This window comes from Pseudomonas benzopyrenica (genome assembly GCF_036884265.1).
GTDB classification, from domain to species: Bacteria; Pseudomonadota; Gammaproteobacteria; order Pseudomonadales; family Pseudomonadaceae; genus Chryseomonas; species Chryseomonas benzopyrenica.
On the sequence record NZ_CP145723.1, the window covers coordinates 3,458,627 to 3,514,070 of the forward strand.

At 64.9% G+C, this 55,444-nt stretch carries 53 protein-coding genes and 1 pseudogene (2 of these 54 cut by a window edge); 32 read left to right on the top strand and 22 right to left on the bottom strand.

Annotated elements, in window-relative coordinates:
- The 3 genes from V6W80_RS16365 to selD all read right to left on the bottom strand — a co-directional run.
- A protein-coding gene (locus V6W80_RS16365; protein WP_017641983.1) for a hypothetical protein crosses the window boundary here: on the bottom strand, positions 1-13 show its beginning. It extends 278 nt beyond the left edge of the window; the window shows 13 of its 291 coding nt (coding positions 1-13); it begins with the start codon at positions 11-13; the stop codon falls past the left edge of the window.
- Positions 14-91: 78 nt separating this feature from the next.
- Positions 92-1,192 carry a tRNA 2-selenouridine(34) synthase MnmH gene (gene mnmH, locus V6W80_RS16370; protein WP_338544823.1) on the bottom strand — a complete coding sequence of 367 codons (1,101 nt, stop codon included), beginning with the start codon at positions 1,190-1,192 and terminating at the stop codon, positions 92-94.
- Positions 1,192-2,226, bottom strand: a complete 1,035-nt coding sequence (selD, locus tag V6W80_RS16375; RefSeq protein ID WP_338544824.1) for a selenide, water dikinase SelD — start codon at positions 2,224-2,226, stop codon at positions 1,192-1,194. Before selD ends, mnmH begins: the two co-directional genes overlap by 1 nt.
- A 343-nt stretch (positions 2,227-2,569) precedes the next feature.
- On the opposite strand from selD, the gene V6W80_RS16380 reads away from it, so the two are divergent.
- Positions 2,570-3,760, top strand: coding sequence for a CynX/NimT family MFS transporter (locus tag V6W80_RS16380; RefSeq protein ID WP_338544825.1), 1,191 nt, complete (start codon positions 2,570-2,572; stop codon positions 3,758-3,760).
- Here V6W80_RS16380 and V6W80_RS16385 read toward each other — a convergent pair.
- Genes V6W80_RS16385 through V6W80_RS16410 form a run of 6 tightly spaced genes read right to left on the bottom strand, consistent with a single transcriptional unit; the run spans position 3,757 to position 7,767 of the window.
- A complete protein-coding gene (locus V6W80_RS16385; protein ID WP_093254722.1) occupies positions 3,757-4,566 on the bottom strand; it encodes a DUF4892 domain-containing protein in 810 nt (269 codons plus the stop codon). The two genes, V6W80_RS16380 and V6W80_RS16385, sit on opposite strands and share 4 nt — an antisense overlap.
- Positions 4,567-4,572: 6 nt before the next feature.
- On the bottom strand, positions 4,573-5,454 hold the full coding sequence (locus V6W80_RS16390) for an alpha/beta fold hydrolase (RefSeq protein ID WP_338544826.1): 882 nt from the start codon (positions 5,452-5,454) through the stop codon (positions 4,573-4,575).
- A gap of 37 nt (positions 5,455-5,491) precedes the next feature.
- Positions 5,492-5,929 (bottom strand): hotdog fold thioesterase, encoded by a 438-nt coding sequence (locus V6W80_RS16395; RefSeq protein ID WP_064308386.1) that lies wholly within the window; start codon positions 5,927-5,929, stop codon positions 5,492-5,494.
- Between the two features lie 20 nt (positions 5,930-5,949).
- Complete coding sequence (gene sixA, locus V6W80_RS16400; RefSeq protein ID WP_160923412.1) at positions 5,950-6,405, bottom strand: phosphohistidine phosphatase SixA; 456 nt, start codon at positions 6,403-6,405, stop codon at positions 5,950-5,952.
- On the bottom strand, positions 6,402-6,701 hold the full coding sequence (locus V6W80_RS16405) for a DUF4389 domain-containing protein (RefSeq protein WP_093254715.1): 300 nt from the start codon (positions 6,699-6,701) through the stop codon (positions 6,402-6,404). The genes sixA and V6W80_RS16405 overlap by 4 nt, the downstream gene beginning before the upstream one ends.
- A gap of 31 nt (positions 6,702-6,732) precedes the next feature.
- Positions 6,733-7,767, bottom strand: a complete 1,035-nt coding sequence (locus V6W80_RS16410) for an NAD(P)H-dependent glycerol-3-phosphate dehydrogenase (protein WP_338544827.1) — start codon at positions 7,765-7,767, stop codon at positions 6,733-6,735.
- Between the two features lie 377 nt (positions 7,768-8,144).
- Here V6W80_RS16410 and fabA point away from each other — a divergent pair, with 377 nt between their 5' ends.
- The 3 genes from fabA (at position 8,145) to V6W80_RS16425 (ending at position 11,358) form a co-directional block, all read left to right on the top strand.
- Positions 8,145-8,660: a 3-hydroxyacyl-[acyl-carrier-protein] dehydratase FabA gene (fabA, locus tag V6W80_RS16415; RefSeq protein WP_007160484.1), complete on the top strand. Its 516-nt coding sequence runs from the start codon at positions 8,145-8,147 to the stop codon at positions 8,658-8,660.
- Between the two features lie 11 nt (positions 8,661-8,671).
- Positions 8,672-9,889, top strand: coding sequence for a beta-ketoacyl-ACP synthase I (gene fabB, locus V6W80_RS16420; RefSeq protein ID WP_017641974.1), 1,218 nt, complete (start codon positions 8,672-8,674; stop codon positions 9,887-9,889).
- Positions 9,890-10,143: 254 nt separating this feature from the next.
- Complete coding sequence (locus V6W80_RS16425) at positions 10,144-11,358, top strand: sugar MFS transporter (RefSeq protein WP_017641973.1); 1,215 nt, start codon at positions 10,144-10,146, stop codon at positions 11,356-11,358.
- Positions 11,359-11,805: 447 nt separating this feature from the next.
- Here V6W80_RS16425 and V6W80_RS16430 read toward each other — a convergent pair whose 3' ends face one another.
- Positions 11,806-13,152, bottom strand: a complete 1,347-nt coding sequence (locus tag V6W80_RS16430) for a dicarboxylate/amino acid:cation symporter (RefSeq protein ID WP_051226179.1) — start codon at positions 13,150-13,152, stop codon at positions 11,806-11,808.
- Between the two features lie 377 nt (positions 13,153-13,529).
- Between V6W80_RS16430 and V6W80_RS16435 the strand changes: the two genes are divergently transcribed.
- From V6W80_RS16435 to V6W80_RS16455, 5 genes are all read left to right on the top strand, one after another.
- Positions 13,530-14,270, top strand: coding sequence for a 4'-phosphopantetheinyl transferase family protein (locus tag V6W80_RS16435; RefSeq protein WP_338544828.1), 741 nt, complete (start codon positions 13,530-13,532; stop codon positions 14,268-14,270).
- A 603-nt stretch (positions 14,271-14,873) separates the two neighbouring features.
- Positions 14,874-17,789: a ribonucleoside-diphosphate reductase subunit alpha gene (locus V6W80_RS16440; RefSeq protein WP_093254703.1), complete on the top strand. Its 2,916-nt coding sequence runs from the start codon at positions 14,874-14,876 to the stop codon at positions 17,787-17,789.
- 179 nt (positions 17,790-17,968) lie between these two features.
- Positions 17,969-19,219 carry a ribonucleotide-diphosphate reductase subunit beta gene (locus tag V6W80_RS16445; protein WP_338544829.1) on the top strand — a complete coding sequence of 417 codons (1,251 nt, stop codon included), beginning with the start codon at positions 17,969-17,971 and terminating at the stop codon, positions 19,217-19,219.
- Positions 19,220-19,305: 86 nt separating this feature from the next.
- Complete coding sequence (locus V6W80_RS16450) at positions 19,306-20,886, top strand: GmrSD restriction endonuclease domain-containing protein (RefSeq protein ID WP_338544830.1); 1,581 nt, start codon at positions 19,306-19,308, stop codon at positions 20,884-20,886.
- Positions 20,887-21,129: 243 nt separating this feature from the next.
- Entirely contained in the window at positions 21,130-22,176 is a 1,047-nt protein-coding gene (locus V6W80_RS16455; protein ID WP_338544831.1) for a hypothetical protein, read from the top strand.
- A 90-nt stretch (positions 22,177-22,266) separates the two neighbouring features.
- Here V6W80_RS16455 and V6W80_RS16460 read toward each other — a convergent pair whose 3' ends face one another.
- The gene (locus V6W80_RS16460; RefSeq protein WP_184286310.1) at positions 22,267-22,692 is read right to left on the bottom strand and encodes a transcriptional regulator; all 426 of its coding nucleotides are present in this window, start codon (positions 22,690-22,692) and stop codon (positions 22,267-22,269) included.
- 172 nt (positions 22,693-22,864) lie between these two features.
- On the opposite strand from V6W80_RS16460, the gene V6W80_RS16465 reads away from it, so the two are divergent.
- The 4 genes from V6W80_RS16465 (at position 22,865) to V6W80_RS16480 (ending at position 27,025) form a co-directional block, all read left to right on the top strand.
- On the top strand, positions 22,865-23,302 hold the full coding sequence (locus V6W80_RS16465) for a Bro-N domain-containing protein (protein WP_338544832.1): 438 nt from the start codon (positions 22,865-22,867) through the stop codon (positions 23,300-23,302).
- A gap of 313 nt (positions 23,303-23,615) precedes the next feature.
- Positions 23,616-24,749: a GGDEF domain-containing protein gene (locus V6W80_RS16470; RefSeq protein ID WP_338544833.1), complete on the top strand. Its 1,134-nt coding sequence runs from the start codon at positions 23,616-23,618 to the stop codon at positions 24,747-24,749.
- Positions 24,750-25,350: 601 nt separating this feature from the next.
- Entirely contained in the window at positions 25,351-26,484 is a 1,134-nt protein-coding gene (locus V6W80_RS16475; RefSeq protein ID WP_184286301.1) for a diguanylate cyclase domain-containing protein, read from the top strand.
- Positions 26,485-26,542: 58 nt separating this feature from the next.
- Positions 26,543-27,025 carry a GNAT family N-acetyltransferase gene (locus V6W80_RS16480; RefSeq protein ID WP_338544834.1) on the top strand — a complete coding sequence of 161 codons (483 nt, stop codon included), beginning with the start codon at positions 26,543-26,545 and terminating at the stop codon, positions 27,023-27,025.
- 346 nt (positions 27,026-27,371) lie between these two features.
- On the opposite strand, the gene V6W80_RS16485 is transcribed toward V6W80_RS16480, so the two are convergent.
- On the bottom strand, positions 27,372-28,247 hold the full coding sequence (locus V6W80_RS16485) for a LysR family transcriptional regulator (protein WP_338544835.1): 876 nt from the start codon (positions 28,245-28,247) through the stop codon (positions 27,372-27,374).
- Between the two features lie 152 nt (positions 28,248-28,399).
- Here V6W80_RS16485 and V6W80_RS16490 point away from each other — a divergent pair, with 152 nt between their 5' ends.
- On the top strand, positions 28,400-29,158 hold the full coding sequence (locus V6W80_RS16490) for an SDR family NAD(P)-dependent oxidoreductase (RefSeq protein WP_338544836.1): 759 nt from the start codon (positions 28,400-28,402) through the stop codon (positions 29,156-29,158).
- 139 nt (positions 29,159-29,297) lie between these two features.
- Here V6W80_RS16490 and V6W80_RS16495 read toward each other — a convergent pair whose 3' ends face one another.
- Positions 29,298-30,041, bottom strand: coding sequence for a class I SAM-dependent DNA methyltransferase (locus tag V6W80_RS16495; RefSeq protein ID WP_338544837.1), 744 nt, complete (start codon positions 30,039-30,041; stop codon positions 29,298-29,300).
- Between the two features lie 97 nt (positions 30,042-30,138).
- Here V6W80_RS16495 and V6W80_RS16500 point away from each other — a divergent pair, with 97 nt between their 5' ends.
- On the top strand, positions 30,139-30,606 hold the full coding sequence (locus V6W80_RS16500) for an RNA methyltransferase (RefSeq protein WP_007160503.1): 468 nt from the start codon (positions 30,139-30,141) through the stop codon (positions 30,604-30,606).
- 149 nt (positions 30,607-30,755) lie between these two features.
- Here V6W80_RS16500 and V6W80_RS16505 read toward each other — a convergent pair whose 3' ends face one another.
- Positions 30,756-31,586, bottom strand: coding sequence for an IclR family transcriptional regulator (locus V6W80_RS16505; protein ID WP_338544838.1), 831 nt, complete (start codon positions 31,584-31,586; stop codon positions 30,756-30,758).
- A 239-nt stretch (positions 31,587-31,825) separates the two neighbouring features.
- Here V6W80_RS16505 and V6W80_RS16510 point away from each other — a divergent pair, with 239 nt between their 5' ends.
- The 8 genes from V6W80_RS16510 (at position 31,826) to V6W80_RS16545 (ending at position 38,775) form a co-directional block, all read left to right on the top strand.
- A complete protein-coding gene (locus V6W80_RS16510; protein ID WP_278442055.1) occupies positions 31,826-32,845 on the top strand; it encodes an ABC transporter ATP-binding protein in 1,020 nt (339 codons plus the stop codon).
- Positions 32,842-33,708, top strand: coding sequence for an ABC transporter permease (locus V6W80_RS16515; protein WP_338544839.1), 867 nt, complete (start codon positions 32,842-32,844; stop codon positions 33,706-33,708). The genes V6W80_RS16510 and V6W80_RS16515 overlap by 4 nt, the downstream gene beginning before the upstream one ends.
- Before the next feature lie 4 nt (positions 33,709-33,712).
- Positions 33,713-34,507, top strand: a complete 795-nt coding sequence (locus V6W80_RS16520; protein WP_027598975.1) for an ABC transporter permease — start codon at positions 33,713-33,715, stop codon at positions 34,505-34,507.
- A gap of 17 nt (positions 34,508-34,524) precedes the next feature.
- Positions 34,525-34,815 (top strand): (2Fe-2S)-binding protein, encoded by a 291-nt coding sequence (locus tag V6W80_RS16525; RefSeq protein WP_007160508.1) that lies wholly within the window; start codon positions 34,525-34,527, stop codon positions 34,813-34,815.
- Positions 34,812-36,173, top strand: coding sequence for an NAD(P)/FAD-dependent oxidoreductase (locus V6W80_RS16530; protein ID WP_338544840.1), 1,362 nt, complete (start codon positions 34,812-34,814; stop codon positions 36,171-36,173). The genes V6W80_RS16525 and V6W80_RS16530 overlap by 4 nt, the downstream gene beginning before the upstream one ends.
- A complete protein-coding gene (locus V6W80_RS16535) occupies positions 36,170-37,306 on the top strand; it encodes an NAD(P)/FAD-dependent oxidoreductase (RefSeq protein ID WP_338544841.1) in 1,137 nt (378 codons plus the stop codon). The genes V6W80_RS16530 and V6W80_RS16535 overlap by 4 nt, the downstream gene beginning before the upstream one ends.
- A complete protein-coding gene (locus tag V6W80_RS16540) occupies positions 37,297-38,325 on the top strand; it encodes an ABC transporter substrate-binding protein (RefSeq protein ID WP_257705572.1) in 1,029 nt (342 codons plus the stop codon). The genes V6W80_RS16535 and V6W80_RS16540 overlap by 10 nt, the downstream gene beginning before the upstream one ends.
- A 102-nt stretch (positions 38,326-38,427) precedes the next feature.
- Positions 38,428-38,775, top strand: a complete 348-nt coding sequence (locus V6W80_RS16545) for a cupin domain-containing protein (protein ID WP_058768542.1) — start codon at positions 38,428-38,430, stop codon at positions 38,773-38,775.
- 40 nt (positions 38,776-38,815) lie between these two features.
- Here the strand turns inward: V6W80_RS16545 and V6W80_RS16550 are convergent, their stop codons facing one another.
- Together V6W80_RS16550 and V6W80_RS16555 are read right to left on the bottom strand one after the other, a co-directional pair.
- Positions 38,816-39,439, bottom strand: coding sequence for a glutathione S-transferase family protein (locus V6W80_RS16550; protein ID WP_338544842.1), 624 nt, complete (start codon positions 39,437-39,439; stop codon positions 38,816-38,818).
- Positions 39,433-40,065 (bottom strand): DJ-1/PfpI family protein, encoded by a 633-nt coding sequence (locus V6W80_RS16555; RefSeq protein ID WP_338544843.1) that lies wholly within the window; start codon positions 40,063-40,065, stop codon positions 39,433-39,435. The genes V6W80_RS16550 and V6W80_RS16555 overlap by 7 nt, the downstream gene beginning before the upstream one ends.
- 246 nt (positions 40,066-40,311) lie before the next feature.
- On the opposite strand from V6W80_RS16555, the gene V6W80_RS16560 reads away from it, so the two are divergent.
- Complete coding sequence (locus V6W80_RS16560; RefSeq protein WP_338544844.1) at positions 40,312-41,328, top strand: GGDEF domain-containing protein; 1,017 nt, start codon at positions 40,312-40,314, stop codon at positions 41,326-41,328.
- 6 nt (positions 41,329-41,334) lie between these two features.
- Here V6W80_RS16560 and V6W80_RS16565 read toward each other — a convergent pair whose 3' ends face one another.
- From V6W80_RS16565 to V6W80_RS16575, 3 genes are all read right to left on the bottom strand, one after another.
- Positions 41,335-41,733: a septal ring lytic transglycosylase RlpA family protein gene (locus V6W80_RS16565; protein WP_338544845.1), complete on the bottom strand. Its 399-nt coding sequence runs from the start codon at positions 41,731-41,733 to the stop codon at positions 41,335-41,337.
- A 144-nt stretch (positions 41,734-41,877) separates the two neighbouring features.
- Positions 41,878-42,504 (bottom strand): PAQR family membrane homeostasis protein TrhA, encoded by a 627-nt coding sequence (gene trhA / locus V6W80_RS16570; protein WP_338544846.1) that lies wholly within the window; start codon positions 42,502-42,504, stop codon positions 41,878-41,880.
- Positions 42,505-42,533: 29 nt separating this feature from the next.
- The gene (locus tag V6W80_RS16575; protein WP_026083945.1) at positions 42,534-43,895 is read right to left on the bottom strand and encodes a cation:proton antiporter; all 1,362 of its coding nucleotides are present in this window, start codon (positions 43,893-43,895) and stop codon (positions 42,534-42,536) included.
- Positions 43,896-44,075: 180 nt separating this feature from the next.
- Between V6W80_RS16575 and V6W80_RS16580 the strand changes: the two genes are divergently transcribed.
- Positions 44,076-46,469, top strand: coding sequence for a DEAD/DEAH box helicase (locus tag V6W80_RS16580; RefSeq protein ID WP_338544847.1), 2,394 nt, complete (start codon positions 44,076-44,078; stop codon positions 46,467-46,469).
- Between the two features lie 196 nt (positions 46,470-46,665).
- Here the strand turns inward: V6W80_RS16580 and V6W80_RS16585 are convergent, their stop codons facing one another.
- Complete coding sequence (locus V6W80_RS16585) at positions 46,666-47,133, bottom strand: DUF4442 domain-containing protein (protein WP_173149373.1); 468 nt, start codon at positions 47,131-47,133, stop codon at positions 46,666-46,668.
- 157 nt (positions 47,134-47,290) lie between these two features.
- Positions 47,291-48,481 (bottom strand): sugar transporter, encoded by a 1,191-nt coding sequence (locus V6W80_RS16590; RefSeq protein ID WP_064307474.1) that lies wholly within the window; start codon positions 48,479-48,481, stop codon positions 47,291-47,293.
- A gap of 417 nt (positions 48,482-48,898) precedes the next feature.
- Between V6W80_RS16590 and copM the strand changes: the two genes are divergently transcribed.
- Complete coding sequence (gene copM, locus V6W80_RS16595; RefSeq protein WP_017641945.1) at positions 48,899-49,234, top strand: CopM family metallochaperone; 336 nt, start codon at positions 48,899-48,901, stop codon at positions 49,232-49,234.
- 61 nt (positions 49,235-49,295) lie between these two features.
- Complete coding sequence (locus V6W80_RS16600) at positions 49,296-49,676, top strand: VOC family protein (protein ID WP_338547460.1); 381 nt, start codon at positions 49,296-49,298, stop codon at positions 49,674-49,676.
- Here V6W80_RS16600 and V6W80_RS16605 read toward each other — a convergent pair.
- The gene (locus V6W80_RS16605; protein WP_338544848.1) at positions 49,673-50,521 is read right to left on the bottom strand and encodes a CAP domain-containing protein; all 849 of its coding nucleotides are present in this window, start codon (positions 50,519-50,521) and stop codon (positions 49,673-49,675) included. The genes V6W80_RS16600 and V6W80_RS16605 overlap by 4 nt on opposite strands.
- Positions 50,522-50,674: 153 nt before the next feature.
- Between V6W80_RS16605 and V6W80_RS16610 the strand changes: the two genes are divergently transcribed.
- From V6W80_RS16610 to V6W80_RS16625, 5 genes and pseudogenes are all read left to right on the top strand, one after another.
- Positions 50,675-50,956: a peptidylprolyl isomerase gene (locus V6W80_RS16610; RefSeq protein ID WP_064307472.1), complete on the top strand. Its 282-nt coding sequence runs from the start codon at positions 50,675-50,677 to the stop codon at positions 50,954-50,956.
- Between the two features lie 93 nt (positions 50,957-51,049).
- Positions 51,050-51,484 (top strand): GFA family protein, encoded by a 435-nt coding sequence (locus tag V6W80_RS16615; RefSeq protein ID WP_338544849.1) that lies wholly within the window; start codon positions 51,050-51,052, stop codon positions 51,482-51,484.
- A 244-nt stretch (positions 51,485-51,728) separates the two neighbouring features.
- Positions 51,729-52,838, top strand: a pseudogene (locus V6W80_RS24130) (FIST signal transduction protein); the annotation flags it as partial.
- A gap of 3 nt (positions 52,839-52,841) precedes the next feature.
- On the top strand, positions 52,842-53,762 hold the full coding sequence (locus tag V6W80_RS24135; RefSeq protein WP_371099732.1) for a methyl-accepting chemotaxis protein: 921 nt from the start codon (positions 52,842-52,844) through the stop codon (positions 53,760-53,762).
- Positions 53,763-54,357: 595 nt separating this feature from the next.
- Positions 54,358-55,444, top strand: partial view of an isocitrate lyase gene (locus V6W80_RS16625; protein WP_338544851.1) — the 5' portion only. Its footprint extends 509 nt past the window's final position; 1,087 of the gene's 1,596 nt are visible here — the first part of the coding sequence; its start codon is at positions 54,358-54,360; its stop codon lies off the right edge, out of view.

Here is a 55,444-nt window from a genome sequence, read left to right on the forward strand (position 1 = left end):
GTTTCGCTTTCATCTCTTTTTCTCCTTGCGACCTGCGACCGGCCGGAACGGCCGGATAACCGCAGCGTAGACCGCTAACCGTGGCCGCTGTTCAGCCTCGATTGCGTAGAAACTCGACCACCGCGGCCTGGTCGCCGCTGAAGATCACCCGCGACGCCTTGCTCTCGCGTTGATAGGCATACATGGGATCGTAGTATTCGGCCAGCAGGCCCTCGATCCAGCCACGATGCGCGGCAACGTCGCCCGAGCGCTCCTGCTCGGCCAGGGCGTCTTCGAGAATGGTCGACAGTCTCTGGAAGCGTTCGCCACCCAGGCGCTTGGCGATGCCGGAGAGACTCTTGCGCAGCTGCTCGGCGAACAGCGCGAAGCCCTGCTCCGGCCCGTGCAGGGCAAGGAATTCCGCCGCCAGGTCGATGACGTAGTCGCGCAGGATGCGCTCAATGCGATTTTCCCGGCTGTCTTCCAGCCAGACCAGCGGGTACTGCTGCATGCCCTGGTGCAATTCCAACGGCAAGGAGCAGCGGCCGACCAGCCGTGACTCGTCTTCCAGCACGAACTGCCCCTGCCCCGCCTGGCGGCGGCGCAACAGATCGACGGCTAGGCGATTCTCGAAATCGATCTGGCCCGGCTGCGGCGTGGCGCGCTTGCCGAAACTGGAACCGCGGTGGTTGGCATGGCCTTCGAGGTCGACGGCGTTGTCGAGTTGGGCCACCACCTCGGTCTTGCCGGTACCGGTCATGCCGCCCACCACCACGAAGCGGCACTCGGCCAGGGCCTGCTGCAGCGTGTCGATAAGGAAGGTGCGCATGGCCTTGTAGCCACCCACCACCCGCGGATAGGCGATGCCGGCCTCGCTGCGCAGCCATTCCTGACTGATCTGCGAGCGCAAGCCGCCGCGGAAGCAATAGAGATAGCCCTCCGGATGGGCCCGGGCGAAATCGGCCCAGGCCTGGATGCGCGTCTCCTTGACCGCACCGGACACCAGTTGATGACCCAGTTGCAACGCCGCCTGCTGGCCCTGCTGCTTATAGCGGGTGCCCACGCGCTGGCGCTCCAGGTCGTTCATCAATGGCAGGTTGGTCGCCTGGGGAAAGGCCCCCTTGCCGAACTCCACCGGGGCACGGACATCGATCAGGGGTACATCGCTCAGGAACAGCGCTCGCAAGTCGCGGGCATCCTCACGCTGGTTCATCAAGCCACCTCGACCGCATGGGCGCGCCGAGACACCAGTTGCCCTATGGGTTGCAGGGCCAGACCCAGCTCCGCGGCCACGCCAAGGAATTCCGCCTCCCCCTCGGGGGCCACGGCCACCAACAGGCCGCCACTGGTCTGGGGATCGCACAGCAGCTGGCGGCGGGCCTCGTCCAGCGGGGCGATGCGGCTGCCGTAGCTGTCGAAGTTGCGCTCGGTGCCGCCGGGCACGCAGCCCTGCTGCAGATAGAAATCCACCCCGTCGAGACGGGGAATGGCGGCGAAGTCGAGTTCGGCGGTCAGACCACTGCCGTCGGCCATCTCCACCAGGTGGCCGAGCAGCCCGAAGCCGGTGACGTCGGTCATCGCCGTCACCCCGGCCAGGCGGCCGAAACGACTGCCGGGACGATTGAGCTGGCACATGGTGTCACGCGCCAGATGGCGATCCTCCGGCCGCAACAGGGCGCGCTTCTCGGCGGTGGTAAGGATGCCGATGCCCAGCGGCTTGGTCAGATAGAGACGACTGCCCAGGGTTGCGGTGTCGTTACGCTTGAGGTGGCGCTTCTCCACGATCCCGGTCACGGCCAGGCCGAAGATCGGCTCGGGCGCGTCGATGGAATGGCCGCCGGCCAGGGGAATGCCGGCTTCGTCGCAGACCCGCCGACCGCCGGCGATGACCTCGCGCGCCACTTCCGGCGGCAGCACATTGACCGGCCAACCGAGGATGGCGATGGCTAGCAAGGGGTCACCACCCATGGCATAGATGTCGCTGATGGCATTGGTGGCGGCGATGCGACCGAAATCGAAGGGGTCATCGACGATGGGCATGAAGAAGTCGGTGGTGGAGACCACCCCGCGCTCGTCATCCAGGCCATAGACCGCCGCATCGTCGCGCGACGCATTGCCCACCCACAGCCGCGGATCCAGATGCTGGGCCCCGCTGCCGGCCAGGATGGTCTCCAGGGTCTTGGGGGCGATCTTGCAACCACAACCGGCACCGTGGCTGTATTGGGTGAGGCGAATGGGATCGGTCATCGTTACTCCGGTTCAGCGGTGGCGCTGGTTCGACAGCCAGCGCGAAGGGGCGTAATAGTAGCAAATGCCTGTCAGGCGGCGGGGAACGACCGCGCCTAACAGATCGCCAGCCAAAGCAAAAGGACTGTTTTCTGGCGGTAATCCACAGTTGCTGTGGATAACCACGTGGAAAACCTCCAGCCGACCCCGGACAAGCGAGCGGCGGTGCGGCGATGGACGAACTGGCGATTTTTTAGCCGGTCCGCCAACTATTTTTTCCCGCTGAAGGGTAGCGAACGGAAGCGCCGTGCGTTATGGCCAGGGTGCGCTAGCATTGCCGGTTTCCCCGGTCATAGCAGTGCTCATGTCTTCTTCAGCGACGTCCCACCTAACGCCCTGGCAACGCGGCCTGCTGCTCGCCAGCCTCATGCTCATCGCCCTCAACCTGCGCCCGGCCCTCTCCAGCCTGGCGCCCCTGCTGCGGCAGATCGAAGCCAGCACGGGCCTTTCCAGCAGCGCCATCGGCCTGCTCACCACCCTGCCGGTACTCTGCCTGGGGCTATTCGCGCCCTTGGCCCCGCGCCTAGCGCGCCGCTGGGGCAGCGAACGTACCCTGGGCGCCATCCTGGCGCTGCTCGCCGGCGGCATCGTCCTGCGCAGTCTGCTGCCACCCCTGGGGCTGTTTCTTGGCAGCCTGATCGCCGGCGCCTGCATCGGCATCCTCGGCGTGCTGCTGCCAGCCCTGGTCAAGCGCGACTTTCCCGCCCAGGCCGGCCAGTTGATGGGGCTCTACACCATGATGCTGTGCATTGGCGCCGCCGTGGCCGCAGGCGCCACCGCGCCCCTCGCCACGGCCTTCGACGGCCGCTGGCAACCTGCTCTCGCCACCTGGTCCCTGGTCGCCGTGGTGGCCCTGCTGGTCTGGCTGCCGCAATTGCGCCAGCCGCCCACCATCGCACCGCGCCGGGGTGCCGGCGGTTCGCTGTGGCGCAACCGACTGGCCTGGCAGATCACCCTGTACATGGGCTTGCAGTCGTCGCTGGCCTATATCGTCTTTGGCTGGCTGCCGACCCTGCTGATGGATCGCGGCCTGGGCATGGTGCAGGCGGGTCTGATGCTGTCGGGTTCGGTGATGACCCAGCTGGTCAGCGCCCTCACCGCCCCCTGGCTGGCGACCCGCGGCCGAGACCAGCGCCTGGCCATCGTGGTGGCCATGAGCCTGACCCTCGCCGGCTTGCTGGGCTGCCTCTATGCGCCGCTGGGTAGTCTCTGGCTGTGGGCCGTCGTGCTCGGCCTGGGCCAGGGCGGCACCTTCAGCCTGGCGCTCGCCCTGCTGGTGCTGCGCTCGCGGGATGCGGAAACCGCCGGGCGGCTGTCGGGCATGGCCCAGGGCGCGGGCTACAGCCTGGCTTCGCTCGGCCCGCTGCTGGTGGGCATCCTCCATGACGCCACCCACGACTGGGCACCCATGGGCGTGCTCTTCACCCTGATCGCCGTGCTGGCCACGCTCTTTGGTCTGGGCGCGGGGCGGACCCGCTACGTCAACGACGTCTAGCGGCGATAGAGCCCGGCAGCGCGGCTGGCCTCGGTCTGCAGTCGCGGCGCGCGGATTCCCGCCTCGCGCAGGACGCTCTGCCAGGCCATGGCCTGGTCGCCGCCCAGGGTCACGGCGACATCGCCATTGAGCGCCAGGGCCGCCGCCAGGCGGGCGATCCAGGGTTGCTCCGGCGTCCGCTCCAGGGCGGGCAGCAGCAGCTGACCGTCGCGCTGCAATTCCTTGAGCAGGGTGGCAGCGCTCGGCAACAACTCGGGCAGGGGTTGGCCGGCCTGCAGCCGCTCGGCATGCAGGTAGCCGCGGCGGTTGCCCCGGGTGATGCCATAGAGCGTCAGCACCGTCTGTGGCTCCGCCAGCTGCAATACCAGCAGACCCTGCTGGTCGTCGGGCCCGAACAGCATGGCCTCGCCCAGCAGGCTGTTGGCGATGACGCTGCTGGCGCCGCAGTCACGCCCCTCGCACCAATAGAGCAGCGTCGCGCCCTGCTGCTGCAGGCGCTGGCGTTCGCTGTCCAGCCGTGCCAGTGGCGGATGCCCAGGGGCCAGCTCGAAGGTCTGGGTCTGGAGTTCGCCTTCCACCTGCAAGGAATCCTCCAGGCGCAGGCGACCGCCGATGCGACTGGCCGGCCCCAGCGGATAGAGGCGCTCGGCGGTTGCCGGTCCGGTTTCGCGAACGAGCTGGGCATGATCCATGGGCGCGATTTCGGGCAGCACGGCTGCCTGCACACCACAGGTGGAAAACAGCAGGCCGATCAGTAGGGATCGGCGGACGAGAGTGGTGCTGAGGCAGAACGGACGGCTAGGCATGCCGCATTATTCGTTGCGCCCGGTGCTGGCGGCAAAGAAGGCATTGAAACAATCTGCGACGGCCTGGGCGCCCGCGGCATCGTCCAGGTGCAGATGGTGCCCGCCCGGCAGCTCATGGAGGCTGAAGTGTGGCTGCTGCCGTGCCAGGCGCATGGCCTCGGCATGGGGCGCCACGAGGCCGCCCGCGGCCACCACCAGCGCCGTCGGGCAGCGCACGGCGCCCAGGCAGGCAGCCGCCTGCTCCGGCGTGAAACGCATCCGACTGGGCAGCCGCAGGCGCGGATCGGAGCGCCAGGTATAGCCACCCGGCACCGCCATCAAGCCGCGCTCGGCGAGCAACTCGGCGGCTTCGCGACTGACCGTCAGCGCCCCCTTCAGCCGCGCCGCCACGGCGTCTTCCACCGTGGTATAGACCGGCTTGCGTCGATTGGGCAGTTCCAGCTCGGCGAGCAGCGCCTTGCCGAGTTTCTCAGGCACCTCCGCCGCTGGCGTGGTATAGGGCAGCAGGCCATCGATCAGCGCCAGGCGCTCGATCTGCTCCGGCAGGGCCGCGGCGGCGATGACGCCGACGATGGCGCCCATGGAGTGCCCGAGCAGGCCGAAGCGGTCCCAGCCCAGTTGCCGCGCGGCAGCGAGCACATCCAGTCCATAGTCCTGGATGGCATATCCGACACCAGCGGGACGATGTGCCGACAGCCCGTGCCCGGGCAGGTCCAGCGCGACGATGCGCAGACCCTGCAGGCGGGGGGCGAGCTGGGCGAAAGTCATGGCATTGTCCAGCCAGCCATGCAGCGCCAGCACCGGATAGCCGTCTTCCGGGCCGAACACCCGGGCGCTCAGCTCGATATGAGGCAGCTCCAGGCGCAGCTCCTGCACCTGGGCCGTCATGTGCTTGCCTCCTCTGCCAGCCAGACGCTGGCCATGTCTAGGAGGCGTCCCGTTGCAGCGGGACCACCGCCACGGTCAGCCGCGATACGCAGGTCAGGCGTCCTTCCTCATCGCTCAGGCGGATGTCCCATACATGACTGCTGCGCCCCAGGTGCAGGGGCCGCGCGACCGCGGTCACCCGCCCGGAACGCACGCCGCGCACGTGGTTGGCGTTGATTTCCTGACCCACGCAATAGAAGCGCGAACGATCCACGCAGAGCATGCTGGCGATCGAGCCCACGGTTTCGGCCAGGGCCACCGAGGCGCCGCCATGCAGCAACCCCATGGGCTGGTGAGTACGCCGGTCGACCACCATGCTGGCGGTCAGGCTGCTGTCGTCCCAGGCTTCGATGCGCATGTCCAGGTGTTCGGCGAGGGTATTTTCGAGCGCACGCCCGAGGTCCTCAGGATCCGGAAGGGTCTGCCAGATGCTCATGTACTTTCCTTGCAAGGGCGTCAGCCATGGAAGTGACTGACCAGCTCGAAACCGCCGGCCAGGGACAGCGGCGCCTCCAGGCACAGCAGGGACGCGGTGCCCATGGCTACCGGTGCCTGCCGATGACCGTGCAGCAACCAGCCGGCCAGTTCAGCGACGAAGGGATTGTGGGTCACCAGCAGCAGCTCCTCCACGCCCAGGCGCTCCAGCTCGTCCAGGGCGCGTTCCGGCTCGCCGTCGGGCGTGGCCCAGGAGGCACTGCGCACCTCGCCTGGCCAGCCCAGTTGCTGCTGAACCAGAGCCGCCGTCTGCTGCGCCCGTACGTAGGGACTGGCGAGGATGAGCTGCAGTTGGGCACCCTGCAGTTGCAGGGCGCTGCGCAACACCTCGGCGCGCCCGGCCATGGTCAGCTCGCGCAGCTCGTCGCTGGACGCCCGCGCCTCGGCTTCGCCATGCCGCAGCAGCCAGAGCTTCATGGCGCGGTGGCGGAGCGATCGTCGGCGGGCTCGGTGGCCGGCCAGTCGGCGAAGGGCCAGGGCTTCACTTCGCTGGCGAAGGTGCCGAAGCGGACGATCTGCGCCAGATAGGCGCCCAGGGCTGCGCCAAAGGCGATCAGCCCGGGGTTGGCCTCGCCCTTGATCAGGCGCACCACCAGTTGCACCAGCACCACCACCGCCAGCACGTACTGCGCACCCAGCCAGACGAACAGGAACAGCAGCATCCAGATCAGGCGCAGGCCTAGCAGCTCGCGGGAATGCTCGGGTTGGGACATGGGAATTCCTCTTTTCAGACAGTGTAGCGGCTCAGAGCCTGTTCAGGATCTCGGCGGCGTCCGCCACATCGACATCGGTCTTGGGCTCACCGCCCATCAGGGCCTCGATCACCTGCCCCAAACTGCGACCCTCGAACAGGATCGCATAGAGGCCGTTGACCAGGGGCATGTAGACGCCCAGCTCATCCGCTTTTTCCTTGAGCACGCGCAGGGTGTTGACGCCTTCCGCGGTCTCGCCGATCTGCGCCACCGCCTCGTCCAGGGTCAATCCTCGCCCGAGGGCATGGCCCACCCGGTAGTTGCGGCTCTTCTCCGACGAGCAGGTCACGATCAGGTCCCCTACCCCGGCCAGGCCCAGGTAGGTGATAGGATTGGCGCCGCGCTGCACGGCGAAGCGGGTCATCTCGGCCAGGGCCCGGGTGATCAGCATGCTGCGGGTGTTCTCGCCCATTGACAGGGCCGCGGCCATGCCGGCGATGATGGCGTAGACGTTCTTCAGGGCGCCGGCCAGTTCCACGCCGAGACGGTCGGCACTGGCATAGACGCGGAAGGTGCGGCCGTGCAGCGCCGCCTGGACCCGCCGGCACACCTCCTCGTCCTCGCTGGCCACTACGGTGGCGGTGAGCTGGTGCTCGGCGATCTCGCGGGCGAGGTTGGGCCCGGAGATGATGCCGATGCGCGCCCGCGGCACGATTTCCGCGAGGATCTCGCTCATCAGCATGAAGGAATGCGCCTCGATGCCCTTGGTGGTGCTGACGAGGAAACGCCCTTCCAGCTGCCGGGCGATGGGCGCCAGGGCCTGGCGCAGCGCACTCGACGGCAGCGCCACCAGGATCAGCTCGCAGCCCTGGATGGCGCCCTGCAGGTCACTGGTGGCCTCGACCGCGGCGTGCACCTTGATACCCTTCAGATAGCGCGGATTCTCGCGCTCGCGGCGGATGGTCTCGGCCTGTTGCGGATCGCGCATCCACAGGCGCACCGGCAGCCCGTTCTCGGCGACCAAATTGGCCAGGGCGGTACCGAAGCTGCCGCCGCCCAGGACGGCGATGGGGGATTGGACTGTCATCGAAACTCTCGGCTTCACCGCAATCACGCGGCCTCGTCGTCCAGTATACGGTAGCCGCGCGCCGGCCTCAGGGCCCGTTCACGGTCTGCCGCGTATCGGCCGAACGGTATTGAAAACGCCCGAGGAATACTTATCTAGGGTGGGCAAACACCCCTTTCCCGGTGCTGCCCACCACGTCGCCCCAGGGCGCGCGCGACCCCGAGCGGGCGCCCAGGATGGAGAATTGACTGCGGAAAGTGCACAATGGTCCGTTAACGAGCGGGGCGCTGGCCTGTGACTTTCCCGATGCCCCGGCAGTCTACTGCTACACGAAGCCATACCCAGAGCGACCTTCGGAGTCGCCAGAGCCTGGACCTAGGCCAGCTACAGGAGCTTGCATGACCAAACAACACGCCTTTACCTACGAAGACTTGCTGCGCTGCAGCCGTGGCGAGCTCTTCGGTCCGGGCAATGCCCAATTGCCCGCACCGAACATGCTGATGATCGATCGGATCACGCATATCAGTGAGGTAGGCGGGAAATACGGCAAGGGCGAACTGGTGGCGGAACTCGATATCCGTCCCGACCTCTGGTTCTTCGGTTGCCATTTCGAAGGTGATCCAGTGATGCCGGGCTGCCTGGGCCTGGATGCCATGTGGCAGCTGGTCGGTTTCTACCTTGGCTGGCAGGGCAATCCGGGTCGCGGTCGCGCCCTGGGCTCTGGCGAAGTGAAGTTCTTCGGTCAGGTACTGCCGACCGCCAAGAAGGTCACCTACAATATCCATATCAAACGCACCATCAACAGGTCGCTGATTCTGGCCATCGCCGATGGCACCGTTAGCGTGGACGGCCGCGAGATCTACTCCGCCGAAGGTCTGCGCGTCGGCCTGTTCACTTCCACCGATAGCTTCTAAGGGCTTTTCGCATGCGTCGCGTCGTCATTACCGGTCTGGGTATCGTTTCGTGCCTGGGCAATGATAAAGACACCGTTTCCGCCAACCTGCGCGCAGGCCGTGCCGGCATCCGTCACAATCCGGAATATGCCGAAATGGGTCTGCGCAGCCAGGTTTCCGGTTCCATCGACCTGAACCTCGAAGAACTGATCGACCGCAAGGTCAAGCGCTTCGTCGGCGATGCCGCCGCCTACGCCTATCTGGCGATGGAGCAGGCGATCAAGGACTCCGGTCTGGCCGAAGACCAGGTCTCCAACCCTCGCACCGGCCTGATCGCCGGCTCGGGTGGCGCTTCCACCTTCAACCAGATGGAAGCCCTGGACATCCTGCGCGAGAAGGGCGTCAAGCGCGTCGGTCCCTACCGCGTGACCCGGACCATGAGCAGCACGGTCTCCGCCTGCCTGGCCACTCCCTTCAAGATCAAGGGCCTGAACTACTCCGTAGCCTCGGCCTGCGCCACCAGCGCTCACTGCATCGGCCTGGCCATGGAGCAGATCCAGCTCGGCAAGCAGGACGTAGTCTTCGCCGGCGGCGGCGAGGAAGAGCACTGGACCCAGAGCATGCTGTTCGATGCCATGGGCGCGCTCTCCAGCGACTACAACGAGACGCCGGAAAAGGCTTCCCGTGCCTACGACAGCAAGCGTGACGGTTTCGTCATCGCTGGCGGCGGCGGCATGGTGGTGGTCGAAGAACTCGAACACGCCCTGGCCCGTGGCGCCAAGATCTATGCCGAGATCGTCGGCTACGGCGCGACCTCCGACGGCTACGACATGGTCGCCCCGAGCGGCGAAGGCGCCATCCGCTGCATGCAGCAGGCGCTGTCCACCGTCGACGGCGAGATCGACTACCTGAACACCCACGGCACCTCCACCCCGGTGGGCGACGTGGCCGAGATCAAGGGCGTACGCGCCGTGTTCGGTGACAAGGCGCCGGCCATCAGCTCCACCAAGAGCCTGTCCGGCCACTCCCTGGGCGCCGCCGGTGTCCATGAGGCCATCTACTGCATGCTGATGATGGAAGGCAACTTCATCGCCGGCTCGGCCAACATCGACGAACTGGATCCGGAAGTCGCTGACCTGCCGATCCTGCGCGAGACCAAGGAAGACGCCAAGCTTGACCTCGTCATGAGCAACAGCTTCGGCTTCGGCGGCACCAACGCCACCCTGGTACTCAAGCGCTGGCAGGGCTGATAGCCCTCACTTGTGTGACCCAAACGGCGCCTCTGGCGCCGTTTTTCATTTCTGCGCCGTGCCCCGCTGAACCGGCCACCGGCCCCGCGGTCGAAGGCGCCGGCACTTCGCCTGCGAACCTCCAGGAAGAATGGATTCAGCAGCGCGAATAGCTTAATCTCGCGCCGCTTCGCTGTGTCTGCGCAGCCGCCCTAGACAGCGCTGTCCGAGAATCGCGGGCAGAAACAAGAAACTGTTGTACCCATGGAGCCCCAATGCACAATCAAAACCAGAGCTACCGCGGACCCTTGATCGTCCTCACCATGCTGTTCTTCATGTGGGGCCTGATCACCTCGCTGAACGACATCCTCATCCCCCACCTCAAGGCGGTCTTCACCCTCAGCTACCTGCAGGCCTCGCTGATCCAGTTCTGCTTCTTCACCGCCTACTTCATCGTCTCCTTCCCGGCGGGTCGCCTGGTGGAAAGTCTGGGCTACAAGAAGGGCATCATCGTCGGCCTGCTCACTGCCGGCGTCGGTTGCGTGCTCTTCTACCCGGCGGCCGGAGCCCACTCCTACGGCTTCTTCCTGACCGCCCTGTTCGTGCTGGCGGCCGGCATCACCGTGTTGCAGGTGGCGGCGAATCCCTATGTCACCATCCTCGGCAAGCCGGAAACCGCGGCCTCGCGCCTCAACCTGACCCAGGCCTTCAACTCCCTGGGCACCACCGTCGGCCCACTGGTGGGCGCGGTGACCATCCTGGCGCTGGTCGGTGAAGACTCCGCCGCCCATTCGGTGCAGCTGCCCTACCTGATCCTGGCCGGCATGCTGGTCGCCCTGGCGGTGATCATCGGCCTCTTCCGCCTGCCGCAGATCAAGGACACCGAGCAGGATAACGCCACCGACGAGAACGCCCTGGCCGCCAACAGCGTCTGGGCCTATCGCCACCTGCTGCTCGGCGTGGTCGGCATCTTCATGTACGTGGGTGCCGAAGTGTCCATCGGCAGCTACCTGGTGAGCCTGATGGAAAGCCCGGACGTGGCCGGTCTGAACGCCGCTACCGCCGCCAAGTACCTGTCGCTGTACTGGGGCGGCGCCATGGTCGGTCGCTTCATCGGCGGCGTGATCATGACCAAGGTGCGGCCGAACCTGGTGCTGAGCTTCAACGCCATCGCCATCGGCGTGCTGCTGGCCGTGGCCGTGCTGCAGGGCGGCAAGGTCGCCATGTGGGCCCTGCTGGCCATCGGCTTCTTCAACTCCATCATGTTCCCGACCATCTTCTCCCTGGCGCTCAAGGGCCTGGGCAAGTTCACCTCCAAGGGTTCGGGTCTGCTGTGCATGGGTATCGTCGGCGGCGCCCTGGTGCCGGCCATCCAGGGCTACTTCGCCGATACCATCGGCCTGCTGCCCTCCTTCCTTATCCCCCTGGTCTGCTACCTCTACATCCTGTTCTACGGCGTGATGGGCTATCGCCCGACCCTGCGTCGCTGATGCACCCCCGAAGCGCTGGCGGTCTGCCAGCGCTTCACCCCTCCTCCTGCTATTACCCGCCCCCTCCCCCTCTGCTTCGGCAACCTGCCTGCGACCACGCAGCCTGGCGTGTCATACGCACCCGCCCGACACCGCCTGGTCACCTTCCCTGCGCCTGCTCGTCCTCCGGCAAGACGACGCTCGCAAGGCCCGCATACAGCGCCCCCCCCTGCTTTCCACTGCATCCTGGCTGCCACCCAAGAGCGTGATGGAGCCACAGCCCAGGCACCCTGGCTGGCGCGTTGAGGCAACCCGAGCCAATCGATCGCTCGGCATCTTCGCCAGGGCACAGCGTCGATGTCCTCCGCCTCCAGCAAATCCAGCGCAAAAGAAAACGCCCGCATCTTTCGATACGGGCGTTTCGCGAGTGCCGGCGGGACCGCTCCAGGAGCGGTCCTCGCGCTAGGCTCAGGCAGTCTGGCGAGCTTCCTCGACTTCGACGGCGTTCGGGCCGCGAGCGAGTTCGGTCTTCAGGGTCTGCTCGTCCAGCTGGCCGCACCACTTGGCGACCACGATGGAGGCCACGCCGTTACCGACCAGGTTGGTCAGGGCGCGGGCTTCGGACATGAAGCGGTCGATACCCAGGATCAGCGCCAGGCCAGCGACCGGTACGTGACCGACGGCGGACAGGGTGGCGGCCAGCACGATGAAGCCGCTACCGGTGACGCCTGCGGCGCCCTTGGAGGAGATCAGCAGCACCAGCAGCAGGGTGATCTGGTGGGTGATGTCCATCTGGGTGTTGGTGGCCTGGGCGATGAACACCGCGGCCATGGTCAGGTAGATGGAGGTACCGTCGAGGTTGAAGGAGTAGCCGGTGGGGATCACCAGGCCAACCACCGACTTCTCGGCGCCCAGCTTCTGCATCTTGGTCAGCATGCGCGGCAGGGCGGACTCGGAGGACGAGGTACCCAGCACGATCAGCAGTTCTTCACGGATGTACTTGATGAACTTGAGGATGCTGAAGCCGTGCATGCGCGCCACGGCGCCCAGCACCACCAGCACGAACAGCAGGCAGGTGATGTAGAAGCAGGCCATCAGGTAGCCCAGCTGCACCAGGGTGCCGACGCCGTATTTGCCGATGGTGAACGCCATGGCACCGAAGGCGCCGATGGGGGCGAGCTTCATGATGACGTTGATGATGTTGAAGAAGACGTGGGAGATGCGGTCGATAAAGTTGAACACCAGTTGACCGGTCTCGCCCAGGCGATGCAGGGCGTAGCCGAACAGCACGGCGAAGAACAGGACCTGCAGGATCTCGCCGGTGGCGAAGGCGTTGACGACCGTCGACGGGATGATGTTCATCAGGAAGTCGATGGTGCTCTGCTTCTCGCCAGCTGCCGCGTAGGCCGCGATGCCCTTGGTGTCCAGGGTGCTGACGTCGACGTTCATGCCGGCGCCCGGCTGGACGACGTTGACCACGATCAGGCCGATCAGCAGTGCGATGGTAGAGAAGATCTCGAAGTACAGCAGCGCCATGCCGCCGGTCTTGCCCACGGCCTTCATGTTCTGCATGCCGGCGATGCCGGTCACCACGGTGCAGAAGATGATGGGCGCGATGACCATCTTGATCAGCTTGATGAAACCGTCGCCCAGCGGCTTCATGGCCGCGCCGGTCTGGGGATAGAAGTGGCCGAGCAGGATACCCAGGACAATCGCCACGATTACCTGGAAGTACAGGCTCTTGTAGATCGGCTGCTTGACGGGTCGCTTGGGCGCGGGAGCTGTAGTAGTTGTTGTGTCGACGGTTGCTGTCATGGCTCTTTCCCTTGTGGCCACTGCCTGACGTCCTGTCTGAGTGGGCACCTGACTGATGTTGGCTCTCTCATCCTGAGAGCTTTTTGTTGTGGATCTGGCGGCCGCGCGACGGTGACGCCAGTATCTGGCTAAACCTAAGCAATCGTCGTTCCACTTTTGGCTGCGCAATCAAAAGGCCAGCTTTCATGCACCTTTCAGCCAAAAGTCTAGTAGCCCGCGGCGGGCGGAACCTCGCCACCCGACGAAAAGGGGCGGAAATCCCCCACCATCCGAGGCGGTTTTCCGCCAGCCAGAGCCGGTAGTCGGCTATCCTTTGCGCGCCCTTCCCTCGGAGCCTGTTGTGATCCGTAGCTACCCTCCACGAGTAGTCGGCTGAGATGCCTGTCTTGCCCCCCGCCGACCTGCCCGGCTGCTGCACAGCGCCCGAGCCGCTACCGCCCCTGGCGGCGGAACTTGCCTCCCTGAGCCTGCTGCACTGCCGTTTCGATCCCGCCCAGGTGAGCTTCGAGCGCGACGCCCTGCGCCTGGGCGCCCTGCCTCCGGACAACATCCGCCGCGCCGTGGCCAAGCGCCAGGCCGAGTATCTGGCCGGTCGTCTCTGCGCTCGCGAGGCGCTGCGCCAGCTGAGCGGTACTGCTGCGGTGCCCGGTCATCGCACCACGGACCGCGGACCCGCCTGGCCAACCGGCTGGGTCGGCGCCATCACCCATAGCCATGGCTGGGCAGCCGCGGTGGTGGGCAGCGCCCGGGACTACCTGGGTCTCGGCCTGGATGTGGAGAATCTGCTCGAACCGGCCAAGGCCCTACGTCTGGCCGAGCAGATCCTCACCCCGGCCGAACGGGAAAGCGTGCAGGCGTTGGACGAAGATCGGCAGGCCTTTGCCATCACCCTGGCGTTTTCCGCCAAGGAAAGTCTGTTCAAGGCGCTGCACCCCCAGGTCGGGCAGATGTTCTTCTTCCAGGATGCCGAGATCCTTGGCACCGATCCCGGCGGTACCTTCGACATCCGTCTGCTGCTCGATCTCTCACCGCGCTGGTTCGCCGGGACATCTCTGCGCGGTCACTTCCGCCTGGACGAGCAACAGCGGTTGCTGACGCTGGTCGCGCCTCGGCACTGAGGGATGCCTATAGAGGAAGGGTTCTCTGGTCGATGAGGTCCGCGGAGGTGGGCCGGGGCAGAACGTCGCAGCGGCCATCGAACGTTTTCTTATGGTGGAGAAAGTGCTCATAGCGAACCGGTATATCCCTTGACGCTTTTGTCATACCGGTTCCGCCACGTTGTACGTTATTTGACCACCTCGCTCTGATCCCAGCCTTCACGCGCACTGACCGGGTACCACCCCCAGGATACCCCCCAGTCCCGAACAGCTTATCCACGTCTTATCCACAGCCGGAAACGTGACAAACGCGACATCTAGTGGCCTTTGCACCCCCGCACCACCATATATAGCAGTTCGTCGGTATGGCATGGGACGGCGAAACACCCCTCTGTCAAGACTGTCTTTCCCTAGCGTGGAGGGCTTATCCTGTCGCACTAGTCGCGAATTCCAGGGTCACTGGACCCCCGCCCGCTGTTTCCCTTGGGAATCGGCGTCAGTACGGCTTTTCGCAGGAATCTTTGGTAAAGCGCGACCTGATGTCGTCGCGTGAGCGTCAGCTAAACAGTCTTTAGGATCGTCGGCTTTCCGGCGATCTCTTCTTTCCGATCAAGGGAGTTCCGCATGCACACCGACCTGACCCGCGAGCAAGCCCAGCAGGGCCGCCCGGCGCAAGATGACAGCCAGGACCTGGGCGCCACCGCCCCCGGTCAACTGCGCGTCATCAAGCGCAACGGTACCGTCGTCCCCTATACCGACGACAAGATCACCGTGGCCATCAGCAAGGCTTTCCTCGCCGTGGAAGGCGGTACCGCCGCGGCCTCCTCGCGCATCCACACCACCGTCAAGCAGCTCACCGACCAGGTCAGCAGCACCTTCAAGCGCCGCATGCCCTCCGGTGGCACCATCCACATCGAAGAGATCCAGGACCAGGTCGAACTGGCTCTGATGCGCGCCGGCGAGCAGAAGGTCGCCCGCAGCTACGTGATCTACCGTGAGGCCCGCAGCCAGGAGCGCAAGCAGGGCGCCGCCAGCGACATCGCCGAGCCGCACCCGAGCATCCGCGTGACCAAGGCCGACGGCACCACCCAGCCGCTCGACATGGGCCGCCTGAACACCATCATCAGCGAAGCCTGCGAAGGCCTCGAAGAGGTGAACGGCGAGCTGATCCAGAAGGAAACCCTGAAGAACCTGTACGACGGCGTGGCCGAGAAGGACGTCAACACCGCCCTGGTGATGACCTCCCGTACCCTGGTCGAGCGTGAGCCCAACTACTCCTACGTCACCGCTCGCCTGCTGCTGGACAGCCTGCGCGCCGAAGGCCTGAGCTTCCTCGGCGTCGCCGAGTCCGCCACCCACCACGAGATGGCCGACCTCTACGCCAAGGCCCTGCCCGCCTACGTCGCCAAGGGCGTGGAGCTGGAGCTGCTGGACCCGAAACTGGCCAGCTTCGATCTGGAACGCCTGGGCGCCGCCATCGATCACGAGCGCGACCAGCAGTTCACCTACCTGGGTCTGCAGACCCTGTACGACCGCTACTTCCTGCACAGCCACGGCACCCGCTTCGAGCTGCCGCAGCTGTTCTTCATGCGCGTGGCCATGGGCCTGGCGCACATGGAAAAAGATAAAGAAGCCCGCGCCATCGAGTTCTACAACCTGCTGGCCAGCTTCGACTACATGGCGTCCACCCCGACCCTGTTCAACGCCGGCACCCTGCGTCCGCAGCTGTCCAGCTGCTACCTGACCACCGTGCCCGACGACCTGTCCGGCATCTATGGCGCCATCCACGATAACGCCATGCTGTCGAAGTTCGCTGGCGGCCTGGGCAATGACTGGACCCCGGTACGCGCCCTGGGCTCCTACATCAAGGGCACCAACGGCAAGAGCCAGGGCGTCGTGCCCTTCCTCAAGGTGGTCAACGACACCGCCGTGGCGGTCAACCAGGGCGGCAAGCGCAAGGGTGCGGTCTGCGCCTACCTGGAAACCTGGCACCTGGACATCGAGGAATTCCTCGAACTGCGCAAGAACACCGGTGATGACCGTCGGCGTACCCACGACATGAACACCGCCAACTGGATCCCCGACCTGTTCATGAAGCGCGTCTTCGAGGACGGCAACTGGACCCTGTTCTCCCCCGCCGACGTGCCCGACCTGCACGACCTCTACGGCAAGGCCTTCGAAGAGCGCTACGAGTACTACGAAGCCCTGACCGAGTACGGCAAGCTCAAGCTGCACAAGACCATCAAGGCCAAGGACCTCTGGCGCAAGATGCTCTCCATGCTGTTCGAGACCGGCCACCCGTGGCTGACCTTCAAGGACCCGTGCAACCTGCGCAGCCCGCAGCAGCACGTGGGCGTGGTGCACAGCTCCAACCTCTGCACCGAGATCACCCTGAACACCAACAAGGACGAGATCGCCGTGTGCAACCTGGGTTCGGTGAACCTGGTGAACCACATCGTCGACGGCAAGCTGGACGTGGCCAAGGTCGCCCGCACTGTCAAGACCGCCGTGCGCATGCTCGACAACGTCATCGACATCAACTACTACTCGGTGCCCCAGGCGGAGAACTCCAACCTCAAGCACCGTCCGGTCGGCATGGGCATCATGGGCTTCCAGGATGCGCTGTACCTGCAGCACATCGCCTACGGCTCGGATGCCGCCGTGCAGTTCGCCGACACCTCCATGGAAGTGATCAGCTACTACGCCATCCAGGCCTCCTGTGACCTGGCCGAAGAGCGTGGCAGCTACTCCAGCTTCCAGGGTTCGCTGTGGTCCCAGGGCATCCTGCCGATCGATTCCGAGAAGCGCCTGATCGAAGAGCGCGGCGCCAAGTACATCGAGGTCGACCTGTCCGAGACCCTGGACTGGGCCCCGCTGCGCGAGCGTGCCAAGAAAGGCATCCGCAACTCCAACATCATGGCCATCGCGCCGACCGCGACCATCGCCAACATCACCGGCGTGTCCCAGTCGATCGAGCCGACCTACCAGAACCTCTATGTGAAATCGAACCTCTCGGGCGAATTCACCGTCATCAACCCCTACCTGGTACGCGACCTCAAGGCCCGCGGCCTGTGGGACTCGGTGATGGTCAACGACCTCAAGTACTACGACGGCTCCGTACAGCAGATCGAGCGCATCCCGCAGGATCTGAAGGACCTGTACGCCACCGCCTTCGAAGTGGAGACCAAGTGGATCGTCGAAGCCGCCAGCCGTCGCCAGAAGTGGATCGACCAGGCGCAGTCGCTGAACCTGTACATCGCCGGCGCCTCGGGCAAGAAGCTCGACGTGACCTACCGCATGGCCTGGTTCCGCGGTCTGAAGACCACCTACTACCTCCGTGCCCTGGCCGCCACCAGCACCGAGAAGTCCACCATCAACACCGGCAAGCTGAACGCCGTGAGCGCCGATCCCATCACCGGCGTCCAGGCCAGCGCGGCCCCCGCCCCGGCCCAGAAAGCCGAAGCTGCTCCCGCCCCCGCACCGGCTCCGGTGCCCAAGGCCTGCAGCCTCGACGATCCCGAGTGCGAAGCCTGCCAGTAACACCCCAAGCCCTCTCCCAGTAGAGGGCTGCTCTTTATCCCCTCTCCCCCGGGAGAGGGCCAGGGTGAGGGTCGAATCCCCCACCCGCGCACCGCTCTTATCCCCTCTCCCTCCGGGAGAGGGTTAGGGTGAGGGCCCGCCGCCCCGCCCCCACCGCACAGCCACCCAGGAGACACCCCATGCTGAACTGGGAAGAATTCGACAAAGACGACGACACCGCCACCGCCAAGCCCGCACAGGCCGCTGGCCAGCAGGCGCCCGCCCAGACCGAGCGCCTGGATTCCGAGGGCGACGCCCTGGTCCATGACGCCCGCGCCCTGTCCGCCGACGACTCCGACGCCGTGGCCCGCGCCAAGGCCGCGCTGAACGAGCTGGACATCCAGGAAGGCCTGGACGACCTGGAAGGTTCCTCCGCCCGCGTGCACGTCGGCGACAAGCAGATGATCAACGCCCGCGCCGACCTCAACCAGCTCGTGCCCTTCAAGTACGACTGGGCCTGGCAGAAGTATCTGGATGGTTGCGCCAACCACTGGATGCCCCAGGAAGTGAACATGAACGCCGACATCGCGACCTGGAAGAGCGCGGACGGCCTCACCGAGGACGAGCGCCGCATCGTCAAGCGCAACCTCGGCTTCTTCTCCACCGCCGACTCCCTGGTCGCCAACAACCTGGTGCTGGCCGTCTACCGTTTGATCACCAACCCCGAATGCCGCCAGTACATCCTGCGCCAGGCCTTCGAAGAGGCGATCCACACCCACGCCTACCAGTACTGCATCGAGTCGCTGGGCATGGATGAAGGCGAGATCTTCAACATGTACCACGAGATCCCGAGCGTCGCGAAGAAGGCGAGCTGGGGCCTGAAGTACACCCGTTCCATCTCCGACCCCGAGTTCAAGACCGGCACCCCGGAGACCGATCGCCAGTTCCTCAAGAACCTGATCGCCTACTACTGCGTACTGGAAGGCATCTTCTTCTATTGCGGTTTCACCCAGATCCTCTCCATGGGTCGCCGCAACAAGATGACCGGCACCGCCGAGCAGTTCCAGTACATCCTGCGTGACGAGTCCATGCACCTGAACTTCGGCATCGACATGATCAACCAGATCAAGATCGAGAACCCGAGCCTCTGGGATGCCCAGATGAAGGACGAAGCCACGCAGATGATTCTCCAGGGCACCCAACTGGAGATCGAATACGCCCGCGACACCATGCCCCGCGGCGTGCTGGGCATGAACGCGGCGATGATGGAGGACTACCTCAAGTTCATCGCCAACCGCCGCCTGACCCAGATCGGCCTCAAGGAAGAATACCCGGGCGCTACCAACCCCTTCCCCTGGATGAGCGAGATCATGGATCTCAAGAAAGAGAAGAACTTCTTCGAGACGCGGGTGATCGAGTATCAGACGGGTGGGGCGTTGAGCTGGGATTGATGTAGCGATACTTTCCAATTAGCAGGCGAGCAGCATTTAGGCTAGGAAATTGCCAGCCCTACAGGGCCTTTTAAAAGGACAAACAAATGGAATATCAGCCATATTCAATTAGAAAACTCCTAGACTCTGTAAAAAACGGAGCCATCCGCATCCCTGCATTCCAAAGAGGATTTGTGTGGGACATGGATAGGGTTTCTTATCTTATGGACAGCATATACAAAGGCTACCCATTTGGCTCCCTGCTATTCTGGAGGACGAAGAATCAACTCGCCGTAGAAAGAAACCTGGGAAGATTCGAATTACCGAAACCAGAAGAAGAATACCCCATAGACTATGTACTTGACGGTCAGCAAAGACTCACATCAATATTTACCGTCTTCCAAAACGAATTAATCCCAAAAGAAGACCCAAATTGGTCCGATGTCTTTTTTGACATGGACGCGGAAGACAATGCACAAGACTGTCAATTTATAGCGCTCGACGAGCAAAGCTATGACAGAAACAGATTCTTCCCCCTCTCTGTATTATTTGACTCCGTTAAGTATAGAGAGGCTACAGAAGGACTTTCTGTAGAAAAAATATCCACCATAGATAAGCTGCAAGAGAAATTCAAAGAAATAACTATTCCTGTACAGGTTCTGAAAACTGAAAACCGCTCTATAGTTGCTATCGTTTTTGAGCGTATCAACAGATTAGGACTGGAACTTGACACCCTTCAACTGTTAGCGGCTTGGACATGGAACGAAGACTTTGATTTACTGGAAAAATTCAGAGAGTTAAAGGACGATCTCGCCGAGTTTGGTTTTGAAGGCGTTGGTGATGATTCTGATCTGATTTTAGACTGTGCTGCAGCAGTTTTAAAAGGAGAGCCAGGAGCTGAAAAACTCCTAGAGCTAAATGGAAACGAGGTAAGATCCGAATTCTCCAGAGTACAAAATGGAATTAAGGGAGCTATAGATTTCCTCAGAACTCAGTTTAAGATATCTACCCTGAAAAACCTACCGTACCCCATGCTTCTTGTTCCGCTATCAGTATTTTTTGCCGAGCCCGACGGAAAAGAAGTGTCCTATAACTCGGATACTTACGCCAAAATAAAACGCTGGTTTTGGCGCACTTGCTTTTCAGCGAGATATGGCAGTCAAACGCGTCGCGCCGTTATAAGAGACATCCAAGAAATAGAAAAGCTAAAGCATGGAAAAGACAATAGACTTGATGAAATAGATTACAACCTAGGCATAAGCTTTTTTACGGAAAATGTATTCCGAGTAACCACAGCAAACACCAAGACCTTTGTGCTTGTTCTAGCCAACAACACTCCAAAAAGCCTTGTTTCTGGCAAAAATATAGACCTCGAAAAAGTTCTACAAAGATATAATAGATCAGAGTTTCATCATATCTATCCAAAAGCATTCCTTAGAGACAACGGAACTCCGGACAACCAAATAAATTCTCTTGTCAACTTCTGCTTCCTAAGTTCAGCAGAAAATAAACTAATCGGTAAAAAAAGGCCTTCAGACTATATAAATATAGTCGCAGAATCTCCAACCAGGAGTCTTGTCCTGAAATCAGCCTTTTGCGAAGAAGCAAGATTTGATGACGATTTTTTGAGCTTTTCAACATCAAGAGCTCAAATGCTCTTGGAATTTTCTAATGATCTTATGAAGTAAAAATCCACAAGAGACGAGGCCAGCAGCCTTCTAATCTGCTGGCCCTAGAGCTGGCAATTATCTCAAGTATACGTGCGGCCGCAATGCTAAGCTTTTCAGCAACAAGATCTATTTGTTTTTAATCCACACCTAATCTTCAATAGCTTTATGTTTTCAGCTCAAATCTAAAAAAGCCCATCTCCTTTTCCACTTATGGAGGCCTTACTCAGCGGAAAACAGCGCCCCTATATTCAAGGACGACATATGCCCCGCTGGACCGACCAACCCGTCACCGATACGGATGCCGTTTTCGATTTCATCCTCAAATTTTCCGGCACTGTCCTGCGGCGTCATGCTCCGCTGCTGGCCAAGGTGCTGCCGCCGACCTTCGGCTTCGGGATGTTCCTGGTCTATTTCGCCCGTAACCATTTCTATCCCAGCTTCGATCTCTTTCAGTTTTCGTCACTGTTGCTGGCGGCCGCCTGCATGGGCTTTCTGACCATAGGCGCCTTCGTTGCCGCGCTATTCCTACCAGGAGCTTGGGTCTATTACGGCTTCATCAATACGCCGGCGATCAAGGAAGACATCACCTATGCCCTGCCCTATCGCGGCGAAGGGCGCTTTCGCAAATTCATGTTATTGATGGCACTTGTATTCTTCTTGCCTTATCTACTAATAGGGCTGAGCGATGCAGTTATTCTGTTCTTCATTGATCCAGAGCTATTCCTAGGCGTTTCGCTGCTGGCTCCCGTACTTATCACGCTACTGGCAGGTGTCGTCGTTCAGTGGCTGTTCGAGCTGCATTCTTTCAGTTTCTTGAAGTTCGTCTGGCAGGCGTATGTTCCGGTAATGGTCATCGGCTACTTCATCGTCTGGATGCTGGGCAAGGCCTATCCACTGGTGAACGAGTGGCCTCTCCTCACCAAATGGGCGACGCTTTGCGCTGCGCCTCTCGCCATTGCCTTCGTCGTGACGATGACCTCTATGATCTTCATCGCCGGCTGGAAAGCAGCAATGTTGTTTTCATTGTTCTTCGCCCTCTTTCTCGCCGGCTATAGCGGGGTGCTCACCACCCTGCCCGAGACCATGGTCAAGACGCTGGGCCTGGGGAATTACCAGGCCAAGGCCATCGTGCTCGATGCCGCCTATTGCGCAAAGGAACAGCCAAATGTGCTGCCCACGACCGAGCACTGCGTGCTACAGGATGTGCAGGTGGTCTGGTCGCTGGGTGAGGCGTTCGTATTGCGCCTGGCGGATGGCAGCACGGCGCGGTTGCCGGCCACGGCGATTCGGGCGTTGGTGAAGCCCTAGACGCATCCCGCTCCAGCCGGTGCCGTCAGGGCGCGGGCGGGTTGTCGCGGACGCCTGTCATCGAAGGCGGCGCTGAACGATGGCGCCGGATCACTCGCTGCCTTTGCCACCCTTCGCGGTCGACTGACCGGGGCCGGCCTTGACGAAGGCGAGGATGACGTCGCGCACCACCTTGCGCTGTTCGTCCGGGAGCTGGAGGAAGGCCTCGATGGCCTCGCGCTCGGGATAGAGCTCGGGAGTTTCCCAGTTGCCGCGGGACTCGCGGATTACCGACTGGGCTTGTTCGCCATAACGGAGAACCTGAGGCTCGATCCGCAGCCACTGGGCCAGGACCTGCAGCTTGTCCTGGGCCGGAATGGACTTGCCGCCCAGCCAGCGGGACACCGCCTGGAAGGTCACGGAGCGGCCCCAGTAGCGCGAGTTGAATTCCCGCTCCAGAACTGCAGGGCGATCCGGATAACCGGCCGCGAGCATGGCGTTGCGCAGGCGCTGGGCGAAATCGGCTTTATCGTTCATGGAGGCGGACGTTAAAGTCCGCTTTCTGGCCGACTGAACATTCGATTGCGTAGAAAATGAAATTTATGATTTCATCCTTCAGACGGGACATGACCATGAAGGTCTCTGTGTAGCAGCCCTCCGCCAGACGGCGGATCCCTCGCCGCTGCACCCCAGGTAGGGAGGTAAGGGAATGCCCACGACCCATCACATGCATTTCGCGGGTCATCCCCTGCGGGTCTATCAGTTCTTCGACGGCCAGCTGTGGTTCGATTGCCGAGACATCGCCCGGGTGCTGGATTACCCGGACGCGCTCGACGCCGTTCGTAGCCATTGCACCCGGACCGGCATCCAGCGGGGGACGGGTGAGCCACCGGTACTGCTGATCGATCTGCCCAATACCATGCGGCTGGTGGTGAGCAGCCCCAGTAGAAAAGCCGAACTCTTCGAAGAATGGCTGCGCCATGGTTGCCTGAATCGTTTCTTTTGCCGTCTGATGTTGCCCCATGAGGGGCAGCTCAAGGTCGACGCTCGACCGCTAGCGCGCCTTTTCTGGCGTGAGCAATACTGGGTCAAGGTCTCGGACGTGGCCGAGGCACTGGGACCGCGCCTGACTCTTCCAGCCCGCTGAAGCCAAGGCGCCGAGCGCCAGCGGACAGCCTCCCGGCATGGCCCGAGCGATCATCCTCATCGACCTGCCTCCCCGTCTGCCTACCCGCCCTCTCAAGACCCGGCCAAACGGGCCGATAACGGCTGAATCCCGGGTATCGAGCGGGAGATCCTTCGCGGTCCTTCCCCGCTGTTGCAGCATATCAGACGTCGGATGGACCTATCGCGCAGGGTAAACCGGACTTACCCACCCAGTGACTCCGTGCTCGACCATCGCCTGGCGATGCTCCGATAGCCAGGGGTTTCCATCGCCCGCAGTAAAGGCTCACTCCGCCATGGTACTCGATGCCCCCACCATGCTGACCCTTACCATCGCCCTGGCGGCTGCCGCGGCGGGCTATCTGGCCATCGAGTGGCGGTCGGTGCGCGAGGCGGCACTGCTGTACTGGAGCGCGGGTTTCGCCCTCATTTGCGTGGGTAGCACCCTGGCACTGTTACGCAGCCAGGGGCTGCTGCTGGTGGGCATCTGGTTCGCCAATGGGCTGCTGATCTTAGTGCATGGCCTCTTCCTGATCGGCGTGGCGCGCTTCACCGGGGGCCGTCTGAGTCTGGGTTGGTGGGCCATCGCCGCGGTCTGGCTGGGGTTGTTGCTGCTACCCAACGAGCCCTGGTGGTCCAAGGTGATGCTGGTGGTGCAGTCCTTCCTGATCGGCGTCCTGGCAATACGGGCGAGCCTGCTGCTGCGACGGCGCAACGCTGGAGAACGGCAGCTGCGGATGGTGCTGCTGGCGCATGGGCTGTTCTATCTCGCCAAGATGATCCCACCGCTCACCCCTGGCGCGCTGATCGATCTGGCGGTCTATCGTGGCGTGATCATCCAGATTTCCCTGGTGGAGGGGGTGATGGCGGTGATGCTGATTGCCCTGTCGATGACCGGCACGGTGCGCTATCGCCGCGAGCAGCGCATCGAACGACTGGCCGGGAGCGATCCCCTGACCGGGTTGCATAACCGTCGCGCCTTGGAAACGGAAGCGCCGCGGCTGTTCGGCCAGGCGAGCCGGGAGCGTCCGGGCGCCCTGTTGCTGATTGATCTGGACAACTTCAAGCAGGCCAACGACCTGCACGGTCACGCCGCCGGCGACGGCTTGCTGATCGCCCTGAGCGACCTGTTGCGCACCACCCTGCCCCGCCAGGCGCTGGCTGCGCGGCTGGGGGGTGATGAATTCGTGGTGCTCCTGGGTGAGGCGGCCGATACGGATGTCGTGCGCCTGGCGGACACCCTGCGCCTGCGCTTCAACCAGCTGGCGGCGCAGCGCTTGCGGACGCCCGAGCCGGTCACCCTGAGCATCGGCGCCGTGCTGTTCGATCAACCGCCGAAAAGCCTGGCGGCCTTGCTAGAGCGCGGGGACGGTGCCCTCTACGAGGCCAAGCGTGGCGGGCGGGATGGCTTGCGGATAAGCGTGGGGTAAAAGGCGTAGTGTCCGGATCAACCCTGTCCTGGACGCCAACGACAGCAGTTCGCTGACTCGCCGTCGCTTAAGACGTGCGAGGGAATTTATCCTCCTTCCATCTCGAAATTGGTACCGCTATTTCTGAGAAAGACTGCGACAGTCGCTGCTAGTTGGCTAGAAACCGACGGCGTTCAAGCGCTCTTTGTCCACTGCTCAGGAAGAGCTCAATGGCTAGCACCGTTGTCCGCGCTACGGGGCTGCGCTTAGGAGCAAGCAAGGGTGCTGGCTGCCAACGACCAAGACGTGCTGCATGCTGTGCCGGTGGTCGGGTGAGGCGTTCGTGCTGTGGCTAGCGGACGACAGCACGCCGTAGTTGCCTGCTGCCGGTGTAAAGGTAGCTGACGAACCCTGAGCCAGGCCCTTCATTGCCAGCTCGAATGCAGGCCGCTTAGCCCCGAGTTCAACGCGTTCCGCTACGCTTGTCTGCTCCAGATGCCTTTTGTCCGGAATAGGTCTGCGGCTTCGCTTGTCGCTGCCGATATACTTCGCAGATGTCTTGCTTCCCTGCTCACTGCCGTTTTGGCGGGGACGCGCCTTTTTCGGCTGAGTGGAAGATCAGATGGCCCTCGACCCCATAACGCTCCTTACCCTGACCATCGCCCTGGCGACGGCCTCGGCGTGCTATCTGGTAGCCGAGTGGCATTCGGTACGGGAGCGCTCCCTGCTGTTCTGGAGCGCCGGTTTTGCCACGGTCAGCATTGGTACCACACTGTCGCTACTGCGCCTGCATGGTTATCCCGTCCTGGGTATCTGGTTCGCCAATGGGCTGCTGGTCTGTACTCATGGGCTGTTTCTCCTAGGGGTATCGCGATTTACCCAACGGCCACTGTCACTCGCCTGGCTGTTGCTGGCAGCCGTCTGGGGCGCCCTCCTGCTGCTGCCAGAGGCATCTTGGTGGTCGCGGATAATGCTGCTGGTGAACTCCTGGCTGGTAGGTCTGCTGTCGGTACAAAGTGCCCTGCTGCTGCGGCGTAATCGCGTGGGCGAGCGGCAGCTGCGCTGGGTACTGCTCGGCCATGGATTGTTCTACCTGGCTAAAGGGGCGACCGTCCTGACCCCGGGTACACCTTTGGATCTCACAGCCTTTCACGGTCAGATCATCCAGATTTCCCTGGTGGAGGGTGTGATCGCCATCATGCTGATCGCCCTGTCCATGACTGGCACCGTTCGCTACCGCCGCGAACAGCATATCGAGCGCCTCGCCGGGAGCGACCCCTTGACCGGTCTCTACAATCGGCGGGCACTGCTGGCTCAGGCGCCCGCGCTTCTGGAACAGGTAAATCAGGACCGCCCGGGTGCCCTGCTGCTGATCGATCTGGACAACTTCAAGCAAGCCAACGACCTGCACGGCCACGCCGCAGGCGATGGATTGCTGGTGGCCCTGAGCGATCTGATGCGGACGGCCTTGCCTAAGCAAGCCCTGGCCGCACGGCTGGGCGGTGATGAGTTCGTGGTGCTGCTGGGCGCGACTTCGAACAGCGAAGCGCTGCGTCTGGGTGAGCGGCTGCGCGAGCAATTCAATGCCCTGGCGGTACGCCGCTTGAACACGCCAGAGCCCGTCACCCTGAGCATAGGGGCGGTACTCTTCAATGACGCCCAGGCGAGCCTGGCAACCCTCCTGGAGCGCGGCGATCTGGCCCTCTACGAAGCCAAGCGCGGCGGACGGGATGGGCTGCGAGTGAGTTTGGGTTGAGGCCTGGCGCCTTTGAGATAATCGCTTAGGCTTGAGCGACTGTCTGACCGGAGCCGCCATGCCCATCACCCTCGAATCACCCGACCAACCCGAGGTGATCGCCCTGATCGCCGAACTGGATGCCTATCAGGACGGCCTCTATCCACCTGAAAGCCGCCATGCACTGGATCTCGCATCGCTCATGCAGCCGAACGTGCTGTTCCTGGTCGCCCGCGATGACGGCGGTCACGCGCTGGGCTGTGGCGCCATGGTGTTGCATGAGGGTTATGGTGAGATCAAACGGATGTATGTGAACCCTGCCGGTCGTGGACGAGGCCTAGGTGGGCGCCTATTGGCGGAGCTGGAGCGTGAGGCGGCAACCCGCGGATATGCACTGGCACGGCTCGAAACAGGCCCCTATCAGCCGGAAGCCTTGGGGCTCTATGGGGCAGCGGGGTATCAGCGGCGTGGTCCTTTTGGGACGTATCGAGAGGATCCGTTGAGTGTGTTCATGGAGAAGCGGCTGGGCGATAGCGGCCAAGGCATCGATTGGCAGCGATAGCTCACGAGGTAGGTTGGGTTGAGCGCAGCGAAGCCCAACGTTGGTCCCAGCTTGTTGGGCTTCGACGCTGGAGCTGTCTCAACCCAACCTACGTCCCATATCCCGACCTGCCTCTATGGGGATTTAGTGGGCAAGGCCTCGGTGGTCCGCGCGATGCCTTGCGGGGTAGGTTGGGTTGAGCGTAGCGAAGCCCAACGCTGGCTCTGGATTGTTGGGCTTCGACGATGGAGCTGTCTCAGCCCAACCTACGTCCCTTACCTCGGTGCTCTTCCAAGGGGAGAAGCTGCGCAAACCGCGAACCGGTAGTGGGCCGACGGGCGTGAAAAAGGCTGCGCCGTTTTCCACGCTACGGGGTGAACTCCGCTAACAGGAATTCCACGAAGCTCCTCACCGTCACCGAGCGCCATCTCGTCTGGGGATAGAGCGCGGTCAGGGGGCGGGTGAGTTCCTGGCCTTGGAAGAGGCGGATCAGGCGGCCGGCGGCGACGTCGTCCTGCAGCAGGAAGGCCGGCTGGAGGATGACGCCGAGGCCCTGCAAGGCAGCCAGGCGCAGGGCGGGGCCGTTGTTGAGGTGCAGGCGGCCGGGTGGCAGCGGGCCGAAGGGGGTGCCGGTCTGGGCGCGCCATTGGTGCAGGGCGCGAGGGTCGATGCCGAGGCAGTCATGGGCTTCCAGATCGGCCAGATGCTTGGGCATGCCGCGCTGGGCGAGATAGCCGGGCGCGGCGCAGCACCACATCACATAGGGCGCCAGGGGTCGCGCCACCAGGGAGGAATCGGCCAGTTCGCCGATGCGGATGGCGATGTCGATGCCCTCCTCCACCAGATCCTGGACCCGATCGCTCAGCACCAGATCGAGGGTGACTTGGGGATGCTGCGCCAGATAGTCACCCAGCCGTGGCGTAAGGCCGTAAGTGCCAAAGGACACCGGCGCCGAGACGCGCAGGATGCCGGCGGGCGCCAGGCGCTGGGTTTCGGCCTGGCGGTCGGTGTCGGCGACCAGGGCGAGGATTTCACGGCAGCGGGCGTAGTAGCCCTCGCCGAAGGCGGTCAGGCGCTGGCGCCGGGTGGTGCGTACCAGCAATTGCAGGCCCAGGCGCTTCTCCAGACCGCGCAGGTGATTGCCGGCCATGGTCGGCGAGATGCCCTGGGCCTGGGCCGCAGCGGCCAGGCTGCCGCGCTCCACCACGGCAACGAACACCTGCATGCTGTCGAGCAGATCCATTCCACACTCCTGTTAAGGAATCCCTACACCTAGGTGGCGTTTATCTCATTTGGGTGATGGGTGAGGCTAGTGGTGTGGGTGAGGTCGCGAAGTGTTGGGCTTCGCTGCGCTCAGCCCAACCTACGAAAATCCTCACCCCTGGAGAATCGATCATGGATCTGCAACTGCACGACCGGACTGCCTTGGTTACTGGTGCCAGCATGGGCATAGGCACGGGCATAGCCCGCGTCCTGGCGGCCGAAGGCGTTCGGCTGGCGATCACCGCACGGCGGCGGGACGCCCTGGAGGCCCTGGCCGAGGAGATCGTGGCGGCGGGTCATGCCCGGCCGCTGGTGATCGTGGCGGATATCACCGACGCCGAAGACGTCCAGCGTCTGGCGCGGGAAGCGGAGGAAGGGCTGGGCCGGGTGGACATCCTGATCAATAACGCCGGCGGCACACGACCGCTTTCAGTGACGGCGGACGATGCGGCCTGGGACGAAGCCTGGAATCTCAACTTCACCGCGACCCGCCGCCTGACCCAGGCGCTGCTGGGTGGAATGCGCGAAAGGCGTTGGGGACGCATCGTCAATTTCAGCGGCAGCATGGAGCCACGGGACGTGAACGGCGCCGGGACGGCCAAGGCGGCGATCCAGTTCTGGTCCAAGGGGCTGGCGAGTCAGCTGGCGGCCGAGGGCATCACGGTCAACACCATCGCGCCGGGGCGGATCAATTCCGAGCAGATCCTGCAGCGGCTGCATCCGACGCCCGAGGCGCGCCAGGCCTTTATCGCCCGGCACATTCCCATCGGCTATTTCGGCGAGCCGGAGGACGTAGGCCAGGTGGTGGCCTTTCTCGTCTCACCGCTGGCGCGCTACCTCACCGGCGATGTGATTGCGGTGGATGGCGGGATGCACGCCCATGCCCACTAAAACTCTGTACAAAGTCTGCTGCGCGTCGGCCAAACTGCGTTGAAAAAGCCTTCGGAATGCTCATTTACCACTCGTAAACTCCGCTTCCTCAGGCATTTTCGCCTTGTTTGGCTCTAGCTCGCGAGACTTTGAACAGACTCTAGCGCCTGACGCAGACGAACAGCGCATTGCCCGCCTCGCCGGCCCAGGGTTCGATGCGCTGGTAGTCGTGCTCCAGCATCTGCACCTCGAAGTGCGGCTCCAGCAGGGCCAGCAGTTCGGGGAAGTCCACCGCCACCATGGGGTGTTCGTCCTGCCAGGTCTGCTGCTGGCCGGCGTGGCGGCGTTCGATGCGCAGGCGGAGCTGCTGGTGTTCGCCCTCGCCCGGGTAGTGCCAGGCGGAGGCGAAGTTGAAGTGGCCATCGGCCCGCGCGACGCTGTGGCCGACGCTGGAGGCATTGTCGATGCGGCGCTTGTCCACGGCGTTGAAGCAGAACAGGCCGCCGGGGGTCAGAGCGGCATGAACACGCTCCAGGCACGCCTGGAGCCGTGCGAGGCTGCCGCTGTAGTGCAGGGAGTAGAGAAAGCAGGTGATCAGATCGACCGGCTGCTCCAGCTCGAAGGCGCACATGTCCTGGCAGGAGAAGTCCGCCTCGGGGCAACGCAGCGCGGCCTGGGCCAGCATCGGCGGATTGAGGTCCAGCCCGCTGCTCCGATAGCCGGCATCGAGGAAATGCCTGACATGGGGCCCGGTGCCGCAGGCGAGATCCAGGTGACGAGTGCCGCCGTTGCCGAACAGCCGCTGCAGGCGCAGCACCGCCTGGCTCTGGGCCCGGTAGTCGATGTCGGCGCAGAGCAGGTCGTAGTAGGCCGACAGGTCGGTATAGAGGGCGGTGGCGGACATCGCAGGGGCTCGGGGCTGGAGACGCGGGCGCGCATCTTAGTCGGTTTCTGCAACCTTCGACGCCTTATACTGGCGGTTTTCCCGAGAGTCCCCTGACGTGAGCAACAAGAGATACGCCTGCATCGGCCTGAGCAACCCCAAGTCGCCGTCCAACGTCGGGTCCATCATGAGAGCGGCGGGTTGCTACGGAGTGGCCTCGGTGTTCTATACCGGCACCCGCTACGACCGCGCCAAGGACTTCGTCACCGATACCAAAAAGGTCCACCAGGACATCCCGCTGATCAACATCGATGACCTGCGCCGCATCCTGCCGCTGGGATGCGTGCCGGTGGCGGTGGAGCTGGTCGACGGCGCCCGGCCGCTGCCCGAATACACCCATCCCGATCGCGCGCTCTACCTGTTCGGCGCCGAGGACGGTTCGTTGAGCCAGGAGCTGCGCGACTGGTGCGAGGACGTGGTGTACATCCCCACCCAGGGCTGCATGAATCTGGCGGCCACGGTCAACGTGGTGCTCTATGACCGGCTGGCGAAGGGCAACAACACCCGCTCCGGTCCGCTGTTCTAGGCCTTGCCTGAAAACTGCCTGCGCATCGGTGATGCTGCGTTAAAAATCAGCTCGGAATGCTCATTTACCACTCGTAAACTCCGCTTCCTCGCTGATTTTTGCCTTGCCTCACCTTCGCTCGGCGACTTTTCAGACAAGTCCCAACGTCTTCAACCAAACCCCTGGGTCGGCCGGCGCAAGACCGGATCGAAGGGGTTGATGCGCGCGGCGATCACCCCGGCTTCGCGGCGGAGCAGTTCGATCACCGTGGGCAGGCGCTGGGGGTTGAGGCGTTCGCTCAGGGTGCCCACGCTCAGGGCCGCCACCGCCCGGCCGTTGCGGTCGAGGATGGGCACGGCGAGGCCCGCCATGCCGGCCAGCACCCCGGTGTTGCGCGCGGCGTAGCCCTGCTGGCGGACGTTGTCGATCTCGGCGCGCAGCAGCACCTCGTCGTAATGATGGGCATCGCGCAGCCGGGGCAGGTTGTAGCGGATCACCTCTTCGCGTTCTTCCTCGGGCAGGAAGGCCAGGATCGCCAGGGCGCCCTGGCCGCCGCCCAGGGGCACGCGACCGCCGATGTCGCCAGTGAAGGTGCGGATCGGATAGGGCCCCTCGCTGCGGTCCAGGCACATGGCGTCGAAGCCGCTACGCGCCAGCAGGAACAGGGAATCGCCCAGGGACGCCGACAGCCGCAGCAGACTCGGCCGCGCCAGGTCGCGCAGGTTGCCAACCTGGCCAGCGCTAGCCGCCAGGGCGAAGAAGTCCAGGCTCAGCCGGTATCTCTTGCTACGGGCGCACTGCTCGACCATGCCCTCCTCCACCAGGCCGCGCAGCAGCCGGTGGGTGGTGGGTTGCGACAGGCCTACGCGCTCGGCCAGACGGGTGACCTTTTCGCCTTCGAGATCTCCCTCGCCCAAGGCGCGCACCACGGCGAACACCCGGCTGATGGCGCCAACGCCTACCTCGCCTGCCGTCGCCTTTCTTTCACTGGAATCTTCCATCTGCAGCGCTCCGAAATATTTCACTGAGTGAATAAATCTGAAAAAAGAGTTCATCCAGTGAAAAACCTGCTTGTCCGGCATCCTAGGTCGCCCTTACCTTCAGGTCCATAGGGCGATACTCACAATCACCGGACGCCGCCAGTCGAGCGAGCGCCAACGTCCCAGATCCAGGCTGTCTTTCGCCCTGCCCACACCTTGCCCACCCCTCCCGTGGGCGCGACCGGAGGAGCATTGCGGCCATGGCTTTCCTGACTCTCGACAACCTCAGCAAGCGCTACGGCGACAGCTACGCGGTGGCCGGTTCGACCCTGGCCATCGAGCGCGGCGAATTCGTCTCCCTGCTCGGCCCCTCCGGCTGCGGCAAGACCACCACCCTGCAGATGATCGCCGGCTTCGTCGACGTCAGCAGCGGGCGCATCCTGCTCGACGGCCAGGACATCACCCACGCCAAGCCGGCCAGTCGCGGCCTCGGGGTGGTCTTCCAGAGCTATGCGCTGTTTCCCCACATGACGGTGCGCGACAACGTTGCCTTCGGCCTGCGCATGCGCAAGGTGGCGGGCGCCGAACTGGCGCGGCGCGTCGAGGAGGCCCTGGGCCTGGTGCATCTGGGTCAGCATGCCGAGCGCTATCCCCGCGAACTCTCCGGCGGTCAGCGCCAGCGGGTGGCCCTGGCCCGAGCGCTGGTGATAGCACCACCGGTGCTGCTGCTGGACGAACCGCTGTCCAACCTGGACGCCCATCTGCGCGAGGAGATGCAGTTCGAGATCCGCCGCATCCAGCGCGAGGTGGGCATCACCACCCTGATGGTGACCCACGACCAGTCCGAGGCGCTGTCCATCAGCGACCGGGTGGTGGTGATGGAAGCTGGCCGCATCACCCAGGTGGATGCGCCCTATCGGCTCTACGAACACCCGCGCAACAGATTCATCTCCGATTTCGTCGGCAAGGCCAACCTGCTGCCCGGCAGCCTGGATGCCCAGGGTCGGCCGCAGATCGCCGCCGGCGGCGCCCTGGCGATCTCGCTGCGGCCGGAAAAGATCGAGTTGCGGCCCGCCGGTGAGGGACGTCTGCAAGGGCGGGTGCTGACCCGCTTCTTCCTTGGCAGCCAGTGGCTGTACCGCCTGGAGACGGCGCTGGGCGAGGTGTCGGTGCTGCGCAGCAACGACGGACTGCCGCCGCTGGACGAGGGCCAGCGCGTCGGGCTGCACTGGGACGACGGTCTGCTGCGCCGCCTGGAAGCCGCGGAGGCCGCGGCATGAGCACCCTGCTGCGCGGCACCGGTCGCGCCTATCTGCTCAGCGCCCCGGCCCTGGTGCTGTTCGCCGGGCTGCTGCTGGCGCCCCTGGCCCTGACCCTGGCGCTGTCCTTCAACGTCTTCGACTACGAGACCGGGATCAAGGAAGGCAGCTACACCCTGGCCCACTACCTGAGCCTGCTGGGCGATCCCTATTTCTACGAGATCTTTCTGCGCACCTTCTGGATCAGCGCCCTGGTCACCCTGCTCTGCGTGCTGATCGGGGTACCGGAGGCCCTCGTCCTCAGTCGCATGGGCGCGCCCTGGCGCTCGATCTTCCTGATCCTGGTGCTGACACCGCTGTTGATCTCGGTGGTGGTGCGCGCCTTCGGCTGGAGTCTGCTGCTGGGCGCCGATGGCCTGGTCAACCAGGCCATCGTGGCCCTGGGCGGGCGGCCGCTGAAGCTGCTCTACACCCCCTTCGCGGTGATCGTCGGCCTGGTCCACGTGATGCTGCCGTTCATGATCATCCCGGTGTGGACCTCGCTGCAGAAGCTCGATCCCGCCGCCGAACAGGCCGCGCTGTCGCTGGGTGCCAGTCACCTGACGGTGCTGCGGCGCATCGTGCTGCCCCAGGTGATGCCCGGGGTGCTCTCCGGAACGCTGATCGTCTTCGGCCTGGCCGCCAGTTCCTTCGCCATCCCCGGTCTGTTGGGCGGACGCCGGCTGAAGATGGTCGCCACCCTGATCTACGACCAGTACCTGGCCGAGCTGAACTGGCCGATGGGCGCCACCCTGGCGGTGGCCCTGCTGCTGCTCAACCTGCTGGTGATGCTGGGCTGGAATCGCCTGGTGGAACGCCGCTACAAACGTGCCCTGGGAGTCTGACCGCATGACCCGCAACGGCCCGCTCGGGCTCGCCTTCCATACCCTGGTGATGGTCTTCATGCTGGCGCCGCTGGTGGTGGTCTGCCTGGTGGCCTTCACCCCGGAGAACACCCTCAGCCTGCCCACCGCCGGCTTCTCGCTGCGCTGGTTCGCCGCCGTGTTCGAGCGGGCGGACTTCCTCACCGCCTTCTACAACAGCCTGCAGCTGGCGGCGCTGTCGGCCACCCTGGCGACGCTGATCGCGGTGCCGGCGGGGCTGGCCATCACCCGCTATCGCTTTCCTGGCCAGGGCTTTCTCAACGGCCTGTTCCTCTCGCCGATCATCATCCCGCACCTGGTGCTGGGCGTGGCCATGTTGCGGCTGTTCGCCCTGCTGGGGGTGAACGGCAGTTTCAGCTGGCTGGTGCTGGCCCATGTGGTGGTGATCACTCCCTATGTGCTGCGCCTGGTGATCGCCGCCGCCATCGGCATCGACCGCAGCGCCGAGCAGGCGGCCGAGAGCCTGGGCGCCAGTCGCACCACGCTGTTCTGCCGCATCACCCTGCCGATGATCCTGCCCGGGGTGGCCGGCGGCTGGCTGCTGGCCTTCATCAACAGCTTCGACGAGGTGACCCTGTCGATCTTCGTCACCTCTCCGGCGACCCAGACCCTGCCGGTGCGGATGTACGTCTACGCCACCGAATCCATCGATCCGATGATGGCGGCGGTGTCGGCGCTGGTGATCGCCCTGACCGCGGCCACCATGATCCTGCTCGACCGCATCTATGGCCTGGATCGCGTGCTGGTGGGCAAACAATGAATAGCCGAGACCCGTCCATGGCACTGCTCAAGCGGGTGGCCGAACGCGACCGCCCAACCCTGGCCTTCACCCTCGACGGCCAGCCGGCCGAGGGCCTGCAGGGCGATACCCTGCTCACCGCCATCCTGACCCAGAGCGATCACCTGCGCGGTAGCGACTTCGGCGGCGAACCCCGCGCCGGCTTCTGCCTGATGGGCGCCTGCCAGGACTGCTGGGTGCGCCTGGCCGACGGCCGCCGGGTGCGTGCCTGCGCCACCTTTCTCGAAGCGGGCCAGCAGGTCAGCCGCGATCCAGGGCGGCCGCTGTGAGCGCCGTCGTGGTGGTGGGCGCCGGGCCGGCGGGCATTCGCGCGGCCCAGACCCTGGTCGCCCATGGCCTAGAGCCAGTGCTGCTGGACGAAAGCGCCCGCGGCGGCGGCCAGATCTATCGCCAGCAACCGGGCAATTTCCAGCGTCCGAGCAAGGCGCTGTACGGCTTCGAAGCGGGCAAGGCCCAGGCGCTGCACGGTGCTTTGACCGAGATGCAGACGACGCTGGACTATCGACCCGACACCCTGGTGTGGAATGCCGAGCAAAGCGCTCTGGATACCCTGAGCCAGGGCCGCTACGTCGATCGTCTGGCCTTCGACCAGGTGATCGTCGCCACCGGTGCCACCGACCGCATCCTGCCGGTGCCGGGTTGGACCCTGCCGGGCGTCTACAGCCTGGGCGCATCCCAGGTGGCGCTCAAGTTCCAGGGCTGCGCCATCGGCAGCCGACCGGTGCTGGCCGGTACCGGCCCGTTGCTCTATCTGGTCGCCTATCAATACGCCAAGGCCGGGGCCAAGCCGCTGGCCGTGCTGGACAGCGCCCCCTTTCGCGACCAGGCCGCGGCCACCCCGGCGCTGCTCGGCCAGCCGGCCACCTTCGCCAAGGGCCTCTATTACCGCAGCTGGCTGGCGCTGCACGGCGTGCCCGTGCACCAGGGCGCTGAACTCCTTGCCGTCGAAGGCGAACGCCGCGTGGAAGCCGTTCGCTGGCGCGCTGCCGATGGCGAAGCGCACCGACTGGCGTGCGACGCCCTAGGTTTCGGCCAGACGCTGCGCAGCGAGACCCAACTGGCCGATCTGCTGGGCTGCGAATTCGCCTGGAATCCGCTCAATCGCGCCTGGCTACCGGTGCGGGACAACGGCGGCCGCAGTAGCCAGGCCGGGGTCTACCTGGCCGGCGACGGCGCCGGTATCCAAGGCGCCGATGCCGCCGAACTGGCCGGCGAACTGGCCGCCCTGAGCCTGCTGGCCGATCGCGGCCTGGCGGTGGACGCGACGCGGGTCGACGCCTTGCAAGCACGCCTGACCCGCTTCGAGGTCTTTCGCCAGGGCCTGGAGCGCGCCTTCCCCTTCCCCGCGGATTGGGCCGCCAAGGCGCCAGATGACTTGATGGTGTGCCGCTGCGAGCAGGTCAGCGCCGGCGAGATCCGCGCCGCGGTGGATCAGGGGCACTGGGAGATCAACAGGGTCAAGGCCACCTGCCGGGTCGGCATGGGCCGCTGCCAGGGCCGCCTCTGCGGCGCGGCGGCGGCCGAATTGATCGCCTGCGCCAGTGGTCGCCCGCTGGACCAGATCGGCCGGTTGCGCGCCCAGGCGCCGATCAAGCCGCTGCCCTTCGGCGTGGAGTTGGCGCCATGAGCCGGCAGGACGTGGATGTGCTGATCATCGGCGGCGGCATCGTCGGCAGCAGCGCGGCGCTGTTCCTGGCCCAGGGTGGCCAGCGCGTCGCCCTGCTGGAGCGCAACTTCTGCGGCGCCCAGGCCAGTGGCGTCAACTACGGCGGGGTGCGCCGCCAGGGCCGGCCGCTGGTGCAGTTGCCGCTGTCCAGTCGCGCCCATGAGATCTGGGGCGGTCTGCAGGACCTGCTGGGTACCGATGGCGAATACCTCAAATCCGGCCATCTCAAGCTGGCCCGTAGCGAGACCGACTTCGCCTCCCTGCAGGCCTATGCCCAGGCCAGCCAGGGCTTCGACCTCGATCTGCAACTGCTCGACCGCGGCGAATTGCGTCGCCGCTTTCCCTGGGTCGGCGACATCGCCGTGGGCGCCTCCTTCTGCCCGGAGGACGGCCACGCCAATCCACGCCTGGTCTCGCCGGCCTTCGCCCAGGCGGCTGCCCGGGCGGGCGCCCGACTCCTCGAACGGACCGCCGTGACCGTCGTCGAGCACGACGGCCAGCGCTTCCAGCTTCGCACCGACAGCGGCCTGACCTTGAGCGCGCCCTGGCTGCTGAATTGCGCCGGCGCCTGGGCCGCGGAGCTGGCCGCCCGCTTCGGCGAGCCGGTCCCCCTCACCGCGGCCCACCCGGCCATGCTGGTGACCGAACCACTGCCCCTGTTCATGACCGCCAGCACCGGCGTGGAAGGCGGCGGCATCTATGCCCGCCAGGTGGCCCGTGGCAATTGCGTGCTGGGCGGTGGACGCGGTTTCGCCCTCGACGCCGATCGCGCCCGCCCGGGCCAGCTGGCCATCCTCGACATCCTCAGAAACGCCGCCGAACTCTATCCGGCGCTCACCGGCGCCCAGGCCATCCGCACCTGGAGCGGCGTCGAGGGCTATCTGCCCGATCACCAGCCGGTGCTCGGCCCCAGCCTCACCACCCCCGGCCTGCTGCACGGCTTCGGCTTTGCCGGCGCGGGCTTCCAGATCGGGCCGGCGGCTGGCGAAGCCCTGGCCGAGTGCATCCTGCAGGGCGCGCCCCGGCACAGCCTGCAGGCCTTTTCCATCGCCCGCTTCCCTTCCCAGCCCAGGAGTTCCCAATCATGCGCCTGACCCCTGCCCTGCTCGTGGCCCTCGCCGGCCTGCCCCTGGCCGCCGTGGCCGAACCGACGCTCTACCTCGGCATGAACGGCGGCACCATGGAGCGCCTCTATGCCGACAGCGTGCTGCCCGCCTTCGAGAAGGCGCACAACGTCAAGGTGGTGATCGTGCCCGGCACCTCGGCGGACATCCTCGCCAAGGTCCAGGCCAGTCCGCAGAAGCCGCCGATCCACGTGATGTTTCTCGACGACGGCATCATGTACCGCGCCATCGGCATGAATCTGTGCAGCCCGCTCAAGCCCAGCGCGAGCCTGGCGCAGATCCCCGACAAGGCCAAGATCAAGGACCAGGCGGCCGCCGTCAGCCTGGGCGTGACAGGGCTTGCCTACAACAGCCGGCTGTTCAAGGAAAAAGGCTGGGCGGCGCCGACCTCCTGGGCAGACCTCGCCGATCCCAAGTACAAGGGCAAGGTGGTGTTCCAGTCACTGTCGTCGTCCACCTTCGGGCTGCACGGCTTCCTGATGTTCAACCGCCTCAAGGGCGGCACCGAGCAGGACGTCGACCCCGGCTTCAAGGCCTGGCCCACCACCGTCGGCCCCAATGTGCTGGAGTACATCCCCAGCTCGGCCAAGCTCTCGGAGATGGTGCAGACCGACGAGGCGGCGCTGTTCCCGCTCACGCCCACCCAGGTCACCGCGCTCAAGCTCAAGGGCATCCCGGTGGAATACGCGCCGCCCAAGGAAGGCGCCGTGGTGCTCAACGTCGCCGAATGCGTGACCGCCAACAACGACCAGCCGGAGCTGGCCCAGCAGCTGGCGGAATACCTGCTGACGCCCGAAGCCCAGGCGCCGGCGCTGGAACTGGGCGACCAGATCCCGTCCAACCCCAACACCCCCACCACCGACAAGACCCGCGGCCAGGTGGAGGCCATGCAGAACTACCTGAAGACCGCCGTGACCATCGACTGGGACGAGGTCAACAAGGTAAGGCCGCAGTGGAATGCGCGCTGGAACCGGCAGGTGGAGCGTTAGTCGGCCGGATAGCGCAAACGCACCGTTGGATGTCGACCCTGGACAACTCCGGTTCGGGGCGACCCCTCACCCTTGGCGGCTTCCATCACCAGGAGAGCCGCCATGGCCAACCCGCCCATCACCGTTCTGCGCGACACCCAACCCCTGCCAGTGGTCGATGCCTGCAAATGGGAGCGCATCGAAGGCGACCCCCATACCGTCAACCTCAATGCCTACACCTCCGATGACGGTAGCAAGATCATGGGCACCTGGATCTGCACCCCCGGCAAGTGGCGCGTCGACTACGTGAAGTGGGAGTACTGCCACTTCCAGGAGGGCTACTGCATCATCACCCCCGATGGCCAGGAACCCATCCACCTGAAAGCCGGCGACATCTTTGTCGTCGAACCCGGCATGAAGGGCACCTGGGAAGTGGTCGAGACGGTGCGCAAGTATTTCGTCTTCGCCTAACCGTGCGAGCGGCGCCTGCCGGCGCTGCCCGGCGGGCTGCTCAGGGCGTGGCATCGCTCGCATAGCAGGCCCAGGCCGGTCGCGTGGCCAGGCGCGCGAGATAGGCCTCGATGGCTGGTGCCGCGATCCGCTCCATGGGAGTGCTGCGCCAGCGGTGCAGCGACAGCCCCAGGGCGATGTCGGCCAGGCTGAAGCGCTCGCCGGCCACATAGGGGCCGTGCTGCGCCAGGTGCGCTTCCAGAATGGCGATACGCCCGTTCCAGGTGGCGATGCCCTGCGCCAGGCGCTGCGGATCGGGCTGCGGCGGCTGTTGCTTCACCAGGGCCAGATAGGCGTAGCTCCAGGCCGGATTGAGTTCGCTGGCCTGCCAGTCCAGCCACTGATCGACCCGTGCCCGTGCCCGCGGTGCGGCGGGATACAACGCCTCGCCGCCCCGGGCGTTGGCCAGGTAGCGCAGGATGCTGTTGGATTCCCAGAGCACGAAGTCGCCGTCCAGCAAGACCGGGATCTGGCCATTGGGATTCCACTGCAGGTAGTCGGCGGACTGCGCCGAGCGAAAACCGGCCCCCCAGTCTTCACGCTCATAGCCCAGGCCCAGTTCGTCGAGGCACCAGAGCACCTTGCGCACGTTGATCGAAGAGACGCGGCCAAGGACCTTCAGCATGCGCAGGCGACCTCCAGGGGTTTATGGTCGAGATAGGGCTCGATGTTGCCGAGCGCACGCGCCACATAGTCCTCCTTCTCACCCACCGGGGCTACATAGTGCAGCGCCTCGGCAGCTGCCTCGCGGCCCAGCAGCCGGGCGATGACCCAGGCCGCCAGGTAGCTGGAGGCCAGGCAGCCACCGGCGGTGGCCAGATTGCCGCGGGCGAAGAAGGGCTGTGCCAGTACCTCGATGCCGGCCTCCTGTACCCAGGGCTTGGTGGTGAGATCGGTGCAGCCGGGTACGCCGTCGAGCAGGCCGAGACGCGCCAGCAACAGGGTGCCGGAGCACTGGGCGCCGATCAGCTGGCGCGCGGGATCGAGCACGGCAAGCTGCTCCAGCAGGTCAGCATCCCGGGCGAGTTCACGCGTCCGGCTGCCGCTGCCCACCAGTACGGCGGTGCAGTCGGCCAGTTCGTCGAGGCCGGCCTGCCGCTCCAGACGGACGCCATTCATGGAGGTCACCCAGGGCGTGGGCGCCAGCAGCGACACCCGCCAGTCCGAACGCTTGATGCGATTGAGGATGCCCAGGGCGATCAGGGAGTCCAGTTCGTTGAAGCCGTCGAAGGTCAGGATGGCGAGGTGCATGGGGCTACCAGGTGCGCGGGGGTGAGCCGAGAGTCTCGGTCTCATCCAGGCGAGTTGGCCAGATACAGTGCCGCGCCAGGCCAGCCATACAGTCAGGCCATTCGCCGGAAACCCTTCTAAACCGCGCCATAGCACCGCCGAGCCACTGGAAGAGCTAGCACTTAGCCATTACAGTGGCGCACCCCTTGGCCGAAACGCCTGCCGATTTGCCATCGCCCATCGGCCTTACCCCGTTCCGAGATGTCGATGGACGACGATATTCGTTATGAACAGCATGTCCGGCGGGTGCTGCGCACCCCCCTGCAGGTATTGCAGCCTCTGATGCTGGCGCTATGGCCGCTGAGTCTGTGGAGCAATCCGCTGATCGGCAGCCCCTACAAGCCGCGCTACTTCGCCGTGATGCTGCTGTTGCTGGCGATCAGCGCCCTGCTCAGCGTTGCACGCAGCGCGCGCATGATGAGTCTTACCTTTACCGGCAACATCTGGGCGCTCGCCCTCGCCTTTCGCATCCAGATCCAGGATGGCGGCGCCGTGGGCCACTACTGGAATCTGCCCATCGCCGTGATCATCGTCCTGGGCACCTGCGGCATGACCTATCGTCTCTCCCACTACCTGATCACGCTCGCCGGCGCCGCCTTCATCCTGTTCATCGGTCAGACCCAGCTGGTTCCCACCGCCATGCCAATACACCTGGTCTGGTTGCTGGCCAGTGCCACCCTGGCCATCGGCATCGCCTACAACCACGCCAACAGCCAATGGATGCGACGGACCTTCATTCTCAAGGAGCGCTATCGGATCCTGGCGGAAACCGACGAACTGACCGGGATCGCCAATCGCCGCAAGCTCCTGCAGCAGCTGGACGAGGCTCGCGGCGAGAGCGGGCAGACGCCTGCGCATTTCGTCATGCTCGATATCGACAACTTCAAGGAGATCAACGACCGGCACGGTCATCAGGTCGGCGATCAGGTACTGGTCGCCACGGCGCGGGAAATCGATCAGCTCGATCCGAGGCTGCAGGTCGGTCGCCTGGGTGGCGAGGAATTCGGCCTGCTGATCCGCGGCCTGGACGATGCGCGGGTGAGCCACCTGCTGGAAGTCCTGCGTAACCGCCTGGCCGCCGCCGCCCCTCTGGGCATCAGCTTCAGTGCCGGGGCGCTTCGGCTCGACCCGGAAGTTTCTCTCAACGAGCTGCTGCGGTGGGCGGACGAAGGTCTCTATCAGGCCAAACGCCAAGGCAAAGACCAGATGGTCTGGCCACACTGAGTGGCGTTAATCCAGCTTTTCCACCTTTACCGCGGTGGTGCCGTCGTCGACCATGTCCACCCGCCGCGCAGCGGCCCGTGAGAGGTCGATGATGCGACCCCGGATATAGGGTCCGCGGTCATTGATGCGTACCACCACGGCGCGATCGTTTTCCAGGTTGGTCACCTTGACCCGGGTGCCGAGCGGCAGGGTCTTGTGGGCGGCGACCAGCTCGTTGTTGTTGAAGGTCTCGCCACTGGCGGTTTCCCTGCCGTGGAACTTGCGCGCATAGAAGGACGCCTTGCCGCGCTGTTCGAAGCTGGCGTCCCTCTTGATCGGCGCCGCGACGGTCTTGGCGTCCTTTTCCTGGCAGGCGGTGCAGGCAAGCATCAGGAGCAGTACGAGGGATCTGGGACGGCTGAACACGTTTCACCTTCCTCTTCTTCTTCGTTTTGGGAAAGCAACGCACTGGGGAGTGGATTCAGCTATCTCTGAACCGATCCGCGACCCAAGGGTTCGCAAAGTATGGCCATAGGCCGCCATATCTGTGACGAACTCCTCAAGACCGCCCTAGGGCACCGGCAGGACGTACCTGAGGATGGTGACGAAGTGCAGGGCGCTGCCGGCCATGACGAAGCCGTGCCAGATGCCATGCCAATGACGGAAGCGATCGTCGAAGACGAAGAACAGAATGCCGACGGTGTAGAGCACCCCACCGGCCACCAGCCAGGCGAAGCCTTCACCGCCCAGGCGATCCAGCAGCGGCCCCACCGCCACCAGCACGATCCAGCCCATGACGGCGTAGATCACCAGCGACAGAATGCGTGCTTCCGAACGCGGCTTGAGTTCCTGCGCCATGCCGATCAGCGCCAGGCCCCAGACGATGCCGAACAGCGTCCAGCCCCAGGGCCCGCGCAGGGTCACCAGGCAGAACGGCGTGTAGCTGCCGGCGATGAGCAGATAGATCGACAGGTGATCGAGCTTTTGCAGCAGGCGTTTCGCCCGCCCCTTCACGCTGTGGTAGAGGGTCGAGACGCTGTAGAGAATCACCAGCGCCACCCCATAGATGGCCACGCTGACGATGCGCCAGGGATCCCCCTGCAGGCTGGCCAGCACCACCAGGGTGATGGCGCCGGCCAGGGCCAGCAGAGCTCCGATCAGATGGGTCCAGGCATTGAGACGTTCACCGTGATACATGCGTCCTCCAGGGTAGGTCGCAAGCAGGCTCAGGGTCTCGCCGAGCCCTCGCGACGGGCAGTGAGGCGCTCGTAGCGGTCGAGCAGCGGCTGGATGGAAATCCCATGCACCGCGATGCTCAGGGCCACCACCGACAGGGTCAGGTCGACGATGGTCCCGGCCCAGTCGGCCGTGACGTGATGCGTGAGCGCGTAGCACAGATAATACAGGCTACCGATGCCGCGGATGCCGAACCAGCCGATCAGCGCCCCCTGCTGGCGATCAATGCGGGTGAAGGGCAGCATGGTCGCCACCCCCAGCGGGCGAATCACCACGAACAGCAAGGCGCCCAGCAGCAGCGCGCGGCTGTCCCAGTGGGTGATGAGCACCACGCCGAGCAGGGTCACCAGGAGCACCTCGAAGGAGCGTTCCACCAGGCTGCCGAAGGCCAGCATGTCGCCCATCATCACGCCGGCGGCCATGCGCGGCTCCTCGATGTCCTCCGCCTTGGCGACCGTGGCGTGCTCCGGTGCGCCGGTGAGATGCCCGATCACCGGCTGCGCCAGGTGCTCGGAAGGCGTTTCCGCATGCCCCGACGTCTGGACTTCCGCCTGGCGCAAGCCCAGGCCGGCGGCGAACACCGCGAGAAAGCCGAAGGCGCCGATCTCGTCGGCCAGCACATAGGACAGGGCGATCAGTGCCAGGGCGAGGAAGTCGTTGGGCGAGATGGTGCTGTCGCCATGCCGGGTGCGTAGATAGATCATCAGCCGACCCACGCCCTTGCCCATGAAGTAGCCCAGCAGCAGCCCAGCCGGTACGCCCCAGACCACGCTCTTGAGAAACCACTCCAGGGTCCAGTCCCATTGCAACTGACCATGTTGCAGTAACAACAGGCCGAGCAGGACGAAGGGAAAGGCGGTGCCGTCGTTGAGGCCTGCCTCGCCGGAGAGACCGAAGCGGACCCGGTCGAAATCCTGGGCGTGGTTGACCTGCACCAGCCCGGCCAGCACCGGATCGGTGGGCGCGAGGATGGCGCCGATCAGCAAGGCCACGCCCCAGGGCAGGCCGAGCAGGTAGTGAGCGACCAGGCAGACGCCGGCGATGCTGAGAATCATCACCGGCCCGGCCAGCAGATAGGCGCCGTGCCAGGAGGAACGATGGAAGGACAGCCGCAGCTTGAGGCCGCTGACGAACAGCGAAAAGAGCACCGCCACCTCGGTCAGGTGGCCGATCCAGGTCGCCGATTGCTGGAAGTTGACCTCGGCCAGCCCCAGGCCGATGGGACTGATGAGCATGCCGAAGGCCAGACAGACCACCGAGGTGGTGACCGGTAGCCAGCGCAAATAGGCGGAGGTCAGGGCGAGGATCATCAACAACGATCCCAATACCCCGACCCAGACGAGAAAAGTCATGTGGGTGGCGTGATCCAGAACAGGAGAGGAAGAGTGGGTGACGGACGCCACCCTCCTGATGGAGACTGCGCCAAGGCCTTGGCGGTGCCCCCTATCTGCCGAATGGCGCACCACGCGGTGACCCCGTGGCTCCGGCCAGGGTCCCATGTCTTAATAGTCCCCTGGAAAGCCTCTTCTCGCATGAGCGATCACCGCCTCCGCAAGCAACGCCGCCTCGAACGTCTGCAACGCTTCCTCGACTGGGCCGGCCGCACCCATCCCGACTTCGTCGCCAGGCAACAGCATCAGGAACTCTGGTTCAAACCCTACTCGGGTTATCCCCTGCCGCACCTGGGCCGTATCGCCAAGGCCTTCTGGCTGGGTCTGGACGAGGCCGCGGCGGTGGCCGCCGGCAGTGCGCCCGATCCCGACCGTCTGCTGGGCCAGGCACTGCTCAGTGCGAGCAAGACCTTCGGCTATCCGGTGGACGTCTTCGGCAGCGAAAAGCTCTTCACCGGCGGCGCGGCGAGCGAGCTGCTCGAACCCCACTGGGCACTGAACCTGGCCGACAGTGACTCGGCCGAGACCTTTGCCGCGGCGGTCGGCCAGCGCCTGGGCGATGCCGTGCGCGAGCGGCTGAGCATCCTGGCGGCCCCCTTCGCCGAGATGGCCGAGGAAGATCGTCAGCGCGTGCTGGAGCGGGTGCCCCAGGCGCTGATCCGCCTGGACGACTTCCTGCCGCGCGCGGTGGAGGTGCTCAACGAGACGCGCCACGAGTTGAGATTCAATGTGGTGCTGACCCACGAGGACATCCGCCTGGAGATCCCCCGACGGCTGGCGGCCAACCAGGGGCGTCTGCTTGGCGACGCCGATGTGGCCGCGCTCAAGGCGGAGGCCGAGCGGGAATTGCGCGAGCGTTTCGCCGTGCTGGTGGGCGAAGCCGATGCCCTGGACTTCGACCTGCACCAGCTCGGCACCCCGCGCCTGCAGGAGCTGATGCGCCTGGAGAGCGACAAGCTGCGTCGCGCCCTGCGCCACGCCGTGGCCCAGCAGCGCGAGAAGATGGCCTTCGCCGTGCTGCTGGAAAACAATCCGCGCTTCGGCCAGTACCACCAGAACTATCCGGCCCGGCGCCTGACCCGCACCTGGACCGCGCTGCTCGGCCCCACCAACAGCGGCAAGACCCACAGGTCCATCGAAGCCATGGCGGCGGTGACCCACGCCATCTACCTGTCACCGCTGCGGCTGATGGCGCTGGAGAACCAGGAGCGCCTGGAATCCCTCGGCGTGCCCTGCTCGCTGGTCACCGGGGAGGAAGAGATCATCCGCCCGGGCGCCACCCATTTCTGCTGCACCGTGGAGGAATTCGCCCGCTTCCGCCGCCAGCAGTGGGAGGTGGTGGTGGTCGACGAGGTGCAGATGCTGGCCGATCCGCAGCGCGGCTGGGCCTGGGTCGATGCCCTGGTCAGCGCTCATACCAAACGCCTGCTGATGACCGGTCCGGCGCTGATCGAACCCTCGCTGCGCACCCTCTGCGAGCTGTGCGAGGACCGCCTGGAGATCAAGCCCACCAAGCGCCTGTCGCCGGTCACGGTGGCGCGCCACGCCACCACCCTGGAACGCCTGGAGCCGGGTTCGCTGCTGGTGGCCTTCAGCCGCCGGGTGGTGCTGGAACTCAAGGGCCTGCTGGAGATGGCCGGGCGCCGGGTGTCGGTGGTCTATGGCGCCCTCTCGCCGGAGGTGCGGCGGGAACAGGCGCGGCGCTTCCGTGACGGCGAGACCGAGATCATGGTGGCTACCGATGCGGTGGGCATGGGCCTCAACCTGCCGGCCCATACCCTGTGCTTCTACACCGACGAGAAGTTCGACGGGGTGCAGAATCGCCCGCTACGGGTGCAGGAGGTCAAGCAGATCGGCGGCCGCGCCGGGCGCTTCGGCCATCATGCCGAAGGCGAGATCACCGCGCTGGAACCCCATGTGCTGCGCAACATCAAGCGGCTGTTCCACAGCCCGGACGATCCGGTGGACCTGCACCAGTTCCAGGTGCGACCGAGTCTGGAACACCTGCGCGCCCTGTCCGACTTCATGGAAGAGCCCAGCCTGCTGCGCACCTGGCTGACCTTCAACCGCAACATCAACTATGGCGATGCCTTCGTCTCGGTGCTGCCCGAGGAACTGGCCGAGTGGATCAAGCTGATCGACCTGCCCGGCATCGATTTCCAGCTGCGCTGGATCTTCGCCTGCACGCCGATCCGCGGCGGCCTGGAAGGCCCGGCCAGCGGCCAGGCCCAGCGCTGGCTGCGCCTGGTGACCCGGGGCGAGCCGGTGGACCTGCCGCGCATCCCCCTGGGAACCGATCTCGCCGGCCTGGAAAGCGCTCTGCACGTGGTGGAAACCTATCTGCACCTGGCGCGCAGCCTGCCCGAACTGTTTCCCGCCCTGGAACGCGGCCAGGAGCATCGCGACCTGCTCAACGACGCCATCACCCGCGAGTTGTCGCGCCGCCGTCGGCCGCGGGGCCAGGAGAAGGGTCAGGGCAAGGGCGGCCGGCGCCAGGGGCGTGGGGAGCGCCGGAGTGGGCGCTTCGGGCGTTAGTTTCGTAGGTTGGCGCTGAGCGCAGCGAAGCCCAACAACGTGGACACCCCTACCCGCGATCGCCTCTCCCCCTTTCCCGCCGGGAGAGGGGGCGGTTGGCCGCGGAGGGTGGATAACGGCGCGGCCTTCCACCGTCTTGCGTTGGGCTTGCCCGTGGAAAACGCTACGCGATTTTCACGCTACCGGCCGGCCGCTCTTACCGAGACGTCGCCACCGGCAGCCGCGCCTTGAAGCTCCAGGTGAAGAAGAATTCCGCCACCTGCTCGCCACTCTCGTCGGTGCCGACGCTGCGCAGTTGCAGCACCTGGGGCTCGCCCGTGTCCCGGGCCAGCCGCAGCACCTCGGCGATGGCCTCGCCCTGGTCGCAGCGAAAGACGAGGGTGCCCACGGCCTTCTTGGTGAAGCGGGCGCTCATGGCCACCACCAGCATGGCGTAGCGACTGCCGGAACGGCGGATGTGCCGGTCGGCGAGGATGCCAGTGGAAAATTCCGCCGCCATGCCCTCCACAGCCCAGAACATGCTCTTGAAGGGATTCTGGTTCAGCCAGCCATGGGTGACCTGTATCTGGCAGCCGGCATCGTCCAGCTGGCGCAGGCGCAGGCCGGCGATCTTGGCGATGGGCACCTTGGTCCAGACGAAGAGATTGAACAGCAGTCGATTCATGGCGAGCGCATCCGGCAGCCTGGCCAAGGCGCCAGGAGCCCGTAGCTTAGCGCTTCGTCCCGGGCCGCTCCACGACTGGCGGACGCGGCCCGGTAGACAGTTCGCGACCCCTGGGTCGCGTAGCCGGGGCGTCTCGTCGAGGAGGCGCCCGCAAGCCTTACAGCGGATTGGCGTTGAGTTGCTCGGCGTAGCGGCGGGTCATGAACACCGCGAACAGCAGGCCGGCCACCGCCAGGCTGCCGCCGACCAGGCCGACGTAGGGCATGCCGACATGGGTCCCCACCACGCTGCCCAACAGGGCGCCGCCGCCGATGCCGACGTTGTAAATGCCGGAGAACAGCGCCATGGCGACGTCCGTGGCGTCCTTGGCCAGGGCCAGTACCTTGGCTTGCAGCGCCAGGCCGAAACTCATGATGGCGATGCCCCAGACCACGCTCAGGCCTTCCAGCATGAAGCTCTTCCAGGCGAAGGGCAGCAGCAACAGCAGCGACAAGGCGATGCCGGCGATGGCCGCGACCAGAAAGCCATTGGGGAATCTCAGGCTGTAGCGGCTGAACAGCAGCGAACCTATGACCCCGGAACCGCCGAACAGCAGCAGCAAGGCGGTGATCTGCATGCCGCCCATGCCCGCCACTTCCACGGCGAAGGGCTCGATATAGCTGTAGCCGGTGAAATGGGCGGTCACCACCAGGGTGGTGAGCAGGTAGATGCACAGCAGCGCGGGGCGCTTGAACAATACCGGCAGGCTGGCCAGGGAACCGGAATTCTCGCTGGGCAGCAGCGGCAGGTTGCGCGCCAGCCAGAGCACCGTGCCCACCGCCAGCGCCGCGATGGCGACGAAGGTGTAGCGCCAGCCCAGCAATTCGCCCAGCACCCGGCCCAATGGGATGCCCAGCACCATGGCCAGGCAGGTACCGGTAGCCAGCAGGCCGAGCGCCTGGGTCTGCTTGCCGGCCGGGGCAATGCGCACCGCCAGCGAGGCGGTGATCGACCAGAACACCGCATGGGAGAAGGCGATGCCGATGCGACTGGCCACCAGCACCTCGAAGCTCCAGGCCACCCCGGACAGGCCGTGGCAGGCGACGAACACCGCGAAGACGAACATCAGTAGCCGCCGCCGCTCGATGGAGCGCGTGGCGAGCATCATCGGTAGCGACATCAGGGCGACCACCCAGGCGTAGATGGTCAGCATCAGCCCGACCTGCGAGGGACGCATGTCGAAGCTGCGACCGATGTCGCTGAGCAGCGCCACCGGGACGAATTCCGTGGTGTTGAAGATGAAGGCGGCCAGGGCCAGGGCGATGACACCGGACCAGCTGGGCTTCCGGGCTTCGGCGGTAGCATCCATGGGGGGTCTTCTACTCCAGAGCGAAGGGGTGGATAGCGACTTCCGGTCAGAAAGCCGACGACGAAAACCCACGAGCAAAGGCTTGGCCCGCCTGCGACGCCGGGTCGCGAGCGAGAAGTCTGCTGTAGGTAGGGATTGGAATTGGATGTAGTAAAAATTCTACGCTGCTGCGTCGGACCATCACAACCTCTCGCAGTTGCGCCCAGTGATGGCGATCGCCTGGTCGAAGCAGCCAACTGCCTGATCGGCGTCGCTTTTTCGCCCAGGGTTCAGCGCGCCGACCGCCTGGCGCTGCGACAAAACATCGCGAAACCTTTTACCCGGCGCCGGCTCCGAGCGAAACGCGCCGGATGATTTGACCTTACCCCAGGGGCAAGCTCTAGCCTCGGCGTCATCAGCCCAGTCAGGAGTCCGAACATGCGTATCGTCCTTTCCTCCACCCTGCTCGCCCTCACCCTGCTGGCGGGCGGCGTCGCCCAGGCCGCCGAAACCCAGCACCAGAACCACCAGGACATGCAGAAGAGCATGGAGGCCATGCACCAGGGCATGGAAGAAGGCCTCAAGGCCAAGGATCCGGATCTGGCCTTCGCCAAGGGCATGCTGGCCCACCACGAGGGCGCCGTCGACATGGCCCGCTACCAGCTCCAGCACGGCAAGGACCCGGAGATGCGCACGCTGGCCGAGGACATCATCCAGGCCCAGCAGAAGGAGATCGATCAGCTCAATCGCTGGATCAAGGCCCACGCCAAGTGATGGTGCGCCGCGCCCGGGACTGGCACAGTGAAAGACCAGTCCGGTCGCCGAGACCGCCATGCTGATCGATCATCTGGATCATCTGGTCCTGACCACCACGGACCTCGCCGCCTGCGAGGATTTCTACACCCGGGTGCTGGGCATGCGCCTGGAGGTATTCGGTGCGGGGCGCAAGGCGCTGCGCTATGGCAACCAGAAGATCAACCTGCATGAGCGTGGGCACGAATTCGAACCCAAGGCCCACTTGCCGGCGCCGGGCGCGCTCGACCTCTGCTTTATCGCCCGTGAGCCGCTGGACCTGGTGATCGCCCATCTCCAGCGCGAAGGCTGGCCGATCCTGGAAGGCCCAGTGGCACGCACCGGCGCCACCGGACCGATCCGCTCGGTCTATGTCCGCGATCCCGATCTCAACCTGATCGAGATCGCCGAGTACCCGACCTAGCGCGGCCGGCCGAACACCTGGGTCCAGTAGAGACTATGGGTGCTGCGCGGATTCAAGGCGTAGGCCGCCCCCATCTCGGTGAACTCCGGATTCATCAGGTTGGCGCAGTGCCCCGGGCTGGCCAACCAGCCCTGCATGGCCTGGGTGACCGAACCGGCACCGGCGGCGATGTTCTCACCGATCCGGGTCCAGCCGTAGCCCTGCTTGGCCACCCGCTCGGCCACGGTGCCGCCGCCGGGCGCCGTGTGGGAGAAGTAGTCGCGGCCGGCCATGTCCTGGCTGTGGGCCAGGGCGGCATTGGCCAGGGCCGGATTCCAGCGCAGCGGCGTGGTGGCGGCGAAGCGCCGGGTGCCGCAGGTGCGGGCCTGGGCCCGGGCGCGATTGACCTCGGCCAGGACGGCCTTACCGGCGCTCTGCCAGTCACCCAGTCCCGCGCTCACCACCGGGCGCGCCAGCACCAGCTGCCAGCGCGATCCCTGCTGACTCACTCCGATCTGGGCATAGTCGTGGCTGGCCAGCGGCCGGCAATACTGCTGGCGCAGCCCGGCCATGGCCGCCTGGGCGGTAGGTGCGCCCGCCAGCATGATCACCTGCACCGCCGACGCCTGGTAGCCCGCGGCGCGCAGATCGCTCTGCAGGCGATCCCGTCCGGTCAACCGGACGGCGGCCAGGCGACTGTCGGTGGCAAGGGGCGCGGCGGCGCGCACGCCGGGGCAGCCCTGGGGTGTGGCGCGATAGGCGTTGATCAGACTGACCAGCCGTGCCTCCTCGGGCGTCGCCGCCAGGGCGACATCGGCCAGCAGGCCTGTGGTCAGCAGCAGGGAAAAGGCAAGAAGACGAGGCATGGGCGGGCCGATCCGGAAAACAGGGAAGCGCTATTTACCCGCCCTGCACCTGGGGCGCAACCCAAACGGCTCGCCAGCCGAGGAACGGATGGCAGTTTGCTTGCAGGGGTGATTGGAGTAGGCTCGCCCGCTCATTCAACAGGAGTCTCTCCCATGGCCAAAGCCTCTGCCCGCCACATCCTGGTTTCCAGCGAAGACAAGTGCAACGAACTCAAAGCCGCCATCGAAGGGGGCGCCGACTTCGCCCAGGTGGCCAAGGACAACTCCAGCTGCCCCTCCAGCCGTCAGGGCGGCGATCTGGGCACCTTCCGCCCGGGCCAGATGGTCAAGGAATTCGACACCGTGGTGTTCAGCGCCCCGCTGCACCAGGTCCAGGGTCCGGTAAAGACCCAGTTCGGCTATCACCTGGTGGAAGTCACCAGCCGCGAGGATTGATCTCGCCGGTGCTCCCGCTCGCGGCGGGGGCACCTCCCTTCCCTGCGCCCAACCAGCTATCCTGCAGACTTCCTGCCTCCCGAGGATAGCGCCATGTCCCTTCCCCTCGAACGTCACGGCCAATGCCTGTGCGGCGCCGTCCAGCTGGATTGCCGTCTCGACAACGCCCACGTATCCGCCTGCCATTGCCGGACCTGTCGTCGCTGGAGCGGTGGCCCGCTGCTGGCGGTGGAATGCACCCAGCCTCCCGTGATCGGCGGTAGCGACGCCCTGATGGTGCATGCCTCGTCCGACTGGGCGGAGCGTGGCTTTTGTAGCCACTGTGGCACCCATCTGTTCTATCGCCTCAAGGCCGAGCCGCACTACGCCATTCCGGTAGGCCTGCTCGAGGGCGAGGACTGGGTGCTGGACAGCGAGATCTTCATCGAGGAACAGCCAGCCTGGTACTGCTTCGGGCACTCGCGTCGTCGGCTGACCGGCGCCGAGGCCTTCGCCGAGGCCTTCGCCGAGCACGGCGAACAGGACTAGTCCAGCCGCGCTCCGTTCTCCGCGTCCGTCATGACCGCCGGTCGCCTGGGTCAGACTGTCCTCAAGGCGTCCGCCGCGATCCTTATCGCGCCAAGGCTCGTGCCAGAGCCTCGGCCTCCTTTCGCCCTCTGATGCCGTTGCCCGCTTGCCTGCGGCCTGGGCGCACACCCCTATCAAGCCGCCGCCAACGGCGCCGATGCCTGGGTGAGCTCCCTTTCCCAGCCTGCCCACAAGAGGAACAATCATGGGGTTTCTGCAACGCTTCGGCGCGCGCGCCCGCCTGGGCGGTAGTGGCGTGTTCAGCCTGACCTGCTCCGCCCGCGAACTAGGCGACCGCCTTGGCGGCGTCGCCCTCCAGCCCACCTTCATCACCGGCTTCGTCTCGCCGCACCTGGATCTGGACGTCATCGCCCGGCAACTGGTGGCCCGCTTTCCCGAAGCCTCCATCAGCCTGTGTACCACCTCCGGCGAACTCTGCGGCAGCGAACAGCGCCTGTACTGCGCCGCCGATGGCGCCTGGGACCGGCTGGTGCTGCAATTCTTCGACGCCTCGGTGATCGCCTCGGCCGAGGTGGTGCACGTGCCGCTCGACAGTGAGGACATCCGCCGTGGCGGACCGCGGCGCAGCATGAAGGAACGCCTGGCCCGCCTGACCGAGTCGCTCAAGCGCCTGCAGGTGCGCACGCCCATCGATCACCGCGATACCCTGGCCTTCGTGCTGTTCGATGGCCTGTCCGCCTCGGAATCCTTTTTCATGGAGGCGCTGTACGAGTCCGGCCGCTTCCCCTGCTTGTTCGTCGGCGGCTCCGCCGGCGGCAAGGGCGATTTCCGCCAGACGCTGCTGCACGATGGCCGCAAAGCCTATGAAAATCATGCCCAGCTGGTCTTTCTGAAGATGGCCAGGAACACCCGCTTCGGGGTGTTCAAGAGCCAGAATTTCAGCGCCACGCCGCTCAGCCTCAGTGTCCTCACCGCCTCCCTGGAAGAACGCTACATCAGCCAGGTGGTCGACAGCCGCGGCCAGATCAAGAGTATGGTGGCCGCCCTCTGCGAGGCCCTGAGTTGCCGCGCGGACCAGCTGGAACAGCGCCTGGCGGACTACTCCTTCGCCATCCGCGTCGGCGAGGAGCTGTTCGTTCGCTCCATCGCCCGCATCGACTACGAGCGCGAGCGCATCCACCTGTTCTGCGACGTGGCGCCCGGCGAAGAGTTGGTGATGGTCAAGCGCACCTCGCTGGTGGACGCCACCCGCGAGGATTTCGCGCGCTTCCTGCAGGGCAAGAGCGGCACCCCGCTGGTGGGCGTGCTCAACGACTGCATCCTGCGCCGCGCCAACAACGGCGCCGAGTTGCCGCGCATGGGCGAGGTGTTCGGCCAGACGCCGGTGGTGGGCTTTTCCACCTTTGGCGAGATCCTCGGCCTGAACCTCAACCAGACGCTCACCGCGGTATTCTTTTTCCGCACCCCGGAGGGCGCGCCCTTCCGCGACGACTACGTCGACAACTTCGCCGCCCACTACGGCGAGTTCAAGGCCTTCTTCCTGCGCCGGCAGATCAAGAAGCTGGCCGGGCTGAGCCAGGTGGTGGTCAACCAGATCAACGAATTCAAGCGGCAGAACTTCACCGGAGTGGTGGATGCCCAGGGCCTCGACGACTCCATCCAGGCGGTGTTCGGCGGCCTCGCGGATCTCGGCCAGGTGCTGCGCCAGGCACACCAGAGTCGCCAGGAGATCGGCGAGCAGTTGCGGCACTACTCCGGCGAATTGCACAGCAGCATGGACGATCTGGCGGGCAACATCCTGCAGCAGGGCGAGGTCACCCGCCAGGCCGACAGCACCGTGCAGCACCTCACCGAACAGGCCGAGGACGTGGTGCGCAGCGCCAACGAGCTGAGTCAGTCGAGTCTGCGCATCCAGTCCATCGTCCAGGTGATCCAGCAGATCGCCGGCCAGACCAACCTGCTGGCGCTCAACGCGGCCATCGAGGCGGCGCGCGCCGGCGAGAGCGGTCGCGGCTTTGCGGTAGTGGCCGACGAGGTGCGCAACCTGGCGGCCATCACCCACAAGAACGCCGCCGAGATCGGCGCCGACATCGACCAGCTGTCCCGCGCCATCAGCGAGGTCGGTGCCCATATCGCCGGCCAGGCCCAGGACGTGGGTTCGCTGCAGGAGCTGCTCGCCGTCCTGCGCGAATCCGGTCGCCTCACCGCCCAGACCTCCCACCGCACCAAGGACATCGCCGACACCCTGACCGGCCTCACCGCCGCTACCTCGTCCTAGCCCACGGCGACTTACCGTTCGTCGGCACTGACCGGCAAGTCCCGCTCTCTTCTCGCGCCTTCGCCCCTCACCCAGAGGGGCGACCGGAGGCCGCCGGCTCACCTCTCGAGTGACCGCATGGTCACGGCCAAACCCGTGGCTTGCGGCCCCGTTTTGCCCTCATCAGCGACCCATCAGTCAGCAATAGACGCCCCAAACCCGCTCCCAGCCGCCTCTACGACTTTTGTAGTGACTATACGAAAGCACTACAAAACCTAGTTGACGACGCCCTTATCTCCTGCAAATCTCTAGCTGCACCGGACGCGAACCCCCTATCCATGCGGGTCGCGCCTGGGCTCCGGGTGACCCTCGGGCCGTCTTGCGTAGTGATGCTCAAGAGGCACTACAAGAGAAGACGACTGAAATGCCGCGCTGCTCGAGGCAGCGTCGCCAGAGGTGACGTCCGGATCCATGCAGGAACGTACGGCGACATGACTCGACAGCTGGGCTGACCTTTCGCCTTCGCGACCGGCATCCGGGTGGCAACCGCCATCCCGCTGCCGGACGTTGGGAAAAGACTGGTACCCAAGCCAACCTCATCGAGAAGGATCGACTCATGTCCGCTTACGAGAACGACGTTCAGGCCATCGCCGCCCTCAAGACCACTGCCGGCAATCACTGGAGCGCCATCAACCCGGAATACGCCGCGCGGATGCGCTTGCAGAATCGCTTCAAGACCGGTCTCGACATCGCCCGCCACTGCGCGGCCATCATGCGCCGGGACATGGCCGCCTACGACGCCGACAGCAGCGCCTACACCCAGTCGCTGGGCTGCTGGCACGGCTTCATCGGGCAGCAGAAGCTGATCGCCATCAAGAAGCACCTGGGCAGCACGAAAGGTCGTTACCTCTACCTCTCCGGCTGGATGATCGCCGCGCTGCGCTCGGAATTCGGCCCGTTGCCCGATCAGTCTATGCACGAGAAGACCAGCGTGCCGGCGCTGATCGAAGAGCTCTACACCTTCCTGCGCCAGGCCGACGCCCGCGAGCTGGCCATGCTGTTCCGCGAGCTGGATGCCGCCCGCGCCGCCGACGAGAACGCCAAGGCCGCCGCCATCCAGGCCAAGATCGACAACTACGAGACCCACGTGGTGCCGATCATCGCCGACATCGACGCCGGTTTCGGCAACGCCGAGGCCACCTACCTGCTGGCCAAGAAGATGATCGAAGCCGGGGCCTGCTGCATCCAGCTGGAAAACCAGGTCTCCGACGAGAAGCAGTGCGGCCACCAGGACGGCAAGGTCACGGTGCCCCACGAGGACTTCCTGGCCAAGATCAACGCGGTGCGCTACGCCTTCCTCGAACTGGGCGTGGACGAGGGCGTCATCGTCGCCCGCACCGACTCCCTGGGCGCCGGCCTGACCAAGCAGATCGCCGTGAGCAAGCAGCCGGGCGACCTGGGCGACCAGTACAACGGCTTCCTCGACTGCGATGAGGTGGATGCCAGCCAGCTGGGCAACGGCGACGTCCTGATCAGCCGCGGCGGCAAGCTGCTCAAGCCCAAGCGCCTGGCCAGCGGCCTGTTCCAGTTCCGCGCCGGCAGCGGCGTGGACCGGGTGGTGCTGGATTGCATCACCTCGCTGCAGAACGGTGCCGACCTGCTGTGGATCGAGACCGAGAAGCCCCACGTCGGGCAGATCAAGG

Excerpts from the sequence above, each read along its gene's own strand:
- V6W80_RS16425 (WP_017641973.1), top strand. The coding sequence starts at position 10,144 with ATGCACAATCAAAACCAGAGCTACCGCGGACCCTTGATCGTCCTCACC.
- V6W80_RS16515 (WP_338544839.1), top strand. The coding sequence starts at position 32,842 with ATGAGCACCCTGCTGCGCGGCACCGGTCGCGCCTATCTGCTCAGCGCC.
- V6W80_RS16585 (WP_173149373.1), bottom strand. The coding sequence starts at position 47,133 with ATGAATCGACTGCTGTTCAATCTCTTCGTCTGGACCAAGGTGCCCATC.
- V6W80_RS16615 (WP_338544849.1), top strand. The coding sequence starts at position 51,050 with ATGTCCCTTCCCCTCGAACGTCACGGCCAATGCCTGTGCGGCGCCGTC.
- V6W80_RS16575 (WP_026083945.1), bottom strand. The coding sequence starts at position 43,895 with ATGACTTTTCTCGTCTGGGTCGGGGTATTGGGATCGTTGTTGATGATC.
- V6W80_RS16545 (WP_058768542.1), top strand. The coding sequence starts at position 38,428 with ATGGCCAACCCGCCCATCACCGTTCTGCGCGACACCCAACCCCTGCCA.
- mnmH (WP_338544823.1), bottom strand. The coding sequence starts at position 1,192 with ATGAACCAGCGTGAGGATGCCCGCGACTTGCGAGCGCTGTTCCTGAGC.
- V6W80_RS16440 (WP_093254703.1), top strand. The coding sequence starts at position 14,874 with ATGCACACCGACCTGACCCGCGAGCAAGCCCAGCAGGGCCGCCCGGCG.
- V6W80_RS16490 (WP_338544836.1), top strand. The coding sequence starts at position 28,400 with ATGGATCTGCAACTGCACGACCGGACTGCCTTGGTTACTGGTGCCAGC.
- V6W80_RS16505 (WP_338544838.1), bottom strand. The coding sequence starts at position 31,586 with ATGGAAGATTCCAGTGAAAGAAAGGCGACGGCAGGCGAGGTAGGCGTT.
- V6W80_RS16455 (WP_338544831.1), top strand. The coding sequence starts at position 21,130 with ATGCCCCGCTGGACCGACCAACCCGTCACCGATACGGATGCCGTTTTC.
- V6W80_RS16460 (WP_184286310.1), bottom strand. The coding sequence starts at position 22,692 with ATGAACGATAAAGCCGATTTCGCCCAGCGCCTGCGCAACGCCATGCTC.
- V6W80_RS16405 (WP_093254715.1), bottom strand. The coding sequence starts at position 6,701 with ATGTCCCAACCCGAGCATTCCCGCGAGCTGCTAGGCCTGCGCCTGATC.
- selD (WP_338544824.1), bottom strand. The coding sequence starts at position 2,226 with ATGACCGATCCCATTCGCCTCACCCAATACAGCCACGGTGCCGGTTGT.
- V6W80_RS16445 (WP_338544829.1), top strand. The coding sequence starts at position 17,969 with ATGCTGAACTGGGAAGAATTCGACAAAGACGACGACACCGCCACCGCC.
- V6W80_RS24135 (WP_371099732.1), top strand. The coding sequence starts at position 52,842 with ATGGGCGAGGTGTTCGGCCAGACGCCGGTGGTGGGCTTTTCCACCTTT.
- V6W80_RS16495 (WP_338544837.1), bottom strand. The coding sequence starts at position 30,041 with ATGTCCGCCACCGCCCTCTATACCGACCTGTCGGCCTACTACGACCTG.
- V6W80_RS16435 (WP_338544828.1), top strand. The coding sequence starts at position 13,530 with ATGCCTGTCTTGCCCCCCGCCGACCTGCCCGGCTGCTGCACAGCGCCC.
- V6W80_RS16480 (WP_338544834.1), top strand. The coding sequence starts at position 26,543 with ATGCCCATCACCCTCGAATCACCCGACCAACCCGAGGTGATCGCCCTG.
- V6W80_RS16555 (WP_338544843.1), bottom strand. The coding sequence starts at position 40,065 with ATGCACCTCGCCATCCTGACCTTCGACGGCTTCAACGAACTGGACTCC.
- fabA (WP_007160484.1), top strand. The coding sequence starts at position 8,145 with ATGACCAAACAACACGCCTTTACCTACGAAGACTTGCTGCGCTGCAGC.
- copM (WP_017641945.1), top strand. The coding sequence starts at position 48,899 with ATGCGTATCGTCCTTTCCTCCACCCTGCTCGCCCTCACCCTGCTGGCG.
- V6W80_RS16380 (WP_338544825.1), top strand. The coding sequence starts at position 2,570 with ATGTCTTCTTCAGCGACGTCCCACCTAACGCCCTGGCAACGCGGCCTG.
- V6W80_RS16475 (WP_184286301.1), top strand. The coding sequence starts at position 25,351 with ATGGCCCTCGACCCCATAACGCTCCTTACCCTGACCATCGCCCTGGCG.
- sixA (WP_160923412.1), bottom strand. The coding sequence starts at position 6,405 with ATGAAGCTCTGGCTGCTGCGGCATGGCGAAGCCGAGGCGCGGGCGTCC.
- V6W80_RS16410 (WP_338544827.1), bottom strand. The coding sequence starts at position 7,767 with ATGACAGTCCAATCCCCCATCGCCGTCCTGGGCGGCGGCAGCTTCGGT.
- V6W80_RS16430 (WP_051226179.1), bottom strand. The coding sequence starts at position 13,152 with ATGACAGCAACCGTCGACACAACAACTACTACAGCTCCCGCGCCCAAG.
- V6W80_RS16560 (WP_338544844.1), top strand. The coding sequence starts at position 40,312 with ATGGACGACGATATTCGTTATGAACAGCATGTCCGGCGGGTGCTGCGC.
- V6W80_RS16580 (WP_338544847.1), top strand. The coding sequence starts at position 44,076 with ATGAGCGATCACCGCCTCCGCAAGCAACGCCGCCTCGAACGTCTGCAA.
- V6W80_RS16385 (WP_093254722.1), bottom strand. The coding sequence starts at position 4,566 with ATGCCTAGCCGTCCGTTCTGCCTCAGCACCACTCTCGTCCGCCGATCC.
- fabB (WP_017641974.1), top strand. The coding sequence starts at position 8,672 with ATGCGTCGCGTCGTCATTACCGGTCTGGGTATCGTTTCGTGCCTGGGC.
- V6W80_RS16390 (WP_338544826.1), bottom strand. The coding sequence starts at position 5,454 with ATGACGGCCCAGGTGCAGGAGCTGCGCCTGGAGCTGCCTCATATCGAG.
- trhA (WP_338544846.1), bottom strand. The coding sequence starts at position 42,504 with ATGTATCACGGTGAACGTCTCAATGCCTGGACCCATCTGATCGGAGCT.
- V6W80_RS16450 (WP_338544830.1), top strand. The coding sequence starts at position 19,306 with ATGGAATATCAGCCATATTCAATTAGAAAACTCCTAGACTCTGTAAAA.
- V6W80_RS16535 (WP_338544841.1), top strand. The coding sequence starts at position 36,170 with ATGAGCCGGCAGGACGTGGATGTGCTGATCATCGGCGGCGGCATCGTC.
- V6W80_RS16605 (WP_338544848.1), bottom strand. The coding sequence starts at position 50,521 with ATGCCTCGTCTTCTTGCCTTTTCCCTGCTGCTGACCACAGGCCTGCTG.
- V6W80_RS16550 (WP_338544842.1), bottom strand. The coding sequence starts at position 39,439 with ATGCTGAAGGTCCTTGGCCGCGTCTCTTCGATCAACGTGCGCAAGGTG.
- V6W80_RS16610 (WP_064307472.1), top strand. The coding sequence starts at position 50,675 with ATGGCCAAAGCCTCTGCCCGCCACATCCTGGTTTCCAGCGAAGACAAG.
- V6W80_RS16485 (WP_338544835.1), bottom strand. The coding sequence starts at position 28,247 with ATGGATCTGCTCGACAGCATGCAGGTGTTCGTTGCCGTGGTGGAGCGC.
- V6W80_RS16470 (WP_338544833.1), top strand. The coding sequence starts at position 23,616 with ATGGTACTCGATGCCCCCACCATGCTGACCCTTACCATCGCCCTGGCG.
- V6W80_RS16590 (WP_064307474.1), bottom strand. The coding sequence starts at position 48,481 with ATGGATGCTACCGCCGAAGCCCGGAAGCCCAGCTGGTCCGGTGTCATC.
- V6W80_RS16540 (WP_257705572.1), top strand. The coding sequence starts at position 37,297 with ATGCGCCTGACCCCTGCCCTGCTCGTGGCCCTCGCCGGCCTGCCCCTG.
- V6W80_RS16525 (WP_007160508.1), top strand. The coding sequence starts at position 34,525 with ATGGCACTGCTCAAGCGGGTGGCCGAACGCGACCGCCCAACCCTGGCC.
- V6W80_RS16510 (WP_278442055.1), top strand. The coding sequence starts at position 31,826 with ATGGCTTTCCTGACTCTCGACAACCTCAGCAAGCGCTACGGCGACAGC.
- V6W80_RS16465 (WP_338544832.1), top strand. The coding sequence starts at position 22,865 with ATGCCCACGACCCATCACATGCATTTCGCGGGTCATCCCCTGCGGGTC.
- V6W80_RS16395 (WP_064308386.1), bottom strand. The coding sequence starts at position 5,929 with ATGAGCATCTGGCAGACCCTTCCGGATCCTGAGGACCTCGGGCGTGCG.
- V6W80_RS16520 (WP_027598975.1), top strand. The coding sequence starts at position 33,713 with ATGACCCGCAACGGCCCGCTCGGGCTCGCCTTCCATACCCTGGTGATG.